The organism is Winogradskyella psychrotolerans, from assembly GCF_018860545.1.
Lineage (GTDB): Bacteria > Bacteroidota > Bacteroidia > Flavobacteriales > Flavobacteriaceae > Winogradskyella > Winogradskyella psychrotolerans_A.
In genome coordinates this window covers 1-57,671 of sequence record NZ_JAHKPN010000042.1, presented here as the reverse complement: position 1 = coordinate 57,671, position 57,671 = coordinate 1, and the positions used below count along the sequence as shown (strand labels likewise).

Below are 57,671 nucleotides of genomic sequence, written 5' to 3'. Positions count from 1 at the left end.
TATTTACAGATATTGAAACTGACGTATCAGTACCACCAGTTGTAATTGTTTGATTGCTTCCTCCATTAATTGTATACGTAAACGTATAAGGTGCAGAACCTGCAGAACCCGTAAATGTTATTTCTGGTTGTGGACTCTCATTATGACAAACCGTTGTTGTTCCTGCTATAGTGGCATTAGGTGCCATGCGAACCGATTTTACATCTGTTATTTCTAATCTGTTTTTATTAAAAAGAGCTATATCTGAAATATTAACTGCCCCAATGATACCAAAAGCCAAACCAACCACTGTTAGTAGTCTAAATTTTATTTTCCCCATAAACACGTAATAGCTAATTACTTAAAGGTTTTCAATGTAGTTAAATTCTTGTTAAGTCAATATTAAACTTTAATATTATTCGACAAGAACATCGTATTTACTATGAATAACACTTTTAGCAAAATAATCGCGTGTAAATTAAGGCTTTACAACTAAGATTAAAATACACCATACTGGGTATTTTTCAATCCATTACACCTACTTATTATTAAATTTTGGGTCATTAAGATTTATTTCACTTCGCTATTTTCAAAATTTTCAACAATCATTTTCACGTTCGTTTTTTTGAGTAATAGCTAGAGAAAACAGCACTAACGAATAGAAAATCACAATAAAACACTTTCTCGACAATACACTTTATCGGATTTATTTGCGTTTTATGGATAAAAATTCAAAAATTATTATATCTTAGCGCCATAATTATTTCATTCAACCCCAAATCTGATGAAAAAAATTACGCTGATTTATTATCTTTTATTATTAATGTTCTCGTCTAGCTATGCTCAGCATTTAGATGATTCAGAACCAAATGTCACAACTAATAGTGATCAATTAAATTGGTCGCAACTAGAACATTATAATTATAACCGTACATTCTTAAATAACTTAGATAATACGTATCAGCATCCATCTTCTCTTAGCAGAAGTGTCAATCAACAAAGTCTTGATGACATCCTTACCATAAGTTTAGTAAATAACAACACCAGTTATAACCAAAATACTAACGATACTAATGCACCTCAACCAACCTTATTTTGGGGAAATAATGGCGCTCATATACATACGAACGCTTCACCAGTTATTTTAAATCTAAGTGAAGACATCGACTCAAACATTCAGTCCACAGTTTCATACACCGCCATGCAACGTATATGGAAACTTATTCCAGTGAGTGAAGAAACTCCAACATTACGTATTAAAATTCCAAAAGAAGTCATTAATAATACTTCGGAAATTGGAAATTATTACATGTTTATTTCAGATTCAGGCACCTTCGATGCTAATGCCGATTTTAGAATCTTGACTTTAGATGATGCTGATAACTTAGAAACAGAATACAACTTAAATGGACCTATTTATGTAACCTTTGGATATTCACCTCAAATTACTAGAGAACGCGCTATCTATTTTAATGGTTCTGACAGTTATATTGATATGCAAAACTCCTTAGATTTAAATCCGAATGGTTTTACAGTCTCTGCATGGATAAAACACGACTCTGAAAACACTGACAATGTTTCTATTCTTTCTAAGAGAGATGTCGCATTTACGCATGGTTATGACTTAACGCTTACTAATTCTAACAAGATTAACATCACGTGGAAAAATAACAGTAGCCAATCCCTTAACTCTTATACTTCTATTCCTGAGAATGAATGGCATCATATCGCTGTGACTTATGATGGCTCAATCGCGTCAATTTACATTGATGGCGTATTAGATCATTCTGCTGAAAAAACAGCACCTACACCAACAGCTGAATCCTTTCATATAGCAGCTGCAGGCTCAATCTCTCCAATACAATACTATAAAGGTCATATAGATGAAGTCCGTATTTGGAATACATCTTTAACTGTAGACCAATTGCGTTTCATGATGAATCAAGAAATTACGAATGATTCTGGACGAGTGATTGGTAAGGAATTACCAATATCTATTACTAAAAATGACATTAACACGATTTCTTGGTCAGATTTAGCGGCCTATTATCCAATGACCAATTTTACCTTTAGAAATACAACAGATGCTTCTGGTAATGGAAATGATGGACATTTACAACATATTTTAACCGTTGATAAAGAAACCACTCCATTACCTTACAAATCTCAATATGATGGGAAATGGACTCACAACGCAACATGGACGTTTGGAAGTCTGCAATACATTCCTGGGGCTGTTTCTATTGTAAACCCCGAAGTAACCATAGATTGGAATATTGTTAGAACAGCTCACAATATAAGTATGAACAATGTGTTTTTGCCTGCCCAAAAGGAACAAAACAGAACCATTCTTGCACTGTTCGTAGATGACAATGAATTAAAAATTACGGGAGAATCCTCTGCATTTATAGGAAATGGATTAACTATAACTCATTATTTAGGGCTTAATGGAACAATAGATTTAGATGGTGAATCACAATTAATTCAAACGTATGATAGTGATTTAGAGACTTTTACTAACGGAAACATAGAACGCGATCAACAAGGCACTGCTGATACCTATACTTATAATTATTGGTCGTCACCTGTTCAGCGTATCAATTCAGAATCTAATAATTTTAGAATTACAGATGTATTAAAAGATGGTACAGATCCCAATGAACCCGTAGACATAAATTTTTCGTCTTCTGGTTATAACGGAGCAGCAACGCATCCTATAACCATTGCCGATTATTGGATCTGGAAATATACTAATATTACAGGTAACACCTATTCTGCATGGCAACATATTAGACGCACCGGTACGCTTTCACCAGGTGAAGGTTTTACGATGAAGGGCCCAGGAACAGGTACTATTTCACCCCCCCAAAATTATGTATTCTCTGGAAAACCTAATAACGGAGATATTAATCTACCGTTGTATTCCGATAGTGAGTATTTAGTTGGTAATCCATATCCTTCAGCTATTGACGCTTTGCAATTTATTAAAGATAATGGTCCTGACTTAAACAATAACACAGCACCGCTCATAAGTGGTACGCTTTATTTCTGGAATCATTGGGGCGGAGGGTCTCATGCCACACAAGATTACGAAGGTGGTTATGCCATATACAATTATTCTGGAGCTGTCGCTGCTGCTTATAAGGGTAGTAATCAATCATTGACTGAGACAGATGGTGAACCTACCAAAGCACCCGGACGATACATTCCTGTTGGCCAAGGCTTCTTTGTGGTTGGTAAAAACACTGGCACTATTAATTTTAACAATAGCCAACGTGTATTCAAAAAGGAGGGCGAAGCTTCCGTATTTATGCGAAGCTCTAATACAACGAACACCACCGATGCAACTGAATCAGAAGATATTAGAATGAAATTTAGAATTGGGTTTAATTCTGTCAATACTATTAGACGTCAGTTATTATTAACCATAGATGAAAATGCGTCTTTAGATGTTGACTGGGCTTATGATGGAAAGATTAATGAAGAACAAATTGATGATATGTTCTGGCTTATTAATGATGATGCTTATATCATTCAGGCTAGTAATGAAGCTGAGACCTCTTCAATCTACCCTATAGGTATCAAAACGAAAACGAATGGTATAAACTCCATAATGATTGATGAACTGGAAAATGTTCCTAATGATATCAACGTGTATTTACACGATAAAGAATTAGGTATCTATCATGATTTAAGAGTTGGTAATTACGATATTTTCTTAATCAAAGGAGACTATCTCGATCGTTTTGAAATTACATTCGGTACCGAAGAAGATTTACTAAGTCTTGAAGATCGTATCTCAAATTCTATCAATGTGCTCTATTCTAATGCTATTGAAAAAATTGTGATTGTCAATCCAAATCTTCTCGAGGTTGACACAATGGTTGTATTTAATATGTTAGGCCAATCCGTTTATAATGTTAATACCATTGAACAACGTAATTATTCAGAATATAATATAAAGCATTTAAGTGCCGGAACCTATATCGTGAAATTACAAACACGCACAGGTTCCGTAGTAACCAAGAAAGTTTTAGTTGATTAGATTAATTGTTTTTAGTTAGTGATTAGAAAGTCTCAGTTGATAAAAGCTGAGGCTTTCTTTATTTAAGTACTTCTAAAAGTGCATTAAAATCTAACTTTTGCTGTTCACCTAAAGCCATATTTTTCAATGTAAATACTTCAGACTTTAATTCTTCCTCACCCATGATTACTACAAACGGAATGTTACGACGATTCGCATAATTCATTTGTTTTTTCATTTGCTTGCCTGTAACTGCCGCATCCGGAAATAACTCTGCTTTTACATTGGCCTGTCTTAATTTCGTAACAGCTCCCAAACTAAATAAGGCTTCCGCTTCACCAAAATTAATGAAGAGTACTTTAGTGGATTCAGCAATAGTTGATGGAAATAAGTCCAATTCCTCTAGCACCAAATAAATACGATCTAACCCAAAGCTAATACCAACACCACTCATATCTTTTAAACCAAAGATTCCGGTAAGATCATCGTAACGACCTCCACCACCAATAGAGCCCATTTTTACACCTTCTGGTGCTGAGACTTCAAAAATAGCTCCTGTGTAATAATTCAACCCTCTCGCTAAGGTCACATCTAACTGTAATGTGGCGGTTTTTAATTTTAAACCAGAAATGGCTGTATTTATAAATTCGAGTTCTTCAATCCCTTTTAATCCAATTTCTGATGCACTTAAAATAGATTTTAAACTCTCTATTTGAGTTCCAAAATCTCCTTGTAAGGTAAATAAAGGTTGAAGTTTAGAAATCCCCTCTTCAGAAATACCCTTACTTCGCATTTCTTCTTTAACTTTCTCCTCACCTATTTTATCTAGCTTATCTAAAGCCACTGTAAAATCGATCAATTTATCTTGTGCACCAATCACTTCAGCAATACCGGATAAGATTTTACGATTATTGATCTTAATGGTTACTCCTTCTAATTTTAAAGCTGAAAACACCGCATCATACAATTGTACAAATTCTACTTCTTGAAACAAAGATTTAGAACCTACGACGTCAGCATCACATTGAAAAAATTCTCTAAAACGGCCTTTTTGTGGGCGGTCTGCTCGCCAAACGGGTTGAATTTGGTAGCGTTTAAATGGGAATTCTATCTCGTTTTGGTGTTGTACAACGTAACGTGCAAAAGGTACTGTGAGGTCGTAGCGAAGGGCTTTTTCTGAAATTTTAGGTGTCATTAAACTTTCAGATTTTGTATTATAATCGTCTTCTGAAATTTTCTTTAAATATTCACCACTATTCAAAATCTTAAAAATCAAGCGATCTCCTTCATCCCCATATTTGCCCATTAACGTATCAGAATTTTCAAAACTTGGAGTTTCTATAGGTTGAAACCCAAAAATTTGGAATTGTTTTTTTATCGTTTCCATGATATAAGAACGCTTTGCGACGTCCTCTGCGTTAAAATCTCTTGTGCCTTTTGGGATGCTTGGTTTTTGTGCCATGTTTACTTTCCACGAAAGTGGAAATCTTATTTAGTGAAACTTAATTTAAACTCTATAGTAATCACAAAAATATTATATTTTTCAGAGGTCTTACTAAGATAATTCAATTTTATAGTAACTTTATACGACTTAAGTCGTCTTATGCTTTAAGCAACCCAACTAACGCGATAAATAAAGTATGTTTTCATTAGCCAAAGAGAATATTAGAATTGCTTTCGATTCTATAAAAAGTCAATTGCTCCGAACTATCTTAACGGTTTTAATTATCGCAATTGGTATTATGGCTTTGGTTGGCATTTTAAGTGGAGTCTCAGCTTTAGAAAATACGATTAGGAGTAATTACTCTTCGATGGGTTCTAATACTTTCAATTTTCAGCGCTATGAATTTACAGCACAACGTCAAAGTAGTAGAGAACGTCAAAAAATAAATCCGGTTATTAATTATAGAAATGTCAAGGATTTTGAGGATCAATACAATTTTCCGTACACCAAAGTCGCTGTGTCTTTTTATGGCACAGCCACTGCAGAAGTTAAGTATGAAAGTAAAAAAACAGATCCTGAAGTTGCCGTACTTGGAGCTAACGAGTATTATATTGAAAATTCAGGCTTAGATATTGAATTTGGGCGTTCTTTAAACGTCTTCGATGTTGAGAATAGCAATTCGGTTTGTGTAATAGGAAGTGATTTGTACAAGGCCTTATTTCCTGATGAAAATCCGATAGGAAAAACCATAAGTATAAGAGGCTCCAAGTTTAAAGTGATTGGTGTCCTCAAAGAAAAGGGAGCAACGTTCGGGAACAATCAAGATTTAAGAGTATTTATTCCCATTCAGAAAGCGCGCTCAATTTTCACTAATGCTAATATAAATTATAATTTAAGTGTAAAAGTGGACAAAACAGAGATGCTAGAGGCTGCTCAAGATGAGGCTGTACTTACCTTTAGAAATATTAGAGGGCTCAACCCAATTGAAAAGAATGATTTTGGTATTGAGCGTAGTGATGATTTGTTGAATCAGGCCGCTCAAAACACATTAGCACTTTATATCGCAGCGTGGATTATTAGTATCATCACTATTTTTGGATCTACTATTGCGTTGATGAATATTATGCTAGTTTCCGTAAGTGAGCGTACACGTGAAATAGGTGTTAGAAAAGCGCTTGGTGCTAAAAGTAAGACCATTGCCTTTCAATTTTTTATGGAAACGGTTATCATAGGTCAATTCGGTGGTATTTTGGGAATAATACTTGGAATTTTAATAGGTTGGGGAGTATCATCTAAATTTGAATTAGAATTCGCGACACCTTGGTTTGCTATGTTCTGTGCAGTAGCTATTGCTTTTTTAGTAGCCATTATTTCAGGCTTATTTCCCGCCATAAAAGCTTCTAAATTAGATCCGATTGAGTCTTTACGTTATGAATAACGTAGTGCTCCGAAAAGAAGATTATTAAGAGTTTTGAGATAACTTCTTATTAAACCCAATAAAATACCCAACCAATAAGATGATACTGTATAGAACGCTATTTAAAGCGCCAAATGTATTCATCAAATAGTCGTGCATTTTTATATAAAAAAGTATAACGCAGACCGCACTAATAACTATTATAATTTCTGTTCTCTTCTTTAAAACAATAAAGCCACATAAACCATTGGAACAAAATGCTTTTATGACAAATAGTTTTAAAAATAAACCAAATAGAGCACAAAAAAAGAATTCTATTTTATGTACAGGATCGAGAAAGAATGGGAAAAATAAAAAATAAGCGAAATAAAAATAATTGAGAATAAGATTAGATTTGAACATTTTTATACGTTTCAATTTTTGATTACCTCCTCTAAATTCTCGTCGATTTTTATTTAACGCTTTAATATAAAATTCTTTAGAACCTCAGAAATCACCCAAAGTGATGAAAAGAAGACGTTTTAATTCTTACATCTTCCTTTCTAATATTTTACCCTTTCACCAAATCTGCAAAATATTTAAACAATTCACCTTTGGTTATATTCGCACCAGACTGAATCATTTTAAATATATCTAAATGTTTATCATCTGAATACTCTTTTTTCGCATTAAAAAATTCAATAGCATCAGATAACAAATTATTTCTTAACCATTCAAAGCCTTCTTTGGTTGTAAAATCGACTTCTTGAACATCTATTTTAATAGCAATTAAACGCATACTCTTTTCATTACATTCAAAAAGATGAATTTGGTTTGGAGAAATATGTTCTAAGTATTTTACTTTACTTAAAACTCCGAACCACACTAAATCACTAAAGACATCCAATTCTTGCTCAGCAGCTTCTGGTTTGTTCTTTTTAATGTCTTCCCACTCATCACCTGTAATAGATTGTGTGGCTAAAAAATTGATGAATTCTTGGTGTAATTCTTCAAATTGTTCTTTTGTTAATCTTGTATATTTCATGTATACTAAATTTATTCAAATATCTTCTTACAATTTATTTATAGCTTTAAAAGCTTCAAAGGGTCTATCAGTAGCTATGATATCGGCACCGTTTTCCTTCCATTGACGGTATAATACATCTCCTTTAGCTTTGGCACTTTTATCTAAGTTACCAAGAGTCCCAAGAACACAAACAATATTATTATCGTGTAATCTTTTAAAAAGCGAAGCTTCTGACAAACGTGTTCCTGTAAAGGCTAACATGCTATTTGTTGGAATTCCAGCAGCCAGCAAACGCTCAAATTCATCGTTATTTCTAGCTGAAACAGACAATAACAATTCTGGAGCTAATTTATAAGCCTCCATAGCTTGTTCAACATTATAAGTGATAATAATACTAACGTCTTCTGCTTTAGCAGCTCTAATAGCATTAATAACGGTTTCTTGACTCACCGTTTTCTTAATATCTATGGTAAGAATTACATTATGCTTTACACTCCAGTCTAACACATCAGAAAACAATGGAATTTTAAAAGTAGTTTCGTTACCATGATCATCCTTTAAATTGAATTGTTTTAATTCATTATAGGTTAGATCTGCGACTTTACCACTCCCTGTTGTGGTTCTATCTATGGAGCTATCGTGTAATAATACTAGTTGTCCGTCCCTGGTTTGTGCGACATCAATTTCATACACAGCTACAATACTATCGTTGACGTATTTTAGGGTTTCTAAAGCATTTTCGGGATAATTAACTAATCCCTTACCACCACGATGCACGCTGATGTTAGGGTATCCTGAATTTGAGGCTTTAAATAGCGTAATAAGTTCAGAAGCTTCAACTTCTGAGGTTTTTGCTGGTTCTTTAGCCTGCTTACAACTTATAAAAGCACAACATACGAGAATAGATAAAAAATATTTCATAAATATGACCACGGTTAAGATCATCTAAGTTTTAAAAACTTGATAAATCTGGTAAAAAACATTACAAAAAAACCGCTTAGTAAACTAAACGGTTTTTAAAAAGTTATCTTAATTAAGATTAAGCATCAGCAATAACATCGAAAGTTAAATCAACTGTTACTGATCTGTGTAATCTAATTGCAGCTTCGTACTGACCTAAACGCTTAATGTTACCACCATTAATAGAAATAAATTTCTTATCAACATCGTGACCAGCATTTTTTAATGCAGCAGCTAAATCGATAGTGGTAATAGAACCAAATAATTTATCTCCAGCAGTAGCACCAGTTCCAGCTTTAGCTGTAATTTTAATATCTAAACCTCTTAAAGCTTCAGCAGTTTTTTCAGCATCAGCAATAATAGTTTTCTCTTTGTAAGCTCTTTGCTTTAAAGTTTCCGCTAATACTTTTTTAGCAGAAGAAGTAGCCATAATAGCTTGTCCTTGAGGAATTAAAAAGTTTCTACCATAACCGTTCTTAACAGATACAATATCGTCTTTAAATCCTAAATTATCAACGTCTTGTTTTAATATAAGTTCCATTGTTATGATATTTTATTTTAATAAATCAGCAACATATGGCATAAGTGCTAAATGTCTAGCTCTTTTTACAGCCACAGATACTTTTCTTTGATACTTTAAAGATGTTCCTGTTAAACGTCTTGGAAGTAATTTACCTTGTTCGTTTACAAAACCTAATAACCAGTCTGCATCTTTATAATCTACATACTTGATTCCAGATTTTTTGAAACGACAGTACTTCTTGTTTTTAGAAGTCTCTATATTAAGAGGAGTAAGATATCTAATCTCACCGTCTTTTTTTCCTTTTGCTTGTTGTTCTATTGATGACATAATTACGCTTTTGCTTTTGCTTTAACTTTCATTTTTTCTCTTCTTCTCTCAGCCCATGAAATAGCATGCTTGTCTAATTTCACAGTTAAGTAACGCATAAAACGCTCATCACGTCTAAATTCTACCTCTAAAGGCTCAATTGCTTCACCAGCAACAGTGTACTCAAATAAATGGTAAAAACCACTTTTTTTGTTTTGGATTGGATATGCTAATTTTTTTAGTCCCCAATCTTCTTTTGATACCATCTTAGCTCCTTTAGAAACGAGGAAATCCTCATATTTCTTTACTGTCTCCTTTATCTGATCTTCAGATAAAACGGGATTTAAGATGAAAACAGTTTCATAATGATTCATAATAAATAATTTTTGTTTATTGTTAAAACGGCTGCAAAAATACATATTATTTCTATATTTGACAACGTTTTATCGAGTAAAAATCAAATAGATTTTATCGTTAAAAATTAATGTTAATTTTTACGGTTTGTCGGTATTATTTGTTTTTTAACCGAATTTATCGTACTATTGTCGATATCTTAACCTAAAATTAATAATGTTATGACTTTAAACTGTGTAGTTGTTGATGATTCTGCGATTCAACGCCTCTCTATAGTAAAGTTAATTGAGAATCATTCCTCACTTAACCTTATTGCGGAGTACAGCAGTGCGTTAGAAACGAAAAACGGTCTTAATACACATAAAGTAGATCTTATCTTCTTAGATATAGAGATGCCTGTATTAAACGGTTTTGAGTTGCTAGATGTGCTCAACAACAAACCCCAAATTATTTTTGTTACCGGCAAAACCGAGTATGCTTTTAAAGCATTTAATTACGATGCCACCGATTACCTTCAGAAACCGATTACTAAAGAACGTTTTAATACTGCTGTAGAAAAAGCGATAGAGCAGCATAAATTAAAACTAGATTTTAACGAAACTGATGGTGAGCATATATTCGTAAAAAGTAATCTTAAAAAACGTAAAGTTTACATTAAGGATATTAAATGGATTGAAGCCCTTGGAGACTATGTTAAAGTAGTAACAGAAGAAAACAGCTTAGTTGTATTATCTACAATGAAAGCGTTTGAAAGTGAATTGCCCGAAGGTAAATTCTTAAGAATTCACAAATCTTATATTGTGAATCTCGATAAAATTGACAGATTTAACAGTAAAAATGTTGAAGTTGGCGCTTATGAGATTCCTTTGAGTCGAAATAAAAAGACCCAATTAGTAGATGCTTTAAATAATATGTAACCCCAAATACATTTACATTAAAAGCATTACATTATAATTTTAAAAAATCCTGAGCATAAGCTTAGGATTTTTTGATTTCACACCCTAAAGTCTGCTCAAAGGGACAATACTAGTCAAGCTCCCTAAAATTAATTTAGTGTGATTCGTTTTATTTAAAAACCTGCTCGGTCTTAGTAATTATCTACATTAATCACCACACGAACCGGTCTAAAATCTTTTACGGCATTAAAACTATTATCAATTTTCTTTATCGCTTCTTTAGTTTTTACTAAAGATTGCTTGTGTGGAATTTTAACTAAGATATTTTTGTGATACAAATTCCGAATTCTTGATACAGGTGGAAATTCTGGACCCAAAACATTATGTTTAAATAATTGTTTTAAAGATTTAGCGTACCAATCTGCTGCCATATCCACACGATTATAATCTTTATGCTTAAATGTAATTTTGATCAATCTGTAAATTGGTGGGTATTTATAATTGTACCGCTCATTCATCTGCTCAGCGTACATTTCCTTATAAGCATTTGTAGATACTTGTTGTAAAATGTTATGATGTGGATTGTAAGTCTGTATTAATACTTTCCCCCTCAAATCGGTACGTCCTGCTCTACCTGATACCTGAGCCATTAACTGATAACTACGCTCATGCGCTCTAAAATCGGGAAAATTGAGCAAGTTATCTGCATTCATAATACCAACTAACTTTACATATCTAAAATCGAGACCTTTAGTTAGCATTTGTGTGCCGACTAAAATATCGACTTCACGCTGTTCAAAGCTATTTATAATTTTCTCAAAACCATATTTTCCTCGCGTGGTATCTAAATCCATACGCGCTACTTTCTTTTCAGGAAATAACACTTTTACTTCTTCTTCTATTTGCTCTGTTCCAAAACCTTTAGTATCTAACGTTGCATTTCCACAACCTTGACAACTTTTTTGCATCGCAGAATTGTACCCACAATAATGACAACGCAACTGATCTCTGTATTGATGATAGGTTAAACTTACATCGCAATTAGGACATTGTGGTGATGTTCCGCACGTCGTACATTCTATAATTGGCGAAAATCCTCTTCTATTTTGAAACAATATTATCTGAAACCCTTCCTCTAAAGTTTCTGTCATTTCTTCAATTAATCGGTCACTAAAATGACCTTTCATGCGTTTCCGTTTATACTTATCTGCTAAATCTACAAGTTCAATATCTGGCATTAGCACATTATTATAGCGCGTGTTTAATTCTACCAAACCGTATTTTCCTTGGCTCGCATTAAAGTAAGATTCTAAACTTGGTGTTGCTGATCCCAAAAGGGTTTTAGCTTTGAAGAGATTTGCTAGTACAATTGCAGCATCTCTTGCATGGTAGCGTGGAGCTGGATCGAATTGTTTGTAGGATGATTCATGTTCTTCATCTACAATGATTAATCCCAAATTATGAAATGGTAATAATAATGATGATCGTGCTCCAATAACCACTTGCGCTTTTTCAGAATTGGTGAGCATGTTTCTCCACACTTCTACTCGTTCATTTCCTGAATATCTGGAATGAAAAACAGCCACCTTATCTCCAAAATAATCTTGAAGTCGGTTAACCAATTGCGTGGTTAACGCAATCTCTGGTAGTAAATACAAGACTTGTTTCCCTTCGTCTAATTGTTTTTGAATGAGCTGCACATAAATCTCAGTTTTACCTGAAGACGTCACTCCGTGTAATAAGGCTACTGATTTTTCTTTGAATATATCTTCAACTTCATCGTAAGCTTGTTGTTGCGCTTCACTTAAGCGTTTCGCATCGGCATCTCCCTCACCATCAAATTGAATACGGTCGACTTGAATGTGATACTCTTCTAATATTTGTTTATCAATTAATGTTTTAATGATACTTGTTGAAGAACTACTTCGTTCTGATAGATCTGAAACCTTAATAGGCTGTTTAAGTGATGCTTCCATTGTAAAAAGCGTTAGAACGACTTCACGCTGCTTAGGTGCTCTACTTAATTCATTTAATAACTCTTGTAATTTTTCTTGCGACTTATGATTGTGATGCAACTTTACATAACGCACCAATTTTGGTGTATATTTTTCGTAAAGTTCTTCTTGTAAATTGATAACTCCTTTCTTTACCAAATCATTGATAATAGGTAGTACGCGTTTTTTATCTAAAATTGATACAACGTCATTTATTTTTAATGATGACTGGTGCTGTAATGCTTCATAGATTAAGAATTCCTCGTCATTTAATTCAGATTCTTGAATAGCAACGTTTTCATTTTTAGAGATGACTGTTTCACTTTCCAATAAAAATGCATTTGGCATAGCGGCACGCATCACTTCACCTAGACTACACATATAATAGTCCGCAATCCATCCCCAATGTTTCAATTGACTTTCCGTAATCACAGGAGCGTCATCTAAAATCTGATGAATGGTTTTAGCATCGTAGGCTGTTGGAGGATTTTGATGAATGCTATAGACTAAAGCCGTATACACTTTACTTTTACCAAAAGGTACAGCAACACGCATTCCTGGTGATAAGAATTGAGATTCAGCTTCAGTAATATGATATGTAAACGCTTTTTGGAGCGGAATTGGTAATATGACGTCTATAAAATGTAACATTATTTTACACGTTTCCAATATTGCGTCCTATAGAAAAAGGCCAGATAACCTCTTACCTGAAGGGTGTCAGGATCGTCTTCAAGCTTAAGACGGCATCTATACGTGGTCCCATTTTCAGGATTGAGTATGGTGCCTCCGTCATAAACCTTTCCGTTTTTTGTTAACCCTTCTATAAAGACTAAACCAACAATGGGTTGATCTTTGTGAGCACCACTACAATCATTACAAGTTCTAGATTCTACTTCTGGATTAGTGACAGCAATGATTTTACCATATATTTTACCATCCTCTTCATAAATTTCAACTATAGATTTCGCATCACCTGTATTATCATCTATAGTTTTCCACTTCCCTAAAATACTCTGAGCTGGCAAATTAAAAAACACCGTGAACAAAATAAAAAATGCTAAAGTGTTTTTAATCATTGTTTGTTTTTTTAGAGATTTATTTCTCAAATGTAATGGGTTTAATTTAAAAAACCACCTCGATTAGAGATGGTTTTTGAAAACTTAAGACATTTTCTAGTGTTATATGATTAAAAATATTGCTTTTTAAACACCGAACTAAAATAAGTTAACCTCCTATTTTCAACAACTTACGAAGCGACGCCGTATCTTTTTTCTTCTCAGTTTTAAGTGTACTATTTTTAGCTGTATTCGTACTCGCCTTTTTTTCAATAACTGTTGTGCTTTGATCCGTTTTTGTTGTTTCTCGTTGTGTTGTTGTGCTAGTATTGCTTACGGATTCTACTTGTTTCACTAATGGATTACTGGTAAGAGTACCTCCTGCTTTTCTATTGGCTAGCGCTCGCAATATCGCCACTTCTGAATCCAAATCTCCCATGTATATTTTGTCATACACTGCGACTGCTGCACTATACTTTTCTTGCTCTTCATACACCCAAGCTAACAATAACCGCTCATATCTGGTGTGCTTTACGCTTTCTTTATAAGGATTAACCTCTAAACTTTTATTCAAATCTGCTTCAGCTTCCTTAATATGTCCTAAATTAAACTGCAACTGCGCCCTCATATAATAAGATATCGCCTTTGGTTGTAAAGCCACCATTTGATTGTACCTTTCCAATTCACTTGCTTTGGCCTTTTCTCGTGCAATTAGTTTTTTACTTGTTCTACGATCATCGATATGCTGAAAATACACATCGCAAGTATAAACTAATTCATGCGACATGGCTACCATTAAATCCTTGCGAGCTACTTGACCTTTATAATATTTTTTTTGAACATCGGGTTCATCAATTTGCGCATCAATTAGGTCGGCATACTTAGGAAGTATTTTCCGTAAACATCCATTTAACGTATTTACTGTAAGTGACCGCTTTAGGCTTTGGTCCTCTAAACACGCACAGACATCTGTTCTATAACCGCTTTTATACGATTGCGCACTAATGGTACAAAAGCCAAACATAGCAACAACATATAGTATGCTTCGTTTCATAAGAACTGCTTTGTATATAAGTTTAATTATCTTCTTCATCTTCCTCATTAGTTCCAATGAAATATGTCTTTATAGCGGTCATGCAAAACTTCAGCGCATTCTTTGTTCTATTTAAATTAAACGTCGCTTTTGCTTGCCTCATAAAGGGGGCGTCACTAATATCTTCTGCAATATCTGGCACCTCTTGCCAAAGACTATCTGCATCCCGTTCTGCGCGTTCCATTAATTCATCTTCAATTTCTACCGGAACCTCTACTTCGGCCTTAATTAAACTATCGTAAACAAACACTTTATGATACAATTCAAAAGAATGATTCACAAAATTATCCACGCTTGTAATTTTCGATTTTCGTTTCGGTTTCTTTATTCGCTTTTCTTGAGCCCAACTTTGTGCAGGAAGCAAAAAGAGAATTAACATGGCTACTCGGGCAATTGGTATTAATGTGTTGACTGTTTTCATAATTTTTCAGTTATATTAAAATGAAATAGGCAAAATTTAATTATAATCGATAGTTCCATTCATAGTTAAGATAGTTCCTGTATCCACATTAATCACTGTAGTATCATCAAATATGATTTGCTTCGCTACTTTATCGACACTAAAACCAGTTCCACAATCGGTATTATCTGCAGAACTTGTTGCTGGTGTAGAGCATACATAACTAAATTCTTCTCCATCTTTAAGAATCGTCATTGAAATCGCTTTTTGTACATCCGTACTATCGCCTGTACTAAACTCTGCAGCCACTATAATAAAAGCGTTTAAAAAATCACCTACATCCGGTTCGCCATTTACAAACATGGTATTTTCATCTGAAAGAACCACAGAGCTCGATGTTCCAGTGGTATCAAGAGCATCAGCATCAATATTACCCACAATTAGAGAGCTACCAAGGGAAGAGGTATCTGATCCCGATAATTGTATAGTGCCATACACCGAATTACTACCTGAACTATCATCGCTATTAGAGCAACCCACCATTAATAATGCAATTACAACTATTTTAAATGTGTTGAATTTAATTTTCATATCGTTTTATTTTTTTGATTTACATAGGTTGAATACCAATTAAAGAACTTAATAATATTTGCATATCACCATAACCAACCTATAAACGTTGGCTTTGAATGTATTAACGTCATACTTGTAGCTAGTTTATGACAATAAATTACTATTTTTAAGCCAGCTATTAACCAATTATCTCAATGAAAAGATCCCTTATCACCGTCTTTTTACTTATTTCTACATGTTGTTTTTCGCAGAACAAAATGCTCGATTCACTTGAAAACATCATTCAGAACTACAAGGAACAAGACACTAATTACGTTAACTTAAGAATTAAGTATGTTGCGCGAAAAATGTTTTTAACGCCGGCTGATACCACATGGGCGACTTATGTCAATAAAACTTTAGACCTTTCTAAACAACTACAATACCCTAAAGGCATTGGCATTTCTTACAACAACCTGGGGATTATACATCATTACTTTTTATCTGACCCTTTAGAAGGCCTTAATTATTACCAAAAGAGTTATGACGTTTTTGAAAAAGACCATAAATTCAAAAAATATGAACTTGGAGTACTAACCAATATCGGACTCATCAATTATGAGCAACAAGATTATGAGAAGGCCCTGAAAAGTTTTAAAATCTTATTAGATAACCCTGAAAACAAAAGCAAGTTCAGTACAGAATTTTACATCGCGAATGTCTATGGAGACCAGAAACAGTTAGATTCTTCTATTTACTATTACAAAAAAGCACTTGAAGGTGCAGTACAAAATAATCAGACTATATTCATTGCGAATATTAAGACTAATTTAAGCATAGTACAAGCAAACGCTGGTTTTTTAGACGACGCATTAGCCAGTACTATTGAAAGTTTAGATCTAATAGAAGAACACAATATTGAAGGCCTACGTGTTACCGCTTACACCAATGCCGCCGAAGTCTATTTACAAAATAATGATATTGAAAAAGCCGAATATTATGCGACTAACAGCTTAAAATTAAATGAAGCCTTAAATAGTTTATCAACAGAAAACAGTGCTTTAGAAACGTTGGCTAATGTATATGCCCAAAGAGGAGATTATAAAAACGCCTTACTTTCCTACCAAAAACATATTGTACTAAGAGATAGTTTGATTAATGCCGACCGCAAACTCGAAATATCTCGAAAAGAAATTCAATATGAAGCAGATAAACATAGAGCGATTTCAGAAGTAGAAATTGAACGACAAAAATCCATAAAAAATGCGTCAATTATCGGTGGTTCTGGCCTCATATTAGCCTCATTAATAGGATTTGTATTATATAGAAGAAAACAAGACGCTGTGTCAAAATCTAAGGAAGCTGAGTTTAATGCTAAGGTTTCTGACACGGAACTAAAAGCATTACGCTCGCAGATGAATCCGCATTTTATCTTTAATTCTTTAAATTCAATAGGTGATTATATTTTAAAAAATGACACACAATCGGCAAGTGATTACCTAAGTAAATTTGCGAAACTAATGCGACTGACTTTAGAAAATTCTGAGAAAAAGGAAATTCTTTTGAGTGACGATATTTCGCTACTGAGAACCTATATGGATATTGAACGTAAGCGCTTCAACACTAAATTTGACTACACCATTGATGTGGACTCCGGATTAGATGCTGAAAACATATTAGTGCCGCCAATGATTCTTCAACCGTTTATTGAAAATAGCATTATTCATGGCTTATCACAAAAAGACGAACTTGGTCTTGTTAAGATTTCATTTAAAGCTGAAAACAATATGCTGATTTGTAGTGTTGATGACAATGGGGTTGGCAGAGAAAACGCGACGTCTTCAGAACACAAAAAATCTATGGGAATGGCCATAACCAAAAGTAGAATTGAAATTATTAATAAATTGAAGAACACTAATGGTACTGTTGAAATTATAGACAAAACCGAAGGCACCAGAATAGATGTTTCACTACCTATGCAATTGGCGTATTAGAATCTAAACAAATTAAATTTTAAGAATAAGATTCCCGCTTTCTCGGGAAATAACTATGATAAAAACTATAATTATAGATGATGAACAACATTGCTCTGACCGTATTTTAAGTCTAATAGAGCAACACCCTAACACCTTTAATGTACTGGCCATCATCGACACTGTAGAGGATGCTGTAAAAATGGTTCCGAAATTACAACCTGATTTAGTGTATTTGGATATTAAGATTCATGATAAAACCGGATTTGAGTTTTTACAGGAATTAGGTAACATAAACTTCAAAATAATATTCACCACAGCCTTTGATAATTTCGCTATTAAAGCCTTCAAGTTTAGTGCTTTTGACTACTTACTTAAACCCATAGATTCTGATGATTTTAATGATGCTCTCATTCGTTTGAAAGCCGATTTGAATCAGCGAAATACGGAACAGCAACTTCAAAATTTATTTAAAAACTTAAAACCAGATCAGAAGAAAGTGATTACTATTCCATCGTTAACAGGTTTTGAAACCTTAAAGATTGATGCTATTATCCATTTAGAAGCGGATACCAATTACACGCATATTTTCACCCAAGACGGCAAAACATTGGTATCTAAACCTATTAAGTTTTATGAAGATTTACTAGCAGATAATGCATTCTTCAAAACTCATAAATCCCATTTAATTAATCTAGATCATGTTAAGAAATATTTCAAAGGAAAACAGAGTTATGTACTGATGTCTAATGATGCGCAAGTTCCAATTTCAGTGAGACGCAAGGATGAATTCTTAAAACACTTTATTTAACCAATTCCTCAACCTCTTTCTGCTTAATTTCCTTTCTAGCTCTTGGATGTTTTCTCAAAAACTGAAGTGATGCATTCAGCTCGTAACCCAATAATAGAATATTAGAATTTAACCACAAGTACAGCAGTAAAATCAATAAAGCTCCAATTGAACCGTACAGTTCATTGTATTTTGAAAAGTTTTCAATATAAATCCCAAATAAAAAGGACGTTAACATAATTAACAGGGTGGTAAGTAGAGCACCAACGGAAAAGAACTTAGAAGCCCTACCCTCTTTAGTTCCAAAATAATACAAGGTAGCGGTTGCCAAATAAGTCATAATAACAAAGAATAAGTATTTTGCAAAAATTATCCAGCCGAGACCTTTACCTTCTTCTGTAATGGCATGTCCACTTATCCCTTCATACAAAGGTTGAATAACATATATCTGAAAATACCCAAATACAGCAACTGTTAATAATAACAGGAATGCAAGAATTAAAGCAACACCAATAGCATACATATATTGCTTAAAAACATTACGATAAAGCTGCTTGTGATACGAGGTTTCAAAACCAGAAAACACAGCATTAACACCATTCGCCATTAAAAACACCGAGAGTAAAAATATGGAAGAAATTAAACCTCCACTCGTATTACTACTCATATCTTGAAAAATACTATCTATAAAAAACTCCGATGTTTGGGGCGGTAAAATTGAATTTAAAAAATCTAAAAAATCTGCTCTAAAACCATCTATTGGTATATACGGAATTACAATAATTACAAATAATAAAAATGGAAAAATAGCTGTAAAAAAGCTAAACGCAATAGCACTTGCTCTCGTGGTTAAAGCACCATTTACGATTCCCATGATGTATAGCTCCAACAGATCGTAAATAGATAAACCTTCAAATCCTGGTAATTTAATCCGTTTAAAAAAACGCACAAGTATATTTAAAACTGGAATCTTATTTAATTTATCTTCTATGGGTTTCGTCATTATTCAGCTTTTAGCAGTTGGCTATTAGCCTTTAGCTCATTTTATTATTTCCGATTAATTACTATATCTAAGAACTAAACAGCTTTCAAGCTTAAATCTTTATTATAAACCGAATGCGTTAACGCGCCTGAAGAAATATAATCAACACCACATTCTGCGTATTTTCTTAGTGTGTTTTCATTTATACCTCCAGAAGATTCTGTTAAACATTGATCTCCTATTAGCTTTACGGCTTTACGCGTATCTTCATAATTAAAGTTATCGATAAGGATGCGGTAAACACCACCACAGTCCAAAATTTCTTTAATTTCTTCAAGATTTCTAGCTTCAACGATAATTTTTAAATCTCTATTGGTATCTTTTAAATACTGCTTAGTTAGATTTATAGCTTTAGCCACACCTCCTGCAAAATCGATGTGATTATCTTTTAGCATAATCATGTCATACAAGGCAAATCTGTGATTTTCTCCACCTCCAATTTTTACAGCCCATTTTTCAAGGGCTCTAATACCTGGTGTGGTTTTACGCGTATCTAATATTTTAGTTCCTGTACCATCTAGTAAATCGACAAATTCTCTCGTTTTAGTCGCAATGGCACTCATACGCTGCATGGCGTTTAATACTAAGCGTTCTGCTTTCAGAATCGATTGTGAAGCCCCTTCAACATAAAACACAATATCTCCATGCTTTACTTTTTGTCCATCTTCAATTAAAGTTTCCACTTTCATATTCGCATCAACATAAGCAAACACTTGTTTTGCAAATTCTACGCCTGCAATAACACCAGTATCTTTTACCAATAATTTTGCTTTTCCTTGAGCTGTCGCCGGAATACATGCTAAAGAGCTATGGTCACCATCTCCAACATCCTCTCTTATAGCGTTAGCTATTATTAATTCTATTTCTTTATCGAATTGTGCTTTTGAAATCATCTGAATACATATTTGATGTAAAAATAGGAATTGAAAGATTAAAAATATCAAAAAGTAAATGTCAAATTATAAGGAGCCAAACTTTTTGAATACTTTTAAATCCTTAAATTTGAATTTAAATTAAGCAAATTCTGTCACCTCGAGCGCAGTCGAGAGGTCATTTAACTAGGTCTCGACTGCGCTCGACCAGACATTACAATGCAAATAAAACTCATAGCCATAGGCAAAACCGACAATAAAAACTTAATTGCGTTAATTGAAGATTACTCAAAACGCCTTGGTTTTTATATAAAGTTTGATTTTGAAATTATTCCGGATTTAAAAAAGGTAAAGAATTTATCTGAAGCTCAGCAAAAAGATAAAGAAGGTGAATTGATTTTAGCAAAAACACAAACTTCTGATGTCCTGATCTTACTTGATGAAAATGGAAAACAACTCGATTCCGTAGCCTTTTCTGGCTATTTACAAAAACACATGAATTCGGGTATTAAAACTTTAATTTTTGTAATTGGTGGTCCGTATGGGTTTTCGGATACGGTTTACGCGAGAGCAAATGGCAAGTTAGGCTTGTCAAAAATGACATTTTCGCATCAAATGGTGCGCTTGTTTTTCATTGAACAATTGTACAGAGGGTTTACAATTCTTAGAAATGAACCTTATCATCATCGCTAAAAACTATAAACCCTCTGGTACTAAACGTCGGAACGTTACTTTCAATTAATGTGTTTTATAAACTTCTTTTCGTTTTTTAAGTTGTCTTGTTAAATCGCTAATCGTCTCATTCATTGCCATTTCGTAATTCTTCTTATTTGAAGTCGCAAAAAGCCGTGGTCCAGGTAGGCTTAATTCTATATTGCAAATCTTACCCGTTTCATGGTCTTTTTCATCATGCTTAAAATATACTTGAGCCGAGATTAGAAACTCGAATTTATTAGCTAATTTTTCTAATTTTTCTGTTGTTAATTCTGAAAGTGTTTCACTTACATCAATGTTTACATATTGAAAATTTACCGTCATAATCTATCTTGTTTTAATGAATTATTCTTTTCACTAAGATACAAGATTTAGTATCTTCTTTGACTGATATAAATCATAAATTGGAGCTAAAATTTCAAAATTCTATTAAATTCTTTTACGGACATATTATTAAATTTTCAAACCGAGTTGGCTAAATAAAAAGGCATACTTATGTGTGATTTTTTGAGTAAAATCATAATCATTTAAAGCTCCACCATGGCCTGTTCCTTCTACTACATAAATTTCATACAAAGACTCTTCACTTCCTTTTTCTTGTAAATTGGCTAAAAACTTATAAGAATGAAATGGAGGTACTCTATCATCATTCTTGCCAACTATAAGTAAAACATTAGGATACTTTACACCTTTCTTTATATTATGTAGCGGAGAATACGACTTAAGATTTGCATAATCTAAAGCATCAGTCACCGTACCAAACTCATTGACATTGGTGTTTGCAGAACCCACTGTAAATTGCTCAAATCGCAACATATCATAAGGTCCAGATTCTGCTATTGCTACTTTAAACAATTCTGGTCTTTGTGTAAGGGCAGCTCCAACCACTAAGCCACCATGAGACGTTCCATTGATTGCTAATTTTTCACTATTCGTATAGTTTTCAGAAATTAAAAACTCAGCAGCTCCTATAAAATCATCTATTGTATTTTGTTTTTTTAACCGTCTTCCATCAAGACTCCAATCGGTTCCATTAGCACCTCCTCCTCTAACATTTGGTACCGCTAAAATACCGCCATGCAGCAGCCAAAGCGTCGAAGATTCGTCAAAGAAAGGTCTCACCGTAGTCCCATAACCACCATAACCATAAATTAATGTCGGGTTATTACCATCAAGTTTAGTGTCCTTAGCACAAGTAATATACATTGGCACTTCTGTACCATCTTTAGAAGTGTATTTTACATACCGAGTTTCTAAACTTTCGGCATCATAAGGAACAGTTAAAACTTGAGCTGGTTTAAAGGTCAAATCTGAGAGTGATAATTGATACCAAAGCTCTGGATGAAAAAATGAAGACACACTAAAATTAGTATGTGTGGCGTTATCTTCTTTTTCATAAAGTCCATGTATTTTTTTACCTTCAGGAAAATCAATAGTTCTTAACAACTGTCCTTCCAAGTCAAAAATCATAGCTAAATTTTTTCCTTCATTAGCATACATACATGCCATTTTTCCCTTTCCTAATTTGTTAACTTCTATTAATCGAGAGTCATACTCAGGGATAAATTCCGACACTTTATTCAGTTGCGTAATATCTGCTTTTAATACACGTCCATTTTCAGCTTGCCAATTGGTTTTTAAATACACTGTATCTTCTTGTAACTCTTCTATTTCAACATAAATATTATCCGCATTTGGGTATAATAAAAAATTAGATAAATAAAATGAATCTGGTTTTATGAAAGCTACCGATAATGCTTTAACCGTTTGGCCTCTGACGGTATAATAATGCTTAAAAAACACCTTATCTCCTAATTTAAAATAATAGAATGAATTGGTCCCTGTCACATCTGGATTTTGATATAACATAGTATCTTCAGACTGCTTATTCCCTAAGATATGATAAAACAATTTTTGACCTTTCGGTTTATCTAATAGTTCTCTACCTTCTAAAGGCCTTTCAAAAGTATTGTAAATTACATCGCGTTTATCCCAAATTAAACCATACCCTCTTAAGTTTTCTAATTTATCAGAAAGCCGTTCACCAGTTAACAAATCGAAAAAATAAACTTCTCTCCAATCACTCCCGTTATGAGAAAATTCAATACCTACTAAATTATATTCCTCGTTAATATACCGATTGGTAATACTGACATTATCATCTTTGTCTAATCTGAAATCTTTAAGATTTACTAATTTTTTATAATTCTTATCACCACGCCGTCTAAACATTAAGTCTGAAGCACGCTTTGAAGATGTGCGTACATATTTAAATTGATATTTAGACTTTAAACTATCCGCTTCCTTTTGGTACGTTTTTTTATTCTTAGCCTTTGTTTTATTGTACATTGTGGACAATTGTGATCTTAATGTCCACATACTAACATATTTTTTATGCTGTTTATTTGTAAGTTTTTGCTGAGACGCTAACCATTCCTCCAATCTGGGATCATTTGGATTTTCCATCCATTGATAAGGGTCCTCAACGTTATCATTGAAATAAACATCTACAAATGTATCTTTAGGAGTTTCGGGATAATTAAAGCTTTTCTGTGCATAATTACAAAAAACAGCACACGACATTAGGGCAAAAGAAAAAAACAGTTTCATTTATATTATTTTGTTGGTATGCTAATATAAAATAACTGTTTTAAGAATGACAATATAAATTGAACTATATCTTTATTTACGATTTCCAAATTTATAACCCACGGCCAATTTGGCTTTAGTAAGATTTAATAGGTAATTATTTCCATAATCTAAATCTGTACTATACAAACCATTATTATAAGATAGACTTACATAATAACGTTTCAAATTATAGCTTAAACCGATTAGAAAATCTAATTTATAAAGCATTAAATTAGAAGGTTTATAAGCACCATCTTGTAACGTTACTTTTTTATCTGCCAAACCTACACCTGGCATAATATTAACCGTGGCAGTAATATTCTCTGGTAGTTTAAAGAAAGATATGACTCCTGCCATAACCCCAAAAGACAAGCCTTGATACCTTTTGATATCCGCTTGCTCATTAAACGGATTTGTAATTTCTGATAATATGCTAGGTTTTGCAGAGAAATAATCAAAACTACCAAAAACACCAAAACCAGCAGTAACAAAAATGTTTTCATGATTTTTATTCGCCAAACCTGCTTTTAAAAGCGAATAGGAAAATTCTATATCATCTAACATGTACATATAATTCAGTCCAACGCTTACAGACTTAATGTCATCTCTAAATACGGTAGGCTCATCAAAATTATTCTTAGCATTAAACCCTTTATAAACCTGAGTATAAATTTTTACATAATTTTTATCCTTTAAGATAGTTGTGGCTTGTAAATCAAACCTAGATGTTTTCTCTTTATTTGGGTTTTTAATATTAACGGCAATATCTAGTATAATTTTTTTGTTAGCAAAACCAAGCCCTAAACCATATCTGTTATTAGGTACAAATTTAGATTTAGATTCATCATCCGAAATGCTAAACTTATTCACCTTAAAATTAGAAAATATACGAAGTGAATAATTTTCAATATCTCTATCCACTAGCAATGAATCCAAATCATCCAAATCCTGGCCGCTTAGAGTTAAGCAACTAAAACAAAAGACTAAAAATAAAAAGGATTTCACCATTGTTGTTATGTTAAATTAATTTGTTTTGACAAATGAAACTAAATTAGATTACTATTTTTACAAAAGCTAAATTACATTAAATAAAATCATAATATGCAACTTGTTTTCGCAACTAATAACTTAAACAAACTAAAAGAAGTTCAATCTATGTTACCAAAACATATTGAACTTTTGTCATTAAAAGATATAGGCTGCAATGAAGACATTCCAGAAGCCCAACCAACCATTGTAGGTAATGCGATACAAAAAGCAGAATACTTAAAAAACCATTATGGTTACGATTGTTTTGCAGATGACACAGGTTTAGAGGTTTCCGCTTTAAACGGGGATCCAGGCGTGTATTCTGCACGCTATGCAGGACCACAGCGAAATGCCGAAGACAACACTAATAAATTACTCACAGCACTTAAAAATAAACCAAACCGAAAGGCACAATTTAAAACGGTCATTGCATTACACCTCAATGGAAAACTTCATTCCTTCACCGGAATTTGTAAAGGTAGCATTACAACCGAAAAACATGGAGAAGGTGGTTTTGGTTACGACCCTGTGTTTAAAGCTGAGGGTTATGACAAAACATTTGCCGAAATTTCATTAGAAGAAAAAAACAAAATTGGGCATCGTGGAAAAGCAGTAGCTCAATTGATTGATTTTTTAAAGAATTAAAACAAATTAAACCTTTAATTTTCATTTTGTGGTTTTAAAATACTGAGACACGCTACCCTTCACACATCGTTTTAATAATCGCAATCTTCTAAAAGCGTGCATATTACTAAAGAAAAAACAACATCAATTGATTATTCAATAAATTGTTATACATTTGCACCTTGCAAAAAAATCCACATTAGGATTTTGTAAATTCCTCAGAGTGAGGATGTGTTACCTAGAAGTTTAAGTGTTTAGTATGTCGATTCGCTTCTCTTGTAACACCAACAGAACATAATCGAATACATATACTCAAGAATGAGCACATTTCAAGAACTCGGTCTTAATGAAGACCTTTTACGCGCTATTACGGATTTAGGTTTTGAAAAACCAAGTGAAGTACAAGCAAAAGCAATCCCACTTTTATTAGAAGAAGATGACAAAGACTTAGTCGCTTTGGCACAAACTGGTACAGGGAAAACAGCAGCTTTCGGATTTCCGATGTTGCAAAAAATAGATATTGATAGCAGAACCACACAAGGTCTTATCTTATCTCCTACTCGCGAACTTTGTTTGCAAATCACCAACGAACTTAAACTTTATGGTAAATATTGTAAAGGTTTAAATGTTGTAGCTATTTATGGGGGATCTAGTATTTCTGATCAAGCAAGAGAAGTTAAACGTGGTGCACAAATTATTGTAGCTACTCCGGGACGTATGAAAGATATGATTAACCGTAGAATGGTTGACATTTCAAAAATTCAATACAGCGTTTTAGATGAAGCCGATGAAATGCTAAATATGGGCTTTAAAGAAGATATTACAGATATCCTTTCTCATACTCCAGAAGACAAAAACACATGGTTATTCTCTGCAACAATGCCAAAAGAAGTGGCAACAATTGCAAAGAAATTCATGGATAATCCTACAGAAATTACCGTAGGAAATAAAAACGAAAGTACTAATAACGTCTCTCACGAATATTATTTAGTAAACGCTAGAGATCGTTACCAAGCTTTAAAACGTTTAGCAGATGCTAATCCAGATATATTTTCTGTGATTTTCTGTAGAACAAAAAGAGACACTCAAAAAGTAGCCGAAAACTTAATTGAAGATGGCTATTCAGCAGGAGCTTTACACGGAGATTTAAGTCAGAATCAACGTGATATGGTGATGAAATCTTTTAGAAATAAACAAATCCAAATGTTAGTTGCTACAGATGTTGCAGCTCGTGGTATTGATGTTGATGATATTACACACGTTATAAATTACCAATTACCTGACGAAGCTGAAATTTACACACACCGGTCTGGTAGAACAGGACGTGCTGGAAAAACTGGTATCTCAATGGTAATTGTATCTAAGAGTGAAGTTAGAAAGATAAAAAGTATTGAACGTATCATTAAAAAACAGTTTGAACAGAAAGAAATTCCTTCTGGTACTGATATTGTTGAAGTCCAATTAATGTCTCTAGCTAATAAAATTCATAAGACTGAAACCAATCACGAAATTGATAAACATATTGAGACTATCAATGAGTTATTTGCTGATACAAATAAAGAAGATTTAATTAAAAAATTCTTCTCTGTAGAATTCAATCGTTTCTTTAATTATTATCAAAAATCGAGAGATTTAGGAACGGTACACTTAAGAGATTCGGATAGAGATGGTGGAAGAGATTACGGGAAACAATCTAACGATTCACGCTATTTTATAAACGTTGGAAGTAAAGATGGTTTTGATTGGATGAAGTTGAAAGATTTCTTAAAAGAACAATTAGAATTAGGACGTGATGATGTCTTTAAGGTTGATGTAAAAGATAGTTTTTCATTCTTTAATACCGAAAAAGGATTACAAGAAAAAGTATTAGCATTCTTCACAGACTTTAAACATGAAGGACGTTTTGTAAATGTTGAAGTAAGCGAAGATAAAGGTCGAAGTCGTGGTGGTAGAAGTGGCGGAAGAGGTCGTGGAAACGATAGACGTTCTGGTGGCGGAAGTCGAAGACGCGATGATAAACCAAGAGGAGATAGACGCTCTAGCGGCAGACGCTCAGAAGGTGGAGGTTCTGGAAACAGAAGTGACAGAAGACGATCTGACGACAACAGAAGCGAAAGACGTTCTAATGACAGAGGAGATAGAAGACCAGAATCTAGTGGATTTGGTTCAGAAAGACCAAGACGTTCTAGACGTCGTGACTAAACTGCAACTAGCAAAGTAAATTTCAAAATATAAAGTACTAAAATCCAAAACTTGAAGCCTTATTTCAAGTTTTGGATTTTTTTTGAATACACACGAAGCCATTACTAATGCCTAATAAAAGTTAATATTAAGTCAAATATAAAAGAGCAATATGGTAAATCGGTTTTCTTTATTACCTTTACAACGTAACTTATGTACATGCGATATCTACTTATACTTATTATTTGTCTAACTTCAGTTAACAGCTATAGCCAAGACAGTACAGCGACTCAAACACCAACAAAAGTTAAAGGAACTCTAGTTAGCTCGTCTACTGATTTACCTTTAGCCGAAGCAAATATTGTAAATATTAATCAAGTTGTAGGAACCGCTACAGACGATAAAGGTGTCTTTGAAATACGAGCTAAAGTCAATGATACCTTACATTTATCGTACTTAGGTTATAAATCTATTAAAGTTAGAGTAACTAATGATTGGTTAAAATTTGGTAATACTGAAATTGCTATGACCGAATTGGCCTTAGCCTTAGAAGAGGTGACTGTAAAACAATTAGAATTAACAGGTTATTTAAAGGTAGACATGAATCAAGTTCCTATCACCTCAAATAACCGTTACCGTATATCTGGTTTACCTGGTCAGGGTTATGAAGCTGGAAAACCAAACCTTGCATCCCGAGTATTAGGTGCTATTTTTAATCCTGCAGATTTCTTATACAACATGTTTGGTAGAAAGCCTAACGAAATGCATAAGCTTAAGAAAATGAAGGAAGATGACGAGATTAGAAGTCAGTTATCCAAGCGTTTTGATAGAGAAATGCTATTAGTACTTCTACAAGTTACCAAATACGATTTAGACGAATTAGTGAACCAATGCAATTACTCTAAAGATTTTATAAATACCGCCAATGATCTTCAAATTTTAGACGCCATCAGTGTTTGTTACGAAGAATATAAAGTGATCAAAAGCAGTAAAGAGAGAAAGAATCGCAAAAAAGGATAAATCCGAATTACTAAGCGTCCGAATGTAGCGCTATTTTGTTGCCTTCGGTATCTATAAACATTCCCATAAAACCATTATTTTCAGAAATTTTGGTTTTTTCTAAACCTATTTTTCCACCAGCGGCTTCTACTCTATCTAGTTCTACCTGAACATTTTTTGATACAAAATAAATTAAAACTCCTTCTTTACTTGGCACATAAGAACTTTGTTTTATTAGTGCGCCAGAAGATTGATTAGATCCTTTATGCTCAGGAAACCATCCCATTTTTAAACCATCAAATTCTACATCTTTAATGTCAACTTTAAAAACAGTTTCATAAAATGTTTTTGCGCGATCCATATCGCTTACCGGAATCTCAAACCAACCTACCATAAATTATTTTTTTAGTTAGCTAAATTTACAAAATTTATGCTTTCGATTTATAACGCTCCACTATAGCATCGTAATCTTTGATAGTTTTTTTAATCCAATCAAATCGTTTATCAATAACTTCTTCTTCAGTTAATTGCCATTTAATAGCTGACTTTCGCAATCGTGCTGTGACATGCTGAAGAATAATGGCTGCAGACACTGAAATATTTAAGCTTTCAGTAAACCCAAACATCGGAATTTTCAAGAAACAATCAGCTTCATCTAAAACTTGCTGGGATAACCCTTGAGATTCTCTTCCAAAAAAGAAACACGACTTTTTAGTGATATCAAAATCAATTAACTCACAATCGTCAATATGCGGTGTGGTTGCAACAATTTGATAGCCTTGAGATTTAATATCACTTATGCAATCTCCTATGCTGTGGTATCGATTTAAATCCACCCACTTTTGTGCTCCCATGGCAATTTCCCTATCAATACTTTTAGAGTTGACTTCTTCTACAATACTTAATTCTTGGATTCCGAATACGTCACAAGATCGCATCACAGCACTAGTGTTATGCAACTGATACACATCTTCTGTAGCTACAGTAAAATGCTTCGTTCGGTTGGGTAAAATTTCTTTAAAACGGTCTATACGACCAGGTGTTACAAATGTTTCTAAATATTCTAAAAGGTCTAAGTCTTGCATAGGTCAAAAATACTAAAAATAGATCTTAAATTATGCTCAAAATTATAGTGACAGCACACCTATTAATCTAAATTTGGTTATTTTTAATTTATGAAAAAACACATCGTCATATTAACAGGAGCAGGCATAAGTGCCGAGAGTGGCATAAAAACATTTAGAGATGCAGATGGCCTTTGGGAAGGCCACGATGTTATGGAAGTTGCCACTCCTGAGGGTTTTCAGAGAAATCCGGAATTGGTCTTAGATTTCTACAATCAACGACGACGACAGCTCAATGAAGTAGAACCCAACCAAGCGCATAAAGATTTAGTGACTTTAGAAAGGGATTATCAGGTTTCAATAATCACTCAAAATGTAGATGATTTACACGAACGTGCAGGAAGTAGCAACGTGATTCATTTACATGGCGAATTACGAAAAATACGCAGTTCTAAAAATGAGAATGATATTAAAGTGTGGAACGAAGATCTTCATTTAGGTGACAACTGTGAACAAGGTCATCAACTTAGACCGCATATTGTATGGTTTGGTGAAGCCGTTCCCATGATTGAAACCGCCATGGACGTTTGTAAACAAGCCGATATTTTAGTCATAATTGGAACAAGCATGCAAGTGTATCCTGCAGCTGGTCTAATGGATTATGCACCTGCTGACACTCCGATTTTTTATATTGACCCCAAACCAGCTATTCAAAGTAGAGGAAAGATAACCGTTATACCAAAATCTGCAACGGAAGGCACCATAGACCTTTTACATATTCTAAATACAAATGCGTAGTAACTCGAAATCGTTCAACACATAAACAACATTTAAAAACTAATCAAAACTATAGAAACCCATAACGTTCCTAAACTCACATCATCTCTTCGACTACAAGAGTATGGCGTTGGCATATTTGATACTTATCCAACAAAATCTGCTTTAAAAAAAGCGTTGAAAAAGAACTACATTGCTGTGAATGGTGTGGTTGCAACTTCAGCTACATTTATAAACGGAGGAGAATCAATTACGTTAACTATTCCAGAACATGTAAGTCCTAAGAAACGTTTAAATTTTAAACTCAATGTCCTTTTTGAAGATGATTATTTAGCTGTAATTCATAAGCCAGCGGGTATTTTAGTAAGCGGCAATCATTTTAAAACCATTGCGAATGCACTCGTTCAGAATCTCAAACGGAGTACGTTATCAGATGCTACAAAACCTCAACCTGTTCATCGCTTGGATTTTGCCACAACTGGTATTTTGCTAGTCGGAAAAACAAATGACAGCATAAGAACCTTAAATAAACTATTTGAAAATAAAGACATCGAAAAGACCTATTATGCGGTAACTATTGGTAGCATGAATAATGAAGGTCTAATAACTTCAAATGTTGACGACAAACCATCCAAATCAAAATATATGGTTATAAAAACGGTCTTATCAGAACGTTTTGGCAAACTCAATTTGGTACAATTGCATCCATTAACAGGACGTAAACATCAGTTACGGATTCACTTATCAGCATTTGGAAATCCAATTTTAGGAGATAAAGATTATGGTAAAGACCCGTTCATTTTAAATGGAAAAGGCATGTATTTACACGCCTATTCTTTAAAATTTAAACATCCTTATACTCATGCAGCCGTTTTCATAAAAAGTGAATTACCTGAGCAGTTTAATAAGATATTTGGTCAGATAAATTAATCGTCGTTACTCAATTTAAAAAAGTCGTTTACCGGTTTATTAAACACATCAGAAAGCTTTAAAGCTAAAACCGTCGAAGGTACATAGCGATTAGCCTCAATAGAATTAATGGTCTGACGAGAAACACCTATCCGTTTCGCTAGATCATCTTGCGTTATATTTAAGATAGCTCGTTCTACCTTTATAGTGTTTTCCATTATCTGTAACGTTTTAAGTTATGATAAAACATCAGTTGAACCATTAACATAAATAATAACACCTGAAAATCACCTAAATTTTTAAAGGATTCCCCACCTGAAGTCATAACATTTGAAACACCAAATTCGACATAAGGCATAACCAGCGCATATATAACACCAACGACTAAAGCTATGGCATAAGATTGCGTTCTCAAAATAATGGTCATTTCATCTTCAAGTTTATCTTTAGACAAGGACATAATTAACATGCCGACTAAAAGAAATTTCTGCAATAGTACTTTCAACCATACAGTATCACCTTCCATTGCGAAAGCTCTAACAAACATCATCACAATAGTCAGCAACACAATAGCAATTCCAATACGCATAAAGCGATAAGACAATCTAAAATTGATGAGCTTATAAAACCGGTTACGTTCACTGGCTATAATTTTTTCCATTTCCATAATTAACACATTTGATATGAGTAAAGTCATTTTTACTTAATGACAAATATACTTTACATTTGTATAGTAAACAAATAAATCTGTTCAAGCTTAACATTCAAAAACATACTACTTAGTATTTTTTTTATATATTCGAAACATGGAACAAAAACAAAAATCCGAACTTACCAAACAGATAATACTTGACGAGTCATTTAAATTGTTCTATGAAAACGGTTTTAAAACCACCAGTATAGATAAGATTATGAAAGCCACAAACCTTACTAAAGGAGCTTTCTACTATCATTATAAAAGCAAGAAAGAACTCGGTTTAGATGTTATAGGTTCTAAGATTCAAAAGCGTGTTTATGACGGAATGATTACTCCATTATATCAAGATGGAAATGCCTTAGAGATTTTAGAAATCACTTTTTCTGGGAGGCTAAAATCATTTTCTCTGTTTGATAAACAGCATGGTTGCCCTATGAACAATTTCATTAATGAAATCGCAGACGAAGAAGAAGCCTATCAAATGGCTTTAAAACGCATTATTGAAGAATGGAAAGCCGCTTTGACTCATATCATAGAACGAGGAAAGAAGGAAAAAGTGATTAACACACTATATTCTACCGATGCTATTTCTATTTATTTAATCAGTGCTTTTGAAGGCATCAGAGGCATTAGAAAACTCTATAATGATGATGATATATTAGATGATTACATTTTGGGACTCAACTCATACCTAAAACAATTAAAAGCTTAAACACAAACATACCAAAAGGTATGTTTTAATCGTAAATACATAAAATATGTCCACCAACAATCGAAGAAATTTTATCAAAAAATCAGCAATGCTAGGCTTGGCAGGCGTCACTATACCACAATTTGGGTTTTCAGCAAATTCTGAAGACCAAAAGGAAAGCGATGAAAATTCAAGCCGCCCTAAAGTCTTATTTTTTGATGTCAATGAAACCTTACTAGATCTCACCGCAATGAAAGAAAGTGTTGGCAAGGTGTTAGGTAATAGAAGTGATTTATTACCATTGTGGTTTACAACGATGTTACAATATTCATTAGTTGAAACCGTAGGAAGACAATATCATGACTTCGGTATTGTTGGGTCTGCAGCCCTACAAATGGTCGCTGCAAATCATGGCATTTCAATATCAGAAGAAGCTGGAAGAGAAGCCATTCTAGGACCAATCCGTTCATTACCTGCGCATCCAGAAGTAAAACAAGCCTTAGGTGACTTGAAAGAAGCAGGTTATAAATTAGTGTCCTTTACAAATTCATCTAATAAAGGTGTGGAAACACAATTTAAAAACGCCGGCCTGTTAGATTATTTTGAAGAACGTTTAAGTATTGAAGATATGGGGAAATTTAAACCACATACTGATGCTTACGATTGGGCAGCACGAAAAATGGGAATTCAACCAAAAGAATGCCTATTAGTTGCGGCTCATGGTTGGGATATTGCTGGTGCTGTGTGGGCAGGTTGGAGAGGCGCATTTGTTAGTAGACCTGGCGCACAACTATATCCTTTAGCTCCAACTCCAGAAATAAACGAACCTAATCTCAAATTAATTGCAGAACGCTTAATCGCTCTAAAATAAAAGAATAGATATGTTAGAAAATAAAGTCATCATCGTAACAGGGGCATCAAGAGGTATTGGAAAAGAAATTGCAATTCAGTTAGCACAACATGGTGCTAAAGTTGTGGTAAATTATTCAAACAGTAAAGACGAAGCAAAAGACACCGTCGATACCATTGTTAAACAGGATGGAGTTGCTATAGCTATACAAGCAGATGTAAGCAATAAGGCAGATGTTACTCAATTATTTGATAAAACGATTGCGACATACGGCAAAGTCGATGTTTTAGTGAACAATGCTGGTGTTATGATTTCAAAGCAATTAAAAGATAACACCGAGGACGATTTTTACAAACAATTTGATATTAACGTAAAAGGTGTTTTTAACACCTTACAAGAAGCGTTTCACAAACTTGCAGACCACGGAAATATTATAAATATTTCATCTAGTACTGTTAAATTAATGTTCCCTACCTATGGTTTATATTCTGCTTCAAAAGCCGCTGTAGAGCAAATGACACGTGTGTTTTCTAAAGAAATTGGCAGAGGTATTTCTGTAAATGCACTCGCACCTGGAGCTACAGAAACTGAATTATTTATGAAAGGAAAATCTCAAGAATTCATTGATAAACTCAGTAGTATGAACGCTTTTAATAGACTAGCAAAACCTATTGATATTGCTAGGGTTGTTTTATTTTTGGCTAGTGATAATTCTAAATGGATCTCAGGCCAAGTTATTGGAGCCAATGGCGCTTTAGTTTAAAACATACCTATTAACCTATTTAAAACCATAATATGAAAATCAACATATGCACATTACTTATCTGCTTCGTTTTAGCCTCTTGTAATGATAAGGATTCAAAAACAGAAACGGAAGCCAGAAAGCCCGAGACCACTACGGTGAAAACCAAAAAGACGTTCTCTAATAAAGGGCATGAATTAGTTTACAACCTTACTCAAAAAACGGGGAATTACCAGACGCTACTTAACAAAAAGGACGTTATATATACTTATACCTACCAAACACCAGATGGAAAAAAAGATGTAAGTACCGAAAAGTATCTTTTTAATGGTGAACTATCTTATGGAATTTATCAGCAACATGAAAGAACACTACCAAATCTTGAAGGGGTAATAGAACAGAGCTACGATGGCACTGAGTATTGGTTAAAACACAACGGCATAATTGTAAACGACACAACCCATCTAAAACGAGTAGCTTTCAACAGACCCACCAATTTTTATTGGTTTTCTATGATGCCAAAACTTTTAGACCCTGGAGTCACATACGATTATATTGGTGACAAAAAAATAGACGATAAAGCTTATGATATCGTCAAAATATCTTTTACATCAGAAAACAATAAGCCCACTGATATTTATCAAATCTACATTAATAAAGAAACACAGTTAGTCGATCAATTTTTATTTACGGTTGCAGATTTTGGAAAAATGGATATACCAAATTTAATGCAATTACAATATGAAAATATTGATGGCATTTTAATTCCGACTAAACGCCAATACAAGAAATCCAATTGGGAAGCTGAAGTCACAGAACAACCATGGATAGAAGTCAACTGGACAGACATTAAGTTTAACAACGGTCTGAAAATGGAAGATTTTTTAAAATAAATATTATGAATAATACGATCACAACATCATTAAAATCTAAATTGGAAGCAAAAAAGGCTGAATTTGAATTGAATGCAGATGCCACGAAAAAAAGCATATACAAAGCTGGATTTGAAGATGTAAACACTAGTAATATTCTTAAAAACGCAAAAAAAGTTGGAGACCAAGCACCCAACTTTACCTTAACAAATGCGTTAGGTAAACCCGTAGAATTGCAAGACTATTTAAAAAAAGGTCCCGTGGTGTTAACGTGGTATAGAGGAGGTTGGTGTCCCTATTGTAATTTAACGCTAAATCAATTACAACAAGAATTACCTAATTTTAAGGCTAATGGGGCCAATTTAATAGCCTTAACACCTGAGTTACCTGACCAATCGATAAGTACCTCAGAAAAAAACAATTTACAATTTGAAGTTTTAAGCGATATAGGTAATAAGATTGCTAAAGATTATGGCATTGTATTTAAACTAACAGATGATGTTGCTGAAATTTACAATACCTCATTTGGCTTAAATGAACACAATGGTGACGCTTCAAACGAACTTCCGTTAGCAGCAACCTATATAATAAATGAAAAAGGAAAAATTGATTACGCTTACCTGAACACTGACTATCGAAACAGAGCTGAACCCTCAGAAATTACAGCGTTTTTTAAAAGATAATTATTAAAACGATTATCTAAAAAGTACTATTTGATTAATAGTTATGTTCATTCTTTTGCAAAAAAAAGTCATTAGTTACTAATGGCTTTTTTTATTTTTATACAAGGCATCCCATTCGTAATTTTAGAAAAAATATTAAATGTGACAAATGTCACATAATAACTCAAAACCCAATCGTACATTTGCGATAAAAGATATGAAAAGAAGTTTAGAAACAATAGAATACAAAGAAAATACAGAAGCCTTAGCAAAGTTTGCTAAAGCTTTAGGACACCCAACACGAATTGCTATTTTGAAACATCTTGAAAGTCAATCCTGCTGTTTTACAGGAGATTTAGTAGATGTATTTCCATTAGCACAATCTACAGTGTCTCAACATTTAAAGGAATTAAAGAACGCGGGTTTAATTCAAGGTGAATTAAAATCGCCTAAAATAAAATACTGTATTAATCAAGAGAATTGGAAAATTGCCAAATCCTTGTTTCAAGATTTTTTTGATTGATATTTTTTTAATAATCATATCGTCTATTGGCGATAAACAAATACTAGCATTATGAGTAAAGTAATTAAAATATTAGGAACAGGTTGTCCAAAGTGTAAATCAATGACCAGCGTCGTAAACGATGTCGTATCAGAAAACAATATTGAGGCTACCATTGAAAAAGTTGAAGATATTATGGAAATCATGAAATTCAATGTCATGTCCACACCTGCTTTAGTCATCGATGATGTGATTACCATTAAAGGTCGAGTACCTTCAAAAGCTGAAGTATTGGCACTGTTAAATTAAAATGCACTGTTATGAACTATCAAGTCAACGCTTCTTCGCTTTTCAATAAAGATGCTGTTATTCATATAAAAGCATCCGACATTGCTTTTGGCACCACATCTAAAACAGCAGACGTTTTACCCAATCCGGCAGAATTATTCTTAGGATCATTTGCAGCGTGTATGCTTAAAAATGTGGAACGCTTTTCAAAGATGATGAAATTCAATTTCACAAAAACCACATTAAAGGTTAATGCCACTCGTCTTGAGCATCCTCCACGAATGGATAATATCAATTATGAGTTAACCATTTACAGTAACGATGAGAAATTGAATGTCGATTTGCTAAAAAAGAACATTGAGAAACACGGCACCATTTATAATACCATAAAATTAGCCTGTACTATTTCTGGCGCTATTAAAACACAAAACAATGTTTGATTGGTTACAACATTTCGCCGATTGGTTAATTTATTCCGTATTTGGAATTGGTGCAGAAACACATTTAGGAGTTGCCCTCAACTTCTTTATATACGATACCAACAAAATCCTGATTCTGCTTTTCGTTATCGTTTTCATCATGGGTATTGTAAACACCTACTTCCCTATTGAACGCTTGAAAGATTACCTGAACAGAAAAAAACTCTACGGTTTAGAATACTTTTTTTCTTCGATTTTTGGAGCCATAACACCATTTTGTTCCTGCTCTTCTGTGCCTCTTTTTATTGGTTTTGTACAAGGTGGCATTCCTTTGGGTGTTACCTTTTCCTTTTTAATTACCTCACCATTAGTCAATGAAGTTGCCGTAGCGATGTTTATTGGTATGTTTGGTTTAAAAGCGACTTTAATATACGTGGTTTCAGGTATTTTATTAGGAACTATTGGAGGTTGGCTGCTCGGCAAATTTAACCTTGAACCTTTACTCTCAGATTGGGTTAAGCAGATTCTTGATAACAACATGCAACAGGCAGAGTTCCAAGAAGAAAAAAGAACATTTTACCAACGCTTACCCGAAATTACAAATAGTGCTTGGGATATTGTAAAAGGTGTACTCCTTTATGTCATTATAGGAATTGCCATTGGTGCAGCGATGCATGGCTATGTGCCCGAAAACTTTTTTAATGACTATTTAGGAGGTGGAGAATGGTGGACCGTTCCTCTTGCCGTTATCATTGCTGTGCCCATGTACGCTAATGCCGCAGGTATTGTGCCAGTCATTGAAGTCTTTGTAGCCAAAGGTGTTCCTTTAGGTACTGCTATAGCTTTTATGATGGCTACAGTAGGCTTATCTATTCCTGAAGCCACCTTATTAAAAAAAGTAATGTCCTTAAAACTGATTGCCATCTTTTTTGGTGTCGTGACGCTGTGTATTATGCTTTCAGGCTTTGTATTCAACATATTATTATAAATTATAAATCCATAAAATTATGCGACAAACACTTCAATTATTAGTAGTTATAACTCTAGGTTTAATGCTAATATCCTGCAATGATCAAAACAAAAGTAATGACCAGGCTTTAGATCAATCAATTTCTAAAATAGAGGTTATGGACTTCCACTCTACACATCGCTGTATGACGTGCAATGCCATTGAGGCGAATACAAAATTCACATTAGATACTTATTTTTCGTACGAATTAAAAGCGGATAAAATTAGCTTCCATGTCATAAATGTTGATGAGAAAAAAAATGAAAAACTAGCTGAAAAATTTGAAGCTTCAGGTACCGCTTTAATCTTAAACGTGATTAAAAACGGAAAAGAAACTAAAATAGATTTAACCGAATTTGCTTTTATGAACGGCATAGATAAAGATGGGTTTTCTAAAGCACTAAAATCTAAAATTGATACGCAATTAAAAACACTCTAAATGGAGTTTCTAAAAGCACTCTTAGAAAATTATAACATTCCCATTGTATCAGCCTTAATACTCGGACTAATGACAGCCATTAGTCCTTGTCCTTTGGCAACCAACATCACGGCGACGGCCTTTATCTCTAAAAATATTTCGAGTAAACGAAAAGTATTTTTAAGCGGCTTATTATATTCACTCGGAAGAGGCTTTAGTTATACTGCTATTGGATTCATCTTATATTTTGGTGCTAGTAAGTTTCATATCGCACGATTTTTTAATCAAAATGGCGAAAAATATTTAGGCCCATTATTAATCATTATTGGTTTAATAATGCTAAATATTATTAAACTCAATTTTTTAGGAACATCTAATTTTCAAGAAAAGCTATCTGAAAAATTTAAAGATAAAGGGGGATTAGGAGCCTTTTTGATTGGAGTTGTTTTCGCTTTGGCGTTTTGCCCTTATAGTGGAGTCTTATTTTTTGGCATGCTTATTCCCATGACTATTGCGTCTGCAGATGGTCTTTATTTACCCATAATATTTGCCTTCGGTACAGGATTACCAGTGATTCTTTTCACATATTTATTAGCCTATACCGCAGGGAAAGTTGGAGTGTTTTATAATAAAATCACCAAAATTGAAAAAGTTATGCGTATTGTAGCTGGTGTTGTTTTTATTATCACAGGGTTATATTATGTGGCTATATTTACTGGGATATTGAAATAGTCAATATCAAAATCAACGATTCTTAGCCTCAATCCACTTGCTCATATATTTGGTACTTTGCATGGATTGATGCATAAATAATTGTCCGATAAAGTTGTTTTCACGATGTGCATTTATATCCTTAGAAAGTTCTATTAGTTTAGATGCAAATCCTTTTTCAAAATTTACTTTATTGAAGCGCTTATGCATCACTTTAAAACCCTCATGTTGTTTTTGTTTCCAAGTTTCAACATTATTGTAAAGTAAGACAGCTTTTTCAGCAAAAACTTTAGGATTATCCGAGGTAAAACCGTTACCACCTAGATGACCAAACATACCTTCTGCTGCAATATTCGTCATTACACACGGAGTTCCATTTTGCATCGCATCGATTAATTTACCTTTAAGTCCGGCACCAAAACGTAAAGATGCTAAGCAAACCTTGGCGTTTTGCATAACGGCATTAACATCTTCCGCAAAACCTTTAATAAAAAAACCCTCTTTTGGTTTATGGAGTTGGGTCACTTTTTGAGATTCATATGCTCCATAAATATGTAGTTCTGCTTTTGGTAATTGTTGCCGTATCAATGGCCAAATCGTCTGTTTTAAATATAAAACGGCATCGTAATTTGGTGCGTGAAGAAAATTACCGATAGTTATAAAATGTTGTCGTGCTTCAAAAGTGGGTAAAAGTTTTATATCGTCCTCAGAAATAGGCTCTAACAGAAATGGTAAATAATACAGTAAGGATTTATCTATTTTAAACTGATTCAATAAAATTTCTAGTTCTGCTTCAGAAATTATTAAGCTCAGGTCGCAACGATAGATACTGGCAATTTCGCGTTTGGTGGTATCATTTTGAAGATGTTCTGAAGTAACAGTCTCATTTCGTTTTAAAGCCACTTCCCTAGCCTTTCGTAAGCCATGAAAATCTTCGGTATCTAAAATCCGCAACGCATTGGGGCATTGTTCTGAAACACGCCAACCATATTGTTCTTCGGTCATAAAACGATCAAACAGCACAGTATCTGGATGTAATTCTTTTACAAATGCATCAAAAGACGAATCGTTTAAAAGAATCGGTTTGGTTTCAACATTTATGGTGTTTAAATCAAACGTATTGTCAGATGTTTTAGCTGCAGAAGCAAAGGTCACTTCATAACCTTGACTTTGAAATTGCGCTATCAATTGAAGTATACGACTGCCAGCCGCTGAACTTTTAGGTTCTGGCCAAACGAAACCGATAACGAGTATTTTTTTTTTCATGTCACCATTATAAAATTCTAAAAATCACATCCCAAACACCAATTGGTCCGCTTAGTATTTAATTTTTATAATCTTAATTTTTGATTAATTTTATCTGAAATAATCGGGACTAAATTAATCAATTTTCATTTGACCAAAGCAGAACTCTATAAGGAATTAAACTACGTCAACCATTCGCGCGATATGCGATTGAAGTACGCTCACCTTATCATTGATAATCCGGAATTGGTTGCCCCACTTTTAGACATTCTATTTGAGGTAGATGATAAAATTTCGTGCAGAGCAGCTTGGGTTTTAGAGTTTATGTGTGGAGAACATCTCAATGCTATAATTCCGCATCTCGATACCTTTACCCAAAATATTTCGATAGTCCATTTAGATCCAGCGGTGAGACCTGTTGCTAAAATTTGTGAATATCTCACAAAAGCTTATTATTCTAAAACGGACAACGCCATAAAATCAGCACTCTCTGAAAATCATAGAGAAAATATTGTTGCCGCATGTTTTGATTGGATGATTAATGACGAAAAAATTGCTCCTAAAGCGTATAGCATGAATAGCTTATATCTCTTAGGAACCGAGTACGATTGGATTCATCCAGAACTCGCCATTATTCTAGAACGCGATTATGAAATGCAAAGTTCAGGTTTTAAAGCTAGAGCGAAGCATATTTTAAAGAAGATAAAGAACCGTTAGAACTTTAAAATTCGGAGTTAGTAAATATCGAAAAAACTTCGTGCTTGGCGTTTCAAACTTCAAACATACTTCCATATATTTACCACTTCAAAAAAACTGACATACATGGCACTTTCACCTCTTAATGCAATTTCACCAATCGATGGTAGATACCGATCTAAAGTTGAAGCTTTAGGCAATTATTTCTCAGAAGAAGCACTGATTAAATATCGTGTTTTAGTAGAGATTGAATATTTCATCGCTTTATGTGAATTACCGTTACCGCAATTAGAAGCGGTGTCTAGTTCTGTTTTTGAAGATTTAAGAGCTATTTATAAAAATTTTACTGCTGTTGATGCTTCAGCCATTAAAGAGATTGAAAAAGTTACCAATCACGATGTTAAAGCTGTTGAGTATTTTATTAAAGATAAATTTGATGCTTTAGAATTATCAGCTTACAAGGAATTTATTCACTTCGGCTTAACGTCTCAAGATATCAATAACACAGCTATTCCTTTAAGTATAAAGGATGCTATGAATGATGTGTATGTTCCTGAATATAGCGCCCTTTTAGAAAAAATAGAAGGTCTAGCTAAAGATTGGGCTGACATTCCAATGTTAGCGAGAACACACGGTCAACCAGCCTCACCTACACGCTTAGGTAAAGAAATTGAGGTTTTTGCAGTGCGATTAAAAGAGCAATTCAACTTATTAAACGACGTGCCTAGTGCTGCTAAGTTTGGTGGTGCCACAGGAAATTTTAACGCACATAAAGTCGCTTATCCTAGCATCGATTGGAAAGCCTTTGGAACTCAATTTGTTCAAGAAAAATTAGGCTTGCAACATTCGTTTCCTACAACGCAAATAGAACATTACGATCATGCAGCCGCTTTGTTTGATGGCTTAAAACGTATTAATACTATAATTATTGATTTGGATAGAGACATCTGGACTTACGTGTCAATGGATTACTTCAAACAAAAAATAAAAGCTGGTGAAGTTGGAAGTTCTGCAATGCCACATAAAGTAAATCCTATTGATTTTGAAAATAGTGAAGGGAATTTAGGTATTGCTAATGCTATTTTTGAACATCTTTCTGCAAAACTACCGATTTCTAGATTGCAACGCGATTTAACGGACAGTACCGTTTTAAGAAATGTAGGAGTGCCTTTTGGACATACACTTATTGGGTTTAAATCTACCGTAAAAGGTTTAGGAAAATTATTATTGAACGCCCCAAAATTCGCACAAGATTTAGAAAATAATTGGGCCGTTGTAGCGGAAGCAATTCAGACGATTTTAAGACGTGAAAGCTATCCTAATCCTTATGAAGCTTTAAAAGGCTTAACGCGAACGAACGAAGCGATTACACAAACGTCTATTTCTAATTTTATTGATACCTTAGAGGTTTCTGATGCTATTAAATCGGAATTAAAAGCGATAACGCCAAGTAATTATACCGGAATATAGTTTATGAGTATTTCAAATCTAATACCAAAAACAACAGACGCAATTGTATTAAGTTGCGTAACCATCCTAGTCCTAAGTTTGTTTATTGCTGGGTTATGTGATGTATTAGACTACTTTATTATAAAAGTTATGCTGTTTATCTGTTTTGGATCTTTATTTATTACAGCAATTATATTTGCAGCAAAAAATGATGTAAAAGAAAATCGTCTTGAAGATACTCCTCAAGACGATTCTCATTAACATTTAAATAATAGTCAGATTATTTAAAAAAATCTGTTAACCCTTGCAATTGGTTTTTGTCTAAATCTCCTTTTTCTAATACAGAAACTAGGGTCATTAATTTATTAGCATTCATATCATCCCCTAAAATTCTAGCGATCATAAAGCCTTTGTTTTTAGCGTGTCCAAAAACAATGAGTTCATCAATATTATCGATATCTCCTAAAAACTTCACTACGAATTTTCCATCTACTGGACTACCACCACGAATCAACTCTTCATATTTTGAATCTTTAAGAATCGTATTCACTTTTCCGAGTTCTAATTTGTAATCCTCAGCATCGGTATCCTCTTTCATAAATGTTAAAACATTCAGCTTATCAACAGAATTATAGGCTGTTTTCTGTTCTTCTGTCATGTCAACATTTTCAACATTAATAAAACTTGTTGGCAAATCAAATGAAGCAAAACCTGGTTTTAATTCATTTTCTATGTAATACGTTTGCAATGTAGGCCCTTGATTACAACTTGTAAAAGCTGTAACCAAAAGCAACATCACTATTGATTTTTTGATTGATTGTATCATGTGATTATTTTTATTTATTGTTTTTTTCCAGCTTTCTCTAACTGCTCACCACCTGGAATATCCATTGTATTGGTAATTTTAGATATTTGTCTTAAATCAATATCTCCTGTTAAAGACAATACAACGGTTTCAAACACACGTTTTTTACCGTTAATTTCTATATCTTGTCCTTCAGTTAACTCCTTCAAACCTGACATAAACATCAGTAATTCTTTTACATGGTTTTCGTCTTTACCTTCTTTTACGTAAAACTTCACGGTTTGATCACCATCTTTAAAGCGCATTAATTCTTCAAGCTTAGACGATTTTAGATAAGAATCTACTGTAGACTTCATATCCGCAGATACTTTATCATCTCCTGTAGTGAATACTTTAAGACCCGTAATCTTCTTAACCATTTCCATAAATTCTTTCGCTTCAGGATCATCAATATCCATATCTATAGTGGCTAACATTCTAAAAGCCTTTTGATTAATAACGAAGGATGCGACCACATCAATATCTTCATATTTATCGAATACACCTTGAGCGAATGTCAATATTGGTGTCAATAAAAGGGCTGTGATTATAATTAATTTCTTCATAATTCGTGATTTTTTGTTTTAATTGTTTTTCAAAATTTTGTTTGTCATTATACTAAATTGGCTTAGTTTACTTGCTTGTTGAGCACCTTCATTGATGTTCTCACCAACTAAAGCTAAACTTGATAATTGTGTTTTTCCTTCATTCATCCCTAAAGAAATTAAACTAAAAGCTTCCATCGTTTGGTTATACACCATAAGGGCTTCTTGTTTTTCCTCTTCTGTAGGACCCATAAAACTTGGCACAATTAAACCAAGCATTAGAACGGCAACAGCTGCGACAGAAATCCATTGATACAATTTTGTTTTCTTAGAGTTTAATGGAACGTCTTTGGTATACTGTTCTTGTTTTGATTTAGAAAAGTATATAAACATGGGCTTGTAATGCTCAAATTCTGGTGCCACATGATCTCCGTTGAAGTACGCCTTTAGTTGCGCTTCTTCTTGCAAAGATGTTTCTGCATTATTATACTTTTCTATTAATGTTTTTATATTATTTAATACCATATTGATGTGTATTAGTTAATTTTTCTCTTATCGTTTTTCGTGCTCTAGATAAATTTACGCGAATCGCAGTTTCATTCATGTCTAACATTTTAGCGATATCTTCATAATCATATTCTTCAATATCTCTTAACTGCACTATTATTTTTTGTTGTTCTGGTAAGTCTTCCATGATCTTAGACACCCAATCCACACTGTCTTTTGCTTCAACTTGATGCTGTAATGACGTATTGTTATCCGTATAATTACTATGAACAATTTTTAAATTAGAGGCTTGTTTAGATTTTAAACGATCTAAGCAAAAATTCTTTGTCATCGTCATTGAAAACGCTTCCACATTTTTATAGTCACCAATCTTGTTATTGTTCTTCCATAATTTCAAAAGTATTTCTTGTGTCGCATCTTCTGCTTCTTCACGAGACACTAGTAATCGTTTCGCTAAACGAAATACTTTATCCTTAAATGGCATTACTAAGCTTACAAAATCTGCTTGCTTCATTAGTTTTTTGATTGGTTGGTGAAGTCAGTTTTACGCGCCTTCATAATTACGACGATACACTTTATGTTTTGTTACAAAGATTTCTTTTTTTTACAATATTGTGAGTAAATTTAGAGTTTTACATTATACAGTAAAGAATTGCTACAAAAGAAAACTAATTATTTATGAGAACAATTAAAATTGCATTGCTGTCCTTGCTTTTAGCACTTAGTGCGACGAGCTGTTATGATGATATGGATGATAATATAGTCCCAGCAACTACTTTAGAGCTTAATGACTTTGTTTGGAAAGCTATGAATTATGTCTACTTATATAAATCTGAAATACCAGATTTAGCGGATGATCGCTTTATGAGTACCGATGAATACGAAACATATTTAAATAGTTATTCGACGCCAGAAGAATTATTTGAATCCATATTATACCTACCAAATGAGATTGATAGGTTTAGTGGTATCTATAGTAATTATTTTGATTTACAAAATGCATTATCTGGCACGTCTCTAAGCAATGGTATAGAATACAACTTATATTATGTACCTGGAAGTAGTACTGAAATTTTTGGAGTGATAACTTTGGTATTGGCTGATAGTCCTGCTGAAGGCTTAAATTTACAACGCGGCGATTTTTTTAGAGCCGTTAATGATGAAAATTTAACGGCAAGTAATTATATCGATTTATTAAGTGCCACATCATACACGTTGAATCTGGCGAATTATTCTGATAACGGAACACCTGATACTTCTGATGACGATACCGTAACGTTGTCTGGAGATAGTGCAAGTCTTAGCAAAATCTCATATACCGAAAATCCTGTTCATAAAACAGAGGTTTTAGATGTAGGCGGTATTTCAGTTGGTTATTTAATGTATAACGGTTTTACAAGTGAATTTGATAACAACTTAAATAATGCCTTTGCTGAATTTGATGCTGCTGGTGTCTCAGAGTTAGTTCTTGATTTAAGATATAATGGTGGAGGTTCTGTGCAAACTGCTGCCTATTTAGGTAGTATGGTAACAGGGCAATTTACTGGACAAGTATACTCTAAACTGTTTTATAATGATAATCTATCTAACAATGACACCGATTACGTCTTTACAAGTTCTATTAATGGTAATTCTATAAACAGTCTCAATCTGTCTCGCGTATACATATTAACCACTAATAGACGAACAGCCTCGGCAAGTGAACTGGTTATAAATAGTTTAAGTTCTTATATTGACGTCGTCGTAATTGGCGAAAACACCGTGGGAAAAACACAAGCCTCTAGAACTGTTTATGATTCACCTAGCCTATTTTCTGATACCGGTGCTAATACTAGTCATACCTACGCTTTACAACCGTTACTAGCTAATTCTACAAATGTTAATGACGAACTAGTGCCTTACACAGGTTTGATTCCAGATATTGAACTTTCTGAATCGGCACGTAATTTAGGGATTTTAGGTGATGTTGATGAACCGCTATTAGCTGCGGCCTTAGCTGAAATCACTGGATCTAGTAGATCTTCTAATCTCAGCGAGAATGCAGATTTTGAACTTGAAGAATTAAGAATGCCAATAACTGCGCTTCAACAAGACATGCACATCGATTAATAAGAAATTCTATTTTATAAGATACAAAAGCCGCTTCTACTCATGGTAAAAGCGGCTTTTTTTTTGATTTAAAAATGAAACAGACTTAATTATCCAAAGTCATGTTTTTATTTAATTAAAATATATTTTTGAAGCAACTACAGGAGCATTAAAGCTATTGATTAATGAATAGCTCGTATCATCATAGATAAATAATTGTCCGGCACTAGTATAATCAACGGCATCTACAAAATACAAACGATCATCTTTTGCTGCCATTCCATATAAAGTCGTTGCTACTGTTGTAAAAAGAGGTGTTGATGTTACTGCTGTAGCATCATCTGTAATGCTTAAAATGGAACTTCCTAAGTTGTAATATAGATTTCCATTTAAATACGTCATCAATTCAGGATGTTCTCCATCTGAAAACTCTAGTGTTGTAGATACCGTATTTGTATCCATATCTATTTTTGTAATGGCAGCTTTAGTTTCATCCCCTGTCCATGCTGGTTTCCCACTACTTAAAACGATTAAATCACCATTATCATCCAAAAGCATTTCATCTGGATTATCATTTACAGTAATTGTAGTTGTTAAAACATCAGAAGACGTATTTATCACTGAAATAATATTGTTTGTAGTGTAAGCTCCTTTATGAGACACATATAGAAAATTATCTTCCGCTAAAATTTGCTCAGGTCCATTACCTACAGGTATCGTACTAATGACTGTATTGGCAGTTAAGTCTACCACAGCTACAAAATCATCAGTTTCATCAAAAGGATCTCCCCAATTTGTAACATAACCTTTACCATTTGCAAAAGCAATATATCTTGGAGTAGTTAACCCTGTAGAAATAGTCCCTAACTTTTCAAACGTATAACGGTTGACTACTGTAATTGTACCAGCATCTACTACAATATATGCCTTATCATCATTAAAGCCTAAAGATTGTAAATACACACCTGTTGCTTCATTATTCACATTATAATAAATTTGATTTTCTGAGGTCGTTAAATCTTCTGAAATAAAAGAAATAGAAGATGGTGAGCCTTCGCCACTAACTATAATTCCGTCTTCATAAGCTCCTAAAGGGGCTGATGGTGTTGCATCATCATCGCTAGAACAGGACACGATTAATAACGACATTGCAAGCATTGATAAAATAATTTTTTTCATTGTAACTGGTTTAAAATTTATATTGAATTTGAAAATTAAAATTACGATCTGGCATGGGTCTAAACGCCACGTTCTCGTATACGGTATTAAATAGATTATTCACTTTTAAGCTTACATCTATTTGCTGAGACTTTGTTTTGAAGAGTTGATAATTCAATCCAAAATTGGTGAGTTGATACGCTTCTACACTATAAAATGTACCCGATAAGTTTTCTGGAGTAGTATACACTTCGCCAGTATATAAATGTTGCACAAATAACGACATACGTTTATAAGCATAAGCCAAATTGATATTTGCTTTATGGTAAGGCACATATATGAGTTGGGCATCAGTTTCTAGATCTTCAGAAACGGTGTACGCATAATTACCTTGTAACGAAAATTGATGCGCTTTAATTTTATGAGTGACCTCTAAACTAGCTTCAGCTCCATAATTTTGTGCTTCAGCAATATTTTCAGGACTCCAAAAGCCAGAATCATTAGGTGTCCACTGGATTAAATCAGAGGTTTTTATATAAAAAGTATTCACCTTCAGACTTGCATTTTTATAGGTAAATTCTTGACCTAAATCTAATTGATAAGAGGTTTCAGGTACTAAATCTAAATTACCTCCAGGTTGCCAGTACAAATCATTAAACGTTGGCACTCGGTAATTTTTAGAGCCATTCAATTTCAGCTTGTAAAAATTTGAAACGTCATAAGCCATATCAAAAGAAAATAATAATGGACTCTCAAAACCTGAAGTTACATCTTGTCTTATATTTAAACCGTAGTGCCATTTCTCATTTGGGTTATAAAGTAATAGGGCTGTCGTTGAAAATTCTATTCGGTTAGGATTACCAAAACTACTTCCGCTGCCCTCATAATAATTATAGGATACAATGGGTTTAAATTTTAAATCCTTCAAGAGATCAATATCTACTGTATAATTAATAAGGTAAGTATTCACTTTTCCGAAGGTAAAATTGTCTGTATTTTTATTTCCAAAATATTTAAAATGCTCTTGTAGATGCGCTACTTTTAATTTTGAATAGCTTTTAGTTCCAAAACGCGACCACTCTAACATGGTTCTAAAATTTTGATCCTCGTATTTTGCTAAAGAAGGAGACGAAACCGTTCCTGAAAATTCGCGTTCACCAATAAACGATTGATGATAGAGTTTTAAAACATCTTTACTAGACAACACATAACCTAAATTTGCGTTTATACTTCCATTCTGAAAAGCACCATTTTCGTTAGATTGATCTGTATTTAGATACTTATAATCATTCTCAGAATCTCTATAATCTAATCCTATATTTACAGAAAACTTCTCATTACTATACGATGACAAATAGTTTACATTTTTAGTCTCGTAACTACCATAGGACAACGTAGCCGTATTATCAAAATGCTGTTTAAAACTCAAAGTATTATTTAGATGAATACTCCCACCGATAGCACCACTACCATATTGCACTGAGCCACCACCGGAACGAATAGCAATACTATTAAAATTAGTGGTATTTATGGTATTAAAATCGGTTTGACCTGTGAGCTGAGAATTAATAGAAAGTCCATTCCAAATTACAGCGGTTTGCGAAGCATTAGTCCCTCTAAACGATGGTGACGATACCATGCCGTAACCATTTTCTTTAAAATAAATATTAGTATTAAAACGCAGTAAATCCGTGAATGAAGCATTGTTTTTTTTGAGCAAAGAATCATTAAGCACAGTCACTTTGTACCCATTAGCAAAATCTTTTAGTTTTATATCACTCAACACCACTTCATCTAAGCGTTGAATAGAATCCAAAGGAACTTGAGCCATAATATGGCTACTAAAAAAGACTATTAAGAAAACGCGTAATGCTCGTATCATACTTAATCACTTTTATCCCGAAAGCTTTAAAATTTTGTTTGAATTGGGCAGGTCTCCTGACTTGTTTTTTATCACATCACCTTCCCAGCAATACGCCAGTGGTTTTGAAGAATGTAATAACTCTTATAAATGAGATGCCCAATCTCGTTGAGCATAAAACTTACAGTTGCGGGAACAGTTCTGGACTTGATAATTACATCTCACCAGATTCCCTTTTAATCTAATCGCATAACAATTAGAACCTAATTTCGGGGTAAAAGTACTCTTTTAATTATAGCTGATACCTGATTTTTGTCACTTTTTTTTATTCATTTTATACAGCAGATATATAAAGCCAATTAAAAAATGTGCAATGATTATTCCTGCAACGATATATAGTGTTAAATTTGAATCGTCTCTCATGACTCTAATAATTTTAACAAATTTACCTATTCAACACATAACGAATAGTTACAAAGGTTACATATGAAAATTACACGTGTTTTATTACTTTTTATACTCGTCTTTTATAATTGTAAAGAAGATAAAAGCCAAGAGAACCAACTTCCGCTAATGGAAGACAAGGTAAAAACTTTAAAATATGCTGAAGGTTTTAACATCCTTCAATCCAACCAAAGTACTACCATAGAAATAACCAAAGCCTGGCCAAAAGCCGAAAAAAAATACCGCTTCTTATTACTTTCTAAAGAACAAGCGTCTAAAATCACCTATAATAAAGACGATTATGATGGTGTTATTATAACCCCAATTACAACATCAGTGGTCACCTCCACCACGCACATTCCTGCCTTAGAACTTTTAGGGGTTGAAGAAACTTTAATCGGTTTTCCTGGCGCTAACTATATTTCTTCTGAAAAAACAAGACAACGTATTGATGAAGGCTTGGTAAGGGAATTGGGTAAAAATGAAGGCATCAATACAGAGGTTTTATTGGAATTAAATCCAGATGTAGTCGTTGGATTTGGAGTCGATGGTGTAAACAAAACCTTTGAAACCATTAAAAAAGCTGGTGTTCCTGTGATATACAATGGAGATTGGGTAGAATCTTCAGCCTTAGCAAAAGCCGAATGGATTAAATTTTTTGGTGTACTTTTCAATAAAGAAAAAGAAGCTGATTCTATATTTAACACCATTGAGCGTGACTATTTAGCAGCAAAAGAAATTGCTAAACAAGCCCAGCACCAACCCACTGTTTTAAGTGGCGCAATGCATAAAGATGTGTGGTATTTACCAAATGGCTCTAGCCCAGAAGCGCAATTTTTAAAAGATGCCAATGTTAATTATTTATGGAGCGACACTTCTGGAAACGGTAGTTTAGCCTTGAGTTTTGAGGTAGTATTAGACAAAGCTAAAGCTGCTGACTTGTGGCTAAGTCCATCATACTATTCAAGTTTAAAACAATTAGAAGATACCAATTCACTTTACACCAATTTTGACGCTTTTAAAAATCAAAACATTTATAGCTTTGCCAACACCACAGGAGCGACAGGTGGAGTATTATACTATGAATTAGGAACAGCAAGACCCGATTTAGTTTTAAAAGATTTAATAAAAATTTGCCATCTTGAGTTGCTTACGGATTACACACCCTATTTCTTTAAACGCTTAAATTAATTGAGTAGCCAAAATACATATCGATTTCAATTCCTATTGCTAGCAGTAGTGTTATTGGTGTGTTTTATGGTGAATATTAGTTTGGGCTCTATAAATATTCCGCTTAAAGCCATTTTTGGAAGCTTTTTCGGATCTATTGATACCTCTTCAAATTGGAATATTATTGTATTGGAGTATCGACTTCCAAAAGCCATAACCGCAATTATGGTGGGCTCTGGTTTGGGAATTTCAGGATTATTGATGCAAACGTTATTTAGAAACCCATTAGCTGGTCCTTTTGTGTTAGGAATCAGTTCTGGCGCAAGTTTAGGAGTTGCTCTAGTTATCTTGGGCTCAGGACTTTTTGGTGGTTTATTTGCTACAGCACTAACGACTAAATGGAGCATTGTTATTGCAGCGAGTTTAGGCAGCTTTTTGGTTTTATTAGCTGTTTTAATGGTTTCTAATAAAGTTAGAGACACTATGGCCATTCTTATTATTGGTCTTATGTTTGGAAGCATTACTGCTGCTGTCGTAAGCGTATTATCTTATTTTAGTTCAGCCGAACAATTACAACAATACATCTTTTGGGGCTTTGGAAGTTTGAGTAATTTATCTTGGGAAGAACTCTTTATTTTCTTCGGAATTTATGCTGTTGGTATTGTATTAAGTATCGCGTCTATCAAAGGATTAAACAGCTTATTATTAGGAGATAATTATGCTAAAAGTTTAGGTTTAAACTTGAAACAAAGTCGACTGATTATCATACTAGCCACCAGTTTAATTGCAGGAACTGTAACTGCTTTTGCTGGACCAATTGCTTTTATAGGTTTGGCCATTCCACATTTAACACGTCAGGTTTTTAAAACAACCAATCATAAAATATTATTACCAGCAGTTTTTTTATTTGGAGCCATTGTAATGCTAATTTGCGATACTATTGCACAAGTTCCCAATAGTGATTATACCTTACCTATTAATGCCATAACCGCTTTAGTTGGCGCGCCTGTTGTGATTTGGTTATTAGTGAGACAACGTAAAATGATGTTTTAAAATGAAAACGGAAACCTCACATATCGTTCTTAAAGCCAACCAACTTTCTATAGGTTATAACACCAAGAAGGCTGAAACGATTATTGCTTCAAATATAAATTTTGAATTGCAAAAAGGGCAACTCATTGGCCTAGTCGGAGCTAACGGCATTGGAAAATCGACCTTATTAAGAACACTCATTAAAGTACAACCAGAATTATCAGGTTCTATTACACTAAATGACAAAGACCTTAAGTCGACATCCATTTTAGAGCTCGCCAAACAATTAAGTATTGTGTTAACAGAACCTTTAACGTCTAAAAATTTATCGGTTTTCGAATTGGTATCTTTAGGGCGACATCCTTATACCAACTGGATTGGAAACTTAACCGATGCCGATATAACCATCATAAACAAAGCATTAGTCCATGTAAATATTTTAAACTTGAAGGATAAAAAATGTTTCGAACTTAGTGATGGTCAACTACAAAAAGTAATGATTGCCCGTGCTTTGGCACAAGACACCGACGTCATTATTTTAGACGAACCTACATCTCATCTCGATATGTATCATAAAGCGTATATCTTAAAACTGCTTCAAAAATTAACCAAAGAAACGGGTAAAACAATCTTATTTTCTTCTCATGAAATTGATTTGGCTATTCAATTGTGCGATACCATGATTGTTATGCAAAAGGAAAAGGTAGTCTGTAATCAGCCCTGTCAATTAATTTCTGAAGGTGTTTTCGATTCCCTATTCCCTAAAGATTTAATAGTTTTTGATGACAAAACAGGAAGTTTTAGAGTGACATAAAACAGAAAGAACACCAACCTAACACACTTAAAATAAACTCGTTGACAAACATCTATGCAGTTTGCATTAAAACAAGTAACTTACTTCATTGAAAATATAACCTTAACCAAATTTTCTCAAAATGAAGTTTATACATTGTATTCATATTGTATTTCAACTTTCATTCTGCTTATGTTTTTTTGGTTATGCCCAACAGCAACAACCAAATATTAAATACTTTTCGCTCGAGGAAGGGCTATCGCAGGTTACTATTAACGATATACTGCAAGACAAAAACGGATATGTTTGGATAGCGACACAAGATGGTTTAAATAGATTTGATGGTGAAAAATTTAAGCACTATAAACACCATGATACGGACTCTACAAGTATTTCTGGTAATCTAACAAATACACTACTCGAGGATGATAAATCGAATATCTGGGTAGGTACTATTGGTAACGGCCTTTCGTATTACAATCAAGATAAAGAACGTTTTTATAGTGTAAAACTGCAATATGCATTAAATGAAAATGAAACCATATCCGATTTCGCTATAGATAATGATGGAGAGATTTGGGTGGCATCTAGGCTCTCTGGATTGCATAAGCTTAAATATTTAGAAAATAACACATTTTCACAAAAAAACTATTTACCTAATCTATCATTAGGTGCTCTACTTTATGACGCTAATAAAACGCTCTGGGTTGGCGACTTTGATGGTAATATTTATAATATAAATCCTAAAAAAAGTAATGACATAACTATTACCCCTAAATTTAAAATTAATAGCCGTATCCGTTCGTTTTATAATACGGAAGAACATTTATTAATTGGGTGCGATTATGGATTATATATTTATAATTTTCAGAATAAAAAGCTTGACCTATTTAATTTTGATATCACTACAAATTTTTCTGTAAAATTCATATCCGCTTTCTTAAAAGAAAATGATTCTTCCGTCTGGGTTGGAACAGGCAATGGTCTTTTTCTATTAGATTGGAAAAAAATGAAAATTATACGCAAAATTGAAAAATCAAAAAATAACATAGATGGCCTGAGTAATAACACCGTTACTGCATTACTCAAAATTGATGAAGATAGAATATTAGCAGGTACAGCGAATAATTTAAATTTTTTGAATTTTAAGTCCCCTTTCTTTCAAAATATTTCAAAAGACAAACGCGGTAGCCATTTACTTAATGACAATGTCATTTTTTCAATTTTAAAAGACGAAACAGATTTATGGATTGGCACCTCTGATGGTGGCTTAAATTTAATTAGAAATGGTACTCCATACTATTTTGAAAAAGTTGAAAACGATTCAACAAGCACCTTTGGTACCGTTAGAGAAATAGTTAAAGATCATAAAAACCAAAGAATTTGGATTGCAACGACTAGAGGTATACGAATGCTAAACTTAAAAACCTTTAACCCTAAACACCCTAAATTTACAATATTCAGATATAACCCAAAGGACAAGAATTCTATTAGTGGTGATTTTTTAAAGGGAATGACACTCGATCAAAATAATAATATTTGGGGAGCAACTTATGGATATGGAGTTTTTAGATTGGAAACAAAAGATAGCGGTAAAACAAAAATAACTCGGTATTTACATAATCCTGAAAATAAAAACTCTTTACAAAGTAATGTCACCATGTGCGTACGTACTGATAAAAACCAAAATATTTGGATAGGAACGCAAGGAGGATTAACCAAATTACACTTTCAAAACAGTAATTATACTGACCCCATTTTTACAAATTACAATAAAGACTCTAAACAAAAGAACACCCTTTCTAATAACTCTGTTTATGATATATTATTAGATAAAAACGACAGTATCTGGGTAGGTACGCGTCATGGATTAAACTTGTTTTTGGGTGATAATTCTTTTACGTCGTGGATGGAACAAGACCAATTTACAAATGCTGCAGTCTATACTATTCAAGATGATGACCTTGGTAATCTTTGGCTAGGTACCAACGATGGTTTGGTGAAATTTAACACGAGTAAAAGAAAATTTACGCAATATAAAAGTGAAGACGGTATACAGAGTAATGAATTTGATATACATGCAAAATTCAAGGATAATCAAGGTCATATCTATTTAGGAGGAATTGGCGGAGTAACATATTTTAACCCACAAAAAATAGAAACTATAGATCAACCTAACAAACTATATTTTTCAGAATTAAAGATAAAGGACTCAGTTATAAAACCAAATAATGCAAAGGGTGCTTTATTAACTAAATCTATTATAAAATCGAATCATATAGAGTTCAAACACAATCAGTTTCCTTTTTATTTACATTTTTCATCAATCGATTTTCGTGACTATAAAAACGTAAAATACGGTTACAAACTTCTACCTACCGATGAAGATTGGAATATGCTTACAGATTCAAGAATTCAATTTCTAAATTTACCCTCTGGTGATTACAACATACAAATCAATGGTTTTTCGAGAGGAGTAGAATGGAATCAAGCCCCTTTAGAAATGTCCCTAAGTATTTTACCACCTTGGTATAAAACTTGGCTAGCATATTTATTTTATTTAGGAATTATTGTTTTTATTGTAAATCGATTTTACAAGTTTCAAGTCTCCAAAAAATTAGCTAAAGCTGAAAGTATAAAACTTAAAGAAATTGATGAATTAAAAACAAAAATGTATGGCAATATCTCACACGAATTTAGAACTCCACTAACACTAATAAATGGGTTATCTAAAATACTAATTGAAGAAAACATCAACAATGACAATACTGAAAAGTTAAAAGGAATTTATCGAAATGGAAACCAATTACTAAAACTCGTTAACCAAATTTTAGGCTTAGTTTCTTTTGATGCTAAAAAAGTCAAGGCAAATTATAAAAATGGAGATGTCATTGTCTTTATAAAACAATGTGTATCCTATTACAAATTTCACTCAGACTCCAAACAACAACACCTTACGCTCTTTTCAGAAATTGAATCATTACAAATGGATTTTGATGATGATAAATTGCAAAAAATAATAAACAATGTATTATCTAATGCTATCAAATTTACTCCGCCTAAAGGGAAAATAGATATTGAGCTTAAAAAAGTAAACCAAAATCTTATCATCATAATATCAGATTCTGGAAAAGGCATCAATGAAAAACATTTACCTTATATTTTTGATCGTTACTATAAAACATTCGAAGACAATATTGATATTGGAAATGGAATTGGAATGGCACTTACTAAAGAGCTTGTCAATCTTTTAAAAGGTAAAATCAATGTAGAAAGTAAAATTAATAAAGGGACAACATTTACAATCCAATTACCTATTAATAATACAGTTGAAAACACTTCAGAGGTTTTATATGAACTTCCATTTACAGATACTACTAAAACCACAGAAGATACAGAAACTGCAGGACTAAATAAAAAAGCATCACACACGCTTTTACTTGTTGAAGATAACAAAGAGATAAGAAATTATATAACACTACTATTAGGCAAAATTTACAATATTACGATTGCAAAAAATGGTATCGAAGGTTTAAAAATTGCTAAAAACAAAAATATTGATTTTATCATAAGCGATGTAATGATGCCAATGATGGATGGCTTCGAATTTTGCAAACAAATTAAGAGTGACCTAAAAACCTCTCATATACCTTTTATTATATTAAGCGCCAAAACAGCGAAAGAAGACATATTAAAAGGACACAAATTAGGAATAGATACCTACTTATTTAAACCTTTTGATAAAGACGAATTATTACTTATTATTAAAAATTTACTCCAGAAGAAACAAGAACAAATCAATTATTTTAGTAAGCTTTTAAAGCTTAAAGAATGCTCAGACCATCTAAATACAAATCAACTAGATATAGATTTAATTCGTGATCTTCAAGAATATGCTTTAAACAATAACAATAAACTTTCAATAGACCAATTAGCAAAAGAACTTGGCACAAGTCGTACACAATTGCATAGAAAAGTTAAAGCTTTAACCGAAATGTCTGTTACAAATTACATCAACCATATTCGTATTGAAAAGGCGAAACACTTATTGGTTAATACAAAACTCAACAGTAACGAAATCGGATTTGAAGTTGGTTTTGAATCTTCAACGTATTTCTCTAGAATATTCAAAAAAGAATTAGGAATGACACCTGTCCTATATCGTAAACAGAACACATAACAACTGTTTTTAATAGCTTAGAACAATACTTCTATCTTTTGAAACAATTGTATTATTCCATTTTTTTTAATCAGTTTAATTTTACGTAACACTCAACGGAAGTGTAGTTTTAAACAACTAAAGGCACCTCAATTCTTATTTATAATATAAGGTTCTTACAACACTACCTATTCATTTTATAAGACATTAA

58 protein-coding genes and 1 riboswitch (1 of these 59 running past the window's edge) are annotated in these 57,671 nt (G+C 33.3%); of the genes, 30 read left to right on the top strand and 28 right to left on the bottom strand.

All coding sequences use genetic code 11. The features are described from left to right. Positions 1–319, bottom strand: the start of a protein-coding gene (locus KO515_RS14320) for a PKD domain-containing protein (RefSeq protein WP_215937023.1). The gene continues 5,738 nt to the left of window position 1, outside the view; 319 of the gene's 6,057 nt are visible here — the first part of the coding sequence; the start codon lies at positions 317–319; its stop codon lies beyond the left edge, outside the window. A gap of 444 nt (positions 320–763) precedes the next feature. On the opposite strand from KO515_RS14320, the gene KO515_RS14315 reads away from it, so the two are divergent. Continuing rightward, complete coding sequence (locus KO515_RS14315; RefSeq protein ID WP_215937022.1) at positions 764–4,024, top strand: LamG-like jellyroll fold domain-containing protein; 3,261 nt, start codon at positions 764–766, stop codon at positions 4,022–4,024. A 58-nt stretch (positions 4,025–4,082) separates the two neighbouring features. On the opposite strand, the gene hisS is transcribed toward KO515_RS14315, so the two are convergent. Next, a complete protein-coding gene (gene hisS, locus KO515_RS14310) occupies positions 4,083–5,465 on the bottom strand; it encodes a histidine--tRNA ligase (RefSeq protein WP_215937021.1) in 1,383 nt (460 codons plus the stop codon). Positions 5,466–5,643: 178 nt separating this feature from the next. Between hisS and KO515_RS14305 the strand changes: the two genes are divergently transcribed. Next, complete coding sequence (locus KO515_RS14305) at positions 5,644–6,885, top strand: ABC transporter permease (RefSeq protein WP_215937020.1); 1,242 nt, start codon at positions 5,644–5,646, stop codon at positions 6,883–6,885. Positions 6,886–7,414: 529 nt separating this feature from the next. Here the strand turns inward: KO515_RS14305 and KO515_RS14300 are convergent. The 5 genes from KO515_RS14300 to rpsF form a co-directional block, all read right to left on the bottom strand. Continuing rightward, positions 7,415–7,888 carry a DUF6495 family protein gene (locus KO515_RS14300; RefSeq protein WP_215937019.1) on the bottom strand — a complete coding sequence of 158 codons (474 nt, stop codon included), beginning with the start codon at positions 7,886–7,888 and terminating at the stop codon, positions 7,415–7,417. A 27-nt stretch (positions 7,889–7,915) separates the two neighbouring features. Further along, positions 7,916–8,791 carry a glycerophosphodiester phosphodiesterase family protein gene (locus tag KO515_RS14295; RefSeq protein WP_215937018.1) on the bottom strand — a complete coding sequence of 292 codons (876 nt, stop codon included), beginning with the start codon at positions 8,789–8,791 and terminating at the stop codon, positions 7,916–7,918. A gap of 118 nt (positions 8,792–8,909) precedes the next feature. After that, the gene (rplI, locus tag KO515_RS14290) at positions 8,910–9,371 is read right to left on the bottom strand and encodes a 50S ribosomal protein L9 (RefSeq protein ID WP_215937017.1); all 462 of its coding nucleotides are present in this window, start codon (positions 9,369–9,371) and stop codon (positions 8,910–8,912) included. 12 nt (positions 9,372–9,383) lie between these two features. Then, a complete protein-coding gene (gene rpsR, locus KO515_RS14285) occupies positions 9,384–9,680 on the bottom strand; it encodes a 30S ribosomal protein S18 (RefSeq protein WP_186845850.1) in 297 nt (98 codons plus the stop codon). A gap of 2 nt (positions 9,681–9,682) precedes the next feature. Beyond that, the gene (gene rpsF, locus KO515_RS14280; RefSeq protein WP_178984070.1) at positions 9,683–10,033 is read right to left on the bottom strand and encodes a 30S ribosomal protein S6; all 351 of its coding nucleotides are present in this window, start codon (positions 10,031–10,033) and stop codon (positions 9,683–9,685) included. Between the two features lie 201 nt (positions 10,034–10,234). On the opposite strand from rpsF, the gene KO515_RS14275 reads away from it, so the two are divergent. Further along, positions 10,235–10,930, top strand: coding sequence for a LytR/AlgR family response regulator transcription factor (locus tag KO515_RS14275; RefSeq protein ID WP_092443855.1), 696 nt, complete (start codon positions 10,235–10,237; stop codon positions 10,928–10,930). A gap of 170 nt (positions 10,931–11,100) precedes the next feature. Here KO515_RS14275 and priA read toward each other — a convergent pair whose 3' ends face one another. From priA to KO515_RS14250, 5 genes are all read right to left on the bottom strand, one after another. Further along, positions 11,101–13,554 carry a replication restart helicase PriA gene (priA, locus tag KO515_RS14270; protein ID WP_215937016.1) on the bottom strand — a complete coding sequence of 818 codons (2,454 nt, stop codon included), beginning with the start codon at positions 13,552–13,554 and terminating at the stop codon, positions 11,101–11,103. Further along, on the bottom strand, positions 13,554–13,979 hold the full coding sequence (locus KO515_RS14265) for a DUF2147 domain-containing protein (RefSeq protein ID WP_215937015.1): 426 nt from the start codon (positions 13,977–13,979) through the stop codon (positions 13,554–13,556). The genes priA and KO515_RS14265 overlap by 1 nt, the downstream gene beginning before the upstream one ends. Positions 13,980–14,127: 148 nt before the next feature. Further along, entirely contained in the window at positions 14,128–15,012 is an 885-nt protein-coding gene (locus KO515_RS14260) for a tetratricopeptide repeat protein (protein WP_215937014.1), read from the bottom strand. 22 nt (positions 15,013–15,034) lie between these two features. After that, the gene (locus KO515_RS14255) at positions 15,035–15,472 is read right to left on the bottom strand and encodes a hypothetical protein (RefSeq protein WP_215937013.1); all 438 of its coding nucleotides are present in this window, start codon (positions 15,470–15,472) and stop codon (positions 15,035–15,037) included. Between the two features lie 36 nt (positions 15,473–15,508). Beyond that, positions 15,509–16,042 carry a hypothetical protein gene (locus tag KO515_RS14250; protein WP_215937012.1) on the bottom strand — a complete coding sequence of 178 codons (534 nt, stop codon included), beginning with the start codon at positions 16,040–16,042 and terminating at the stop codon, positions 15,509–15,511. Between the two features lie 176 nt (positions 16,043–16,218). Between KO515_RS14250 and KO515_RS14245 the strand changes: the two genes are divergently transcribed. Together KO515_RS14245 and KO515_RS14240 are read left to right on the top strand one after the other, a co-directional pair. Continuing rightward, a complete protein-coding gene (locus KO515_RS14245; protein WP_215937011.1) occupies positions 16,219–17,997 on the top strand; it encodes a tetratricopeptide repeat-containing sensor histidine kinase in 1,779 nt (592 codons plus the stop codon). Positions 17,998–18,052: 55 nt separating this feature from the next. Continuing rightward, positions 18,053–18,787 carry a LytR/AlgR family response regulator transcription factor gene (locus KO515_RS14240; RefSeq protein WP_215937010.1) on the top strand — a complete coding sequence of 245 codons (735 nt, stop codon included), beginning with the start codon at positions 18,053–18,055 and terminating at the stop codon, positions 18,785–18,787. On the opposite strand, the gene KO515_RS14235 is transcribed toward KO515_RS14240, so the two are convergent. Together KO515_RS14235 and nadC are read right to left on the bottom strand one after the other, a co-directional pair. Continuing rightward, the gene (locus KO515_RS14235; protein ID WP_215937009.1) at positions 18,780–19,769 is read right to left on the bottom strand and encodes a YihY/virulence factor BrkB family protein; all 990 of its coding nucleotides are present in this window, start codon (positions 19,767–19,769) and stop codon (positions 18,780–18,782) included. The genes KO515_RS14240 and KO515_RS14235 overlap by 8 nt on opposite strands. Before the next feature lie 74 nt (positions 19,770–19,843). Next, complete coding sequence (gene nadC / locus KO515_RS14230; protein WP_215937008.1) at positions 19,844–20,701, bottom strand: carboxylating nicotinate-nucleotide diphosphorylase; 858 nt, start codon at positions 20,699–20,701, stop codon at positions 19,844–19,846. Between the two features lie 198 nt (positions 20,702–20,899). Here nadC and rlmH point away from each other — a divergent pair, with 198 nt between their 5' ends. After that, entirely contained in the window at positions 20,900–21,373 is a 474-nt protein-coding gene (rlmH, locus tag KO515_RS14225) for a 23S rRNA (pseudouridine(1915)-N(3))-methyltransferase RlmH (protein WP_215937007.1), read from the top strand. Positions 21,374–21,418: 45 nt separating this feature from the next. Here rlmH and hpf read toward each other — a convergent pair whose 3' ends face one another. The 3 genes from hpf to KO515_RS14210 all read right to left on the bottom strand — a co-directional run bounded on the left by hpf (position 21,419) and on the right by KO515_RS14210 (position 24,961). Next, the gene (gene hpf, locus KO515_RS14220; RefSeq protein WP_215937006.1) at positions 21,419–21,718 is read right to left on the bottom strand and encodes a ribosome hibernation-promoting factor, HPF/YfiA family; all 300 of its coding nucleotides are present in this window, start codon (positions 21,716–21,718) and stop codon (positions 21,419–21,421) included. Between the two features lie 129 nt (positions 21,719–21,847). After that, positions 21,848–24,004, bottom strand: coding sequence for a prolyl oligopeptidase family serine peptidase (locus KO515_RS14215; protein WP_215937005.1), 2,157 nt, complete (start codon positions 24,002–24,004; stop codon positions 21,848–21,850). 72 nt (positions 24,005–24,076) lie between these two features. After that, complete coding sequence (locus KO515_RS14210) at positions 24,077–24,961, bottom strand: DUF4421 family protein (RefSeq protein WP_252723883.1); 885 nt, start codon at positions 24,959–24,961, stop codon at positions 24,077–24,079. A gap of 165 nt (positions 24,962–25,126) precedes the next feature. Here KO515_RS14210 and KO515_RS14205 point away from each other — a divergent pair, with 165 nt between their 5' ends. From KO515_RS14205 to KO515_RS14195, 3 genes are all read left to right on the top strand, one after another. Further along, complete coding sequence (locus KO515_RS14205; RefSeq protein ID WP_215937003.1) at positions 25,127–25,699, top strand: non-canonical purine NTP diphosphatase; 573 nt, start codon at positions 25,127–25,129, stop codon at positions 25,697–25,699. 297 nt (positions 25,700–25,996) lie between these two features. After that, a complete protein-coding gene (locus KO515_RS14200) occupies positions 25,997–27,880 on the top strand; it encodes a DEAD/DEAH box helicase (RefSeq protein WP_215937002.1) in 1,884 nt (627 codons plus the stop codon). Positions 27,881–28,072: 192 nt separating this feature from the next. Continuing rightward, positions 28,073–28,879, top strand: a complete 807-nt coding sequence (locus tag KO515_RS14195) for a carboxypeptidase-like regulatory domain-containing protein (RefSeq protein WP_215937001.1) — start codon at positions 28,073–28,075, stop codon at positions 28,877–28,879. Between the two features lie 10 nt (positions 28,880–28,889). Here the strand turns inward: KO515_RS14195 and KO515_RS14190 are convergent, their stop codons facing one another. Together KO515_RS14190 and KO515_RS14185 are read right to left on the bottom strand one after the other, a co-directional pair. Next, a complete protein-coding gene (locus tag KO515_RS14190; protein WP_215937000.1) occupies positions 28,890–29,252 on the bottom strand; it encodes a VOC family protein in 363 nt (120 codons plus the stop codon). 34 nt (positions 29,253–29,286) lie between these two features. Beyond that, positions 29,287–29,943: a TrmH family RNA methyltransferase gene (locus KO515_RS14185; RefSeq protein ID WP_215936999.1), complete on the bottom strand. Its 657-nt coding sequence runs from the start codon at positions 29,941–29,943 to the stop codon at positions 29,287–29,289. 90 nt (positions 29,944–30,033) lie between these two features. Here KO515_RS14185 and KO515_RS14180 point away from each other — a divergent pair, with 90 nt between their 5' ends. Continuing rightward, positions 30,034–30,720, top strand: coding sequence for an SIR2 family NAD-dependent protein deacylase (locus KO515_RS14180; RefSeq protein ID WP_215936998.1), 687 nt, complete (start codon positions 30,034–30,036; stop codon positions 30,718–30,720). A gap of 42 nt (positions 30,721–30,762) precedes the next feature. Continuing rightward, positions 30,763–31,629 (top strand): RluA family pseudouridine synthase, encoded by an 867-nt coding sequence (locus KO515_RS14175; protein ID WP_215937066.1) that lies wholly within the window; start codon positions 30,763–30,765, stop codon positions 31,627–31,629. Here KO515_RS14175 and KO515_RS14170 read toward each other — a convergent pair. Further along, positions 31,626–31,826: a helix-turn-helix transcriptional regulator gene (locus KO515_RS14170; RefSeq protein ID WP_215936997.1), complete on the bottom strand. Its 201-nt coding sequence runs from the start codon at positions 31,824–31,826 to the stop codon at positions 31,626–31,628. The genes KO515_RS14175 and KO515_RS14170 overlap by 4 nt on opposite strands. Next, the gene (locus tag KO515_RS14165) at positions 31,826–32,305 is read right to left on the bottom strand and encodes a hypothetical protein (RefSeq protein ID WP_215936996.1); all 480 of its coding nucleotides are present in this window, start codon (positions 32,303–32,305) and stop codon (positions 31,826–31,828) included. Before KO515_RS14165 ends, KO515_RS14170 begins: the two co-directional genes overlap by 1 nt. 109 nt (positions 32,306–32,414) lie before the next feature. Between KO515_RS14165 and KO515_RS14160 the strand changes: the two genes are divergently transcribed. From KO515_RS14160 to KO515_RS14110, 11 genes are all read left to right on the top strand, one after another. Continuing rightward, positions 32,415–33,017, top strand: a complete 603-nt coding sequence (locus tag KO515_RS14160; protein ID WP_215936995.1) for a TetR/AcrR family transcriptional regulator — start codon at positions 32,415–32,417, stop codon at positions 33,015–33,017. A gap of 46 nt (positions 33,018–33,063) precedes the next feature. Then, entirely contained in the window at positions 33,064–33,867 is an 804-nt protein-coding gene (locus KO515_RS14155) for a haloacid dehalogenase type II (protein ID WP_215936994.1), read from the top strand. Positions 33,868–33,877: 10 nt separating this feature from the next. After that, entirely contained in the window at positions 33,878–34,609 is a 732-nt protein-coding gene (locus KO515_RS14150) for a glucose 1-dehydrogenase (protein ID WP_215936993.1), read from the top strand. A gap of 32 nt (positions 34,610–34,641) precedes the next feature. Next, positions 34,642–35,481, top strand: coding sequence for a DUF6503 family protein (locus KO515_RS14145; RefSeq protein ID WP_215936992.1), 840 nt, complete (start codon positions 34,642–34,644; stop codon positions 35,479–35,481). A 5-nt stretch (positions 35,482–35,486) separates the two neighbouring features. Then, on the top strand, positions 35,487–36,143 hold the full coding sequence (locus KO515_RS14140) for a peroxiredoxin-like family protein (RefSeq protein ID WP_215936991.1): 657 nt from the start codon (positions 35,487–35,489) through the stop codon (positions 36,141–36,143). Positions 36,144–36,339: 196 nt separating this feature from the next. Continuing rightward, positions 36,340–36,645 (top strand): ArsR/SmtB family transcription factor, encoded by a 306-nt coding sequence (locus KO515_RS14135; protein WP_178984047.1) that lies wholly within the window; start codon positions 36,340–36,342, stop codon positions 36,643–36,645. 51 nt (positions 36,646–36,696) lie between these two features. Further along, positions 36,697–36,933 carry a thioredoxin family protein gene (locus KO515_RS14130; RefSeq protein WP_215936990.1) on the top strand — a complete coding sequence of 79 codons (237 nt, stop codon included), beginning with the start codon at positions 36,697–36,699 and terminating at the stop codon, positions 36,931–36,933. A gap of 11 nt (positions 36,934–36,944) precedes the next feature. Further along, a complete protein-coding gene (locus KO515_RS14125) occupies positions 36,945–37,352 on the top strand; it encodes an OsmC family protein (protein ID WP_215936989.1) in 408 nt (135 codons plus the stop codon). Next, the gene (locus KO515_RS14120; protein ID WP_215936988.1) at positions 37,345–38,319 is read left to right on the top strand and encodes a permease; all 975 of its coding nucleotides are present in this window, start codon (positions 37,345–37,347) and stop codon (positions 38,317–38,319) included. Before KO515_RS14125 ends, KO515_RS14120 begins: the two co-directional genes overlap by 8 nt. Before the next feature lie 19 nt (positions 38,320–38,338). Beyond that, complete coding sequence (locus KO515_RS14115) at positions 38,339–38,779, top strand: nitrophenyl compound nitroreductase subunit ArsF family protein (RefSeq protein WP_215936987.1); 441 nt, start codon at positions 38,339–38,341, stop codon at positions 38,777–38,779. Then, positions 38,780–39,490 (top strand): aromatic aminobenezylarsenical efflux permease ArsG family transporter, encoded by a 711-nt coding sequence (locus tag KO515_RS14110; protein WP_215936986.1) that lies wholly within the window; start codon positions 38,780–38,782, stop codon positions 39,488–39,490. A gap of 12 nt (positions 39,491–39,502) precedes the next feature. On the opposite strand, the gene KO515_RS14105 is transcribed toward KO515_RS14110, so the two are convergent. Next, positions 39,503–40,735, bottom strand: coding sequence for a glycosyltransferase (locus tag KO515_RS14105; protein ID WP_215936985.1), 1,233 nt, complete (start codon positions 40,733–40,735; stop codon positions 39,503–39,505). 129 nt (positions 40,736–40,864) lie between these two features. Between KO515_RS14105 and KO515_RS14100 the strand changes: the two genes are divergently transcribed. The 3 genes from KO515_RS14100 (at position 40,865) to KO515_RS14090 (ending at position 43,120) form a co-directional block, all read left to right on the top strand. Further along, the gene (locus KO515_RS14100; protein ID WP_215936984.1) at positions 40,865–41,431 is read left to right on the top strand and encodes an adenylosuccinate lyase; all 567 of its coding nucleotides are present in this window, start codon (positions 40,865–40,867) and stop codon (positions 41,429–41,431) included. 105 nt (positions 41,432–41,536) lie between these two features. Then, positions 41,537–42,880: an adenylosuccinate lyase gene (gene purB, locus KO515_RS14095; protein WP_215936983.1), complete on the top strand. Its 1,344-nt coding sequence runs from the start codon at positions 41,537–41,539 to the stop codon at positions 42,878–42,880. A 3-nt stretch (positions 42,881–42,883) separates the two neighbouring features. After that, positions 42,884–43,120, top strand: coding sequence for a hypothetical protein (locus KO515_RS14090; RefSeq protein ID WP_215936982.1), 237 nt, complete (start codon positions 42,884–42,886; stop codon positions 43,118–43,120). A 19-nt stretch (positions 43,121–43,139) separates the two neighbouring features. Here KO515_RS14090 and KO515_RS14085 read toward each other — a convergent pair whose 3' ends face one another. From KO515_RS14085 to KO515_RS14070, 4 genes are read right to left on the bottom strand one after another with little or no spacing between them, the layout of a single operon-like run. Beyond that, on the bottom strand, positions 43,140–43,685 hold the full coding sequence (locus KO515_RS14085; RefSeq protein WP_215936981.1) for a DUF4252 domain-containing protein: 546 nt from the start codon (positions 43,683–43,685) through the stop codon (positions 43,140–43,142). 14 nt (positions 43,686–43,699) lie between these two features. Then, a complete protein-coding gene (locus KO515_RS14080) occupies positions 43,700–44,269 on the bottom strand; it encodes a DUF4252 domain-containing protein (RefSeq protein ID WP_215936980.1) in 570 nt (189 codons plus the stop codon). Between the two features lie 18 nt (positions 44,270–44,287). Continuing rightward, the gene (locus tag KO515_RS14075) at positions 44,288–44,773 is read right to left on the bottom strand and encodes a hypothetical protein (protein ID WP_215936979.1); all 486 of its coding nucleotides are present in this window, start codon (positions 44,771–44,773) and stop codon (positions 44,288–44,290) included. Continuing rightward, a complete protein-coding gene (locus KO515_RS14070) occupies positions 44,760–45,269 on the bottom strand; it encodes an RNA polymerase sigma factor (protein WP_215936978.1) in 510 nt (169 codons plus the stop codon). The genes KO515_RS14075 and KO515_RS14070 overlap by 14 nt, the downstream gene beginning before the upstream one ends. Positions 45,270–45,433: 164 nt before the next feature. Between KO515_RS14070 and KO515_RS14065 the strand changes: the two genes are divergently transcribed. Further along, positions 45,434–46,864 carry a S41 family peptidase gene (locus KO515_RS14065; RefSeq protein ID WP_252723881.1) on the top strand — a complete coding sequence of 477 codons (1,431 nt, stop codon included), beginning with the start codon at positions 45,434–45,436 and terminating at the stop codon, positions 46,862–46,864. Between the two features lie 111 nt (positions 46,865–46,975). Here the strand turns inward: KO515_RS14065 and KO515_RS14060 are convergent, their stop codons facing one another. Together KO515_RS14060 and KO515_RS14055 are read right to left on the bottom strand one after the other, a co-directional pair. Continuing rightward, positions 46,976–48,022 carry a YncE family protein gene (locus tag KO515_RS14060; RefSeq protein ID WP_215936977.1) on the bottom strand — a complete coding sequence of 349 codons (1,047 nt, stop codon included), beginning with the start codon at positions 48,020–48,022 and terminating at the stop codon, positions 46,976–46,978. A gap of 10 nt (positions 48,023–48,032) precedes the next feature. Continuing rightward, positions 48,033–49,883, bottom strand: coding sequence for a TonB-dependent receptor plug domain-containing protein (locus tag KO515_RS14055; protein ID WP_215936976.1), 1,851 nt, complete (start codon positions 49,881–49,883; stop codon positions 48,033–48,035). A gap of 29 nt (positions 49,884–49,912) precedes the next feature. Beyond that, positions 49,913–50,144, bottom strand: a riboswitch (cobalamin riboswitch). A 204-nt stretch (positions 50,145–50,348) separates the two neighbouring features. Here KO515_RS14055 and KO515_RS14050 point away from each other — a divergent pair. The 4 genes from KO515_RS14050 (at position 50,349) to KO515_RS14035 (ending at position 57,481) form a co-directional block, all read left to right on the top strand. Next, a complete protein-coding gene (locus tag KO515_RS14050) occupies positions 50,349–51,497 on the top strand; it encodes an ABC transporter substrate-binding protein (protein WP_215936975.1) in 1,149 nt (382 codons plus the stop codon). Next, complete coding sequence (locus tag KO515_RS14045; RefSeq protein WP_215936974.1) at positions 51,498–52,529, top strand: FecCD family ABC transporter permease; 1,032 nt, start codon at positions 51,498–51,500, stop codon at positions 52,527–52,529. Between the two features lies 1 nt (position 52,530). Next, on the top strand, positions 52,531–53,322 hold the full coding sequence (locus KO515_RS14040; protein WP_215936973.1) for an ABC transporter ATP-binding protein: 792 nt from the start codon (positions 52,531–52,533) through the stop codon (positions 53,320–53,322). A 121-nt stretch (positions 53,323–53,443) separates the two neighbouring features. Beyond that, positions 53,444–57,481, top strand: coding sequence for a hybrid sensor histidine kinase/response regulator transcription factor (locus tag KO515_RS14035; protein ID WP_215936972.1), 4,038 nt, complete (start codon positions 53,444–53,446; stop codon positions 57,479–57,481). Positions 57,482–57,671 lie beyond the last annotated feature (190 nt).

What these genes read in the sequence shown, in the direction of transcription:
- KO515_RS14160 (WP_215936995.1), top strand. Translation starts at nt 32,415, where the DNA reads ATGGAACAAAAACAAAAATCCGAACTTACCAAACAGATAATACTTGAC.
- rlmH (WP_215937007.1), top strand. Translation starts at nt 20,900, where the DNA reads ATGCAAATAAAACTCATAGCCATAGGCAAAACCGACAATAAAAACTTA.
- KO515_RS14185 (WP_215936999.1), bottom strand. Translation starts at nt 29,943, where the DNA reads ATGCAAGACTTAGACCTTTTAGAATATTTAGAAACATTTGTAACACCT.
- KO515_RS14075 (WP_215936979.1), bottom strand. Translation starts at nt 44,773, where the DNA reads ATGGTATTAAATAATATAAAAACATTAATAGAAAAGTATAATAATGCA.
- KO515_RS14080 (WP_215936980.1), bottom strand. Translation starts at nt 44,269, where the DNA reads ATGAAGAAATTAATTATAATCACAGCCCTTTTATTGACACCAATATTG.
- KO515_RS14050 (WP_215936975.1), top strand. Translation starts at nt 50,349, where the DNA reads ATGAAAATTACACGTGTTTTATTACTTTTTATACTCGTCTTTTATAAT.
- nadC (WP_215937008.1), bottom strand. Translation starts at nt 20,701, where the DNA reads ATGATTTCAAAAGCACAATTCGATAAAGAAATAGAATTAATAATAGCT.
- rpsF (WP_178984070.1), bottom strand. Translation starts at nt 10,033, where the DNA reads ATGAATCATTATGAAACTGTTTTCATCTTAAATCCCGTTTTATCTGAA.
- KO515_RS14035 (WP_215936972.1), top strand. Translation starts at nt 53,444, where the DNA reads ATGAAGTTTATACATTGTATTCATATTGTATTTCAACTTTCATTCTGC.
- KO515_RS14125 (WP_215936989.1), top strand. Translation starts at nt 36,945, where the DNA reads ATGAACTATCAAGTCAACGCTTCTTCGCTTTTCAATAAAGATGCTGTT.
- KO515_RS14165 (WP_215936996.1), bottom strand. Translation starts at nt 32,305, where the DNA reads ATGACTTTACTCATATCAAATGTGTTAATTATGGAAATGGAAAAAATT.
- KO515_RS14140 (WP_215936991.1), top strand. Translation starts at nt 35,487, where the DNA reads ATGAATAATACGATCACAACATCATTAAAATCTAAATTGGAAGCAAAA.
- KO515_RS14130 (WP_215936990.1), top strand. Translation starts at nt 36,697, where the DNA reads ATGAGTAAAGTAATTAAAATATTAGGAACAGGTTGTCCAAAGTGTAAA.
- KO515_RS14110 (WP_215936986.1), top strand. Translation starts at nt 38,780, where the DNA reads ATGGAGTTTCTAAAAGCACTCTTAGAAAATTATAACATTCCCATTGTA.
- KO515_RS14120 (WP_215936988.1), top strand. Translation starts at nt 37,345, where the DNA reads ATGTTTGATTGGTTACAACATTTCGCCGATTGGTTAATTTATTCCGTA.
- KO515_RS14260 (WP_215937014.1), bottom strand. Translation starts at nt 15,012, where the DNA reads ATGAAACGAAGCATACTATATGTTGTTGCTATGTTTGGCTTTTGTACC.
- hpf (WP_215937006.1), bottom strand. Translation starts at nt 21,718, where the DNA reads ATGACGGTAAATTTTCAATATGTAAACATTGATGTAAGTGAAACACTT.
- purB (WP_215936983.1), top strand. Translation starts at nt 41,537, where the DNA reads ATGGCACTTTCACCTCTTAATGCAATTTCACCAATCGATGGTAGATAC.
- KO515_RS14240 (WP_215937010.1), top strand. Translation starts at nt 18,053, where the DNA reads ATGATAAAAACTATAATTATAGATGATGAACAACATTGCTCTGACCGT.
- KO515_RS14190 (WP_215937000.1), bottom strand. Translation starts at nt 29,252, where the DNA reads ATGGTAGGTTGGTTTGAGATTCCGGTAAGCGATATGGATCGCGCAAAA.
- KO515_RS14070 (WP_215936978.1), bottom strand. Translation starts at nt 45,269, where the DNA reads ATGAAGCAAGCAGATTTTGTAAGCTTAGTAATGCCATTTAAGGATAAA.
- KO515_RS14255 (WP_215937013.1), bottom strand. Translation starts at nt 15,472, where the DNA reads ATGAAAACAGTCAACACATTAATACCAATTGCCCGAGTAGCCATGTTA.
- rpsR (WP_186845850.1), bottom strand. Translation starts at nt 9,680, where the DNA reads ATGTCATCAATAGAACAACAAGCAAAAGGAAAAAAAGACGGTGAGATT.
- hisS (WP_215937021.1), bottom strand. Translation starts at nt 5,465, where the DNA reads ATGGCACAAAAACCAAGCATCCCAAAAGGCACAAGAGATTTTAACGCA.
- KO515_RS14265 (WP_215937015.1), bottom strand. Translation starts at nt 13,979, where the DNA reads ATGATTAAAAACACTTTAGCATTTTTTATTTTGTTCACGGTGTTTTTT.
- KO515_RS14275 (WP_092443855.1), top strand. Translation starts at nt 10,235, where the DNA reads ATGACTTTAAACTGTGTAGTTGTTGATGATTCTGCGATTCAACGCCTC.
- KO515_RS14150 (WP_215936993.1), top strand. Translation starts at nt 33,878, where the DNA reads ATGTTAGAAAATAAAGTCATCATCGTAACAGGGGCATCAAGAGGTATT.
- KO515_RS14090 (WP_215936982.1), top strand. Translation starts at nt 42,884, where the DNA reads ATGAGTATTTCAAATCTAATACCAAAAACAACAGACGCAATTGTATTA.
- KO515_RS14200 (WP_215937002.1), top strand. Translation starts at nt 25,997, where the DNA reads ATGAGCACATTTCAAGAACTCGGTCTTAATGAAGACCTTTTACGCGCT.
- KO515_RS14060 (WP_215936977.1), bottom strand. Translation starts at nt 48,022, where the DNA reads ATGAAAAAAATTATTTTATCAATGCTTGCAATGTCGTTATTAATCGTG.
- priA (WP_215937016.1), bottom strand. Translation starts at nt 13,554, where the DNA reads ATGTTACATTTTATAGACGTCATATTACCAATTCCGCTCCAAAAAGCG.
- KO515_RS14105 (WP_215936985.1), bottom strand. Translation starts at nt 40,735, where the DNA reads ATGAAAAAAAAAATACTCGTTATCGGTTTCGTTTGGCCAGAACCTAAA.
- KO515_RS14215 (WP_215937005.1), bottom strand. Translation starts at nt 24,004, where the DNA reads ATGAAACTGTTTTTTTCTTTTGCCCTAATGTCGTGTGCTGTTTTTTGT.
- KO515_RS14055 (WP_215936976.1), bottom strand. Translation starts at nt 49,883, where the DNA reads ATGATACGAGCATTACGCGTTTTCTTAATAGTCTTTTTTAGTAGCCAT.
- KO515_RS14300 (WP_215937019.1), bottom strand. Translation starts at nt 7,888, where the DNA reads ATGAAATATACAAGATTAACAAAAGAACAATTTGAAGAATTACACCAA.
- KO515_RS14180 (WP_215936998.1), top strand. Translation starts at nt 30,034, where the DNA reads ATGAAAAAACACATCGTCATATTAACAGGAGCAGGCATAAGTGCCGAG.
- KO515_RS14205 (WP_215937003.1), top strand. Translation starts at nt 25,127, where the DNA reads ATGCAACTTGTTTTCGCAACTAATAACTTAAACAAACTAAAAGAAGTT.
- KO515_RS14115 (WP_215936987.1), top strand. Translation starts at nt 38,339, where the DNA reads ATGCGACAAACACTTCAATTATTAGTAGTTATAACTCTAGGTTTAATG.
- KO515_RS14295 (WP_215937018.1), bottom strand. Translation starts at nt 8,791, where the DNA reads ATGAAATATTTTTTATCTATTCTCGTATGTTGTGCTTTTATAAGTTGT.
- rplI (WP_215937017.1), bottom strand. Translation starts at nt 9,371, where the DNA reads ATGGAACTTATATTAAAACAAGACGTTGATAATTTAGGATTTAAAGAC.
- KO515_RS14155 (WP_215936994.1), top strand. Translation starts at nt 33,064, where the DNA reads ATGTCCACCAACAATCGAAGAAATTTTATCAAAAAATCAGCAATGCTA.
- KO515_RS14170 (WP_215936997.1), bottom strand. Translation starts at nt 31,826, where the DNA reads ATGGAAAACACTATAAAGGTAGAACGAGCTATCTTAAATATAACGCAA.
- KO515_RS14065 (WP_252723881.1), top strand. Translation starts at nt 45,434, where the DNA reads ATGAGAACAATTAAAATTGCATTGCTGTCCTTGCTTTTAGCACTTAGT.
- KO515_RS14145 (WP_215936992.1), top strand. Translation starts at nt 34,642, where the DNA reads ATGAAAATCAACATATGCACATTACTTATCTGCTTCGTTTTAGCCTCT.
- KO515_RS14040 (WP_215936973.1), top strand. Translation starts at nt 52,531, where the DNA reads ATGAAAACGGAAACCTCACATATCGTTCTTAAAGCCAACCAACTTTCT.
- KO515_RS14250 (WP_215937012.1), bottom strand. Translation starts at nt 16,042, where the DNA reads ATGAAAATTAAATTCAACACATTTAAAATAGTTGTAATTGCATTATTA.
- KO515_RS14195 (WP_215937001.1), top strand. Translation starts at nt 28,073, where the DNA reads ATGTACATGCGATATCTACTTATACTTATTATTTGTCTAACTTCAGTT.
- KO515_RS14135 (WP_178984047.1), top strand. Translation starts at nt 36,340, where the DNA reads ATGAAAAGAAGTTTAGAAACAATAGAATACAAAGAAAATACAGAAGCC.
- KO515_RS14315 (WP_215937022.1), top strand. Translation starts at nt 764, where the DNA reads ATGAAAAAAATTACGCTGATTTATTATCTTTTATTATTAATGTTCTCG.
- KO515_RS14305 (WP_215937020.1), top strand. Translation starts at nt 5,644, where the DNA reads ATGTTTTCATTAGCCAAAGAGAATATTAGAATTGCTTTCGATTCTATA.
- KO515_RS14245 (WP_215937011.1), top strand. Translation starts at nt 16,219, where the DNA reads ATGAAAAGATCCCTTATCACCGTCTTTTTACTTATTTCTACATGTTGT.
- KO515_RS14085 (WP_215936981.1), bottom strand. Translation starts at nt 43,685, where the DNA reads ATGATACAATCAATCAAAAAATCAATAGTGATGTTGCTTTTGGTTACA.
- KO515_RS14235 (WP_215937009.1), bottom strand. Translation starts at nt 19,769, where the DNA reads ATGACGAAACCCATAGAAGATAAATTAAATAAGATTCCAGTTTTAAAT.